The sequence below is a fragment of the Bacteroides sp. CAG:189 genome (assembly GCF_000432295.1).
Lineage (GTDB): Bacteria > Bacteroidota > Bacteroidia > Bacteroidales > Bacteroidaceae > Bacteroides > Bacteroides salyersiae.
Window position 1 is genome coordinate 1 of sequence record NZ_HF991018.1, and the last position, 57,671, is coordinate 57,671.

The 57,671-nt window shown below is 43.7% G+C and carries 38 protein-coding genes, 1 pseudogene and 1 riboswitch (1 of these 40 running past the window's edge); of the genes and pseudogenes, 20 read left to right on the forward strand and 19 right to left on the reverse strand.

The genetic code is table 11. The features are described 5' to 3' along the window. The first annotated feature begins 47 nt into the window (after positions 1–47). The 5 genes from QVP90_RS03780 to QVP90_RS03800 all read left to right on the forward strand — a co-directional run bounded on the left by QVP90_RS03780 (position 48) and on the right by QVP90_RS03800 (position 6,941). Positions 48–533 (forward strand): PepSY-like domain-containing protein, encoded by a 486-nt coding sequence (locus QVP90_RS03780; protein ID WP_005933227.1) that lies wholly within the window; start codon positions 48–50, stop codon positions 531–533. 165 nt (positions 534–698) lie between these two features. Next, positions 699–2,987, forward strand: a complete 2,289-nt coding sequence (locus QVP90_RS03785; RefSeq protein ID WP_005933229.1) for an NADP-dependent malic enzyme — start codon at positions 699–701, stop codon at positions 2,985–2,987. Next, the gene (locus tag QVP90_RS03790) at positions 2,984–3,160 is read left to right on the forward strand and encodes a hypothetical protein (protein ID WP_021935697.1); all 177 of its coding nucleotides are present in this window, start codon (positions 2,984–2,986) and stop codon (positions 3,158–3,160) included. Before QVP90_RS03785 ends, QVP90_RS03790 begins: the two co-directional genes overlap by 4 nt. A 164-nt stretch (positions 3,161–3,324) precedes the next feature. Then, on the forward strand, positions 3,325–4,659 hold the full coding sequence (locus QVP90_RS03795) for an NADP-specific glutamate dehydrogenase (protein ID WP_005933232.1): 1,335 nt from the start codon (positions 3,325–3,327) through the stop codon (positions 4,657–4,659). 701 nt (positions 4,660–5,360) lie between these two features. Then, positions 5,361–6,941 carry an ATP-binding protein gene (locus QVP90_RS03800; protein ID WP_264380726.1) on the forward strand — a complete coding sequence of 527 codons (1,581 nt, stop codon included), beginning with the start codon at positions 5,361–5,363 and terminating at the stop codon, positions 6,939–6,941. Between the two features lies 1 nt (position 6,942). Here QVP90_RS03800 and QVP90_RS03805 read toward each other — a convergent pair whose 3' ends face one another. Then, complete coding sequence (locus QVP90_RS03805; RefSeq protein WP_021935699.1) at positions 6,943–9,912, reverse strand: PEP/pyruvate-binding domain-containing protein; 2,970 nt, start codon at positions 9,910–9,912, stop codon at positions 6,943–6,945. Between the two features lie 161 nt (positions 9,913–10,073). On the opposite strand from QVP90_RS03805, the gene QVP90_RS03810 reads away from it, so the two are divergent. The 3 genes from QVP90_RS03810 (at position 10,074) to QVP90_RS03820 (ending at position 15,162) form a co-directional block, all read left to right on the forward strand. Then, complete coding sequence (locus QVP90_RS03810; RefSeq protein ID WP_005933241.1) at positions 10,074–12,185, forward strand: prolyl oligopeptidase family serine peptidase; 2,112 nt, start codon at positions 10,074–10,076, stop codon at positions 12,183–12,185. Between the two features lie 315 nt (positions 12,186–12,500). Next, the gene (gdhA, locus tag QVP90_RS03815) at positions 12,501–13,838 is read left to right on the forward strand and encodes an NADP-specific glutamate dehydrogenase (protein WP_005933243.1); all 1,338 of its coding nucleotides are present in this window, start codon (positions 12,501–12,503) and stop codon (positions 13,836–13,838) included. Positions 13,839–13,998: 160 nt separating this feature from the next. Then, a complete protein-coding gene (locus tag QVP90_RS03820) occupies positions 13,999–15,162 on the forward strand; it encodes a M24 family metallopeptidase (RefSeq protein WP_007482421.1) in 1,164 nt (387 codons plus the stop codon). 158 nt (positions 15,163–15,320) lie between these two features. Here the strand turns inward: QVP90_RS03820 and QVP90_RS03825 are convergent, their stop codons facing one another. The 3 genes from QVP90_RS03825 to QVP90_RS03835 form a co-directional block, all read right to left on the reverse strand. Continuing rightward, complete coding sequence (locus QVP90_RS03825; protein ID WP_021935700.1) at positions 15,321–18,107, reverse strand: caspase family protein; 2,787 nt, start codon at positions 18,105–18,107, stop codon at positions 15,321–15,323. 7 nt (positions 18,108–18,114) lie between these two features. Next, a complete protein-coding gene (locus QVP90_RS03830) occupies positions 18,115–20,220 on the reverse strand; it encodes a WD40 repeat domain-containing protein (protein WP_005933253.1) in 2,106 nt (701 codons plus the stop codon). Between the two features lie 277 nt (positions 20,221–20,497). Continuing rightward, on the reverse strand, positions 20,498–21,931 hold the full coding sequence (locus QVP90_RS03835) for a CCA tRNA nucleotidyltransferase (protein WP_021935701.1): 1,434 nt from the start codon (positions 21,929–21,931) through the stop codon (positions 20,498–20,500). 156 nt (positions 21,932–22,087) lie between these two features. Between QVP90_RS03835 and QVP90_RS03840 the strand changes: the two genes are divergently transcribed. Together QVP90_RS03840 and QVP90_RS03845 are read left to right on the forward strand one after the other, a co-directional pair. Next, a complete protein-coding gene (locus QVP90_RS03840; protein WP_007482415.1) occupies positions 22,088–22,936 on the forward strand; it encodes a hypothetical protein in 849 nt (282 codons plus the stop codon). Between the two features lie 91 nt (positions 22,937–23,027). Further along, positions 23,028–23,495 carry a TlpA family protein disulfide reductase gene (locus QVP90_RS03845; protein WP_288203944.1) on the forward strand — a complete coding sequence of 156 codons (468 nt, stop codon included), beginning with the start codon at positions 23,028–23,030 and terminating at the stop codon, positions 23,493–23,495. Between the two features lie 84 nt (positions 23,496–23,579). On the opposite strand, the gene rpiA is transcribed toward QVP90_RS03845, so the two are convergent. The 4 genes from rpiA to ruvA all read right to left on the reverse strand — a co-directional run bounded on the left by rpiA (position 23,580) and on the right by ruvA (position 33,644). Continuing rightward, complete coding sequence (gene rpiA / locus QVP90_RS03850; RefSeq protein WP_005933263.1) at positions 23,580–24,278, reverse strand: ribose 5-phosphate isomerase A; 699 nt, start codon at positions 24,276–24,278, stop codon at positions 23,580–23,582. Positions 24,279–24,645: 367 nt separating this feature from the next. Next, entirely contained in the window at positions 24,646–25,635 is a 990-nt protein-coding gene (locus QVP90_RS03855; protein ID WP_021935703.1) for a DUF3843 family protein, read from the reverse strand. Positions 25,636–25,674: 39 nt separating this feature from the next. Further along, on the reverse strand, positions 25,675–33,051 hold the full coding sequence (sprA, locus tag QVP90_RS03860) for a T9SS outer membrane translocon Sov/SprA (protein ID WP_021935704.1): 7,377 nt from the start codon (positions 33,049–33,051) through the stop codon (positions 25,675–25,677). Beyond that, on the reverse strand, positions 33,048–33,644 hold the full coding sequence (ruvA, locus tag QVP90_RS03865; protein WP_025819005.1) for a Holliday junction branch migration protein RuvA: 597 nt from the start codon (positions 33,642–33,644) through the stop codon (positions 33,048–33,050). The genes sprA and ruvA overlap by 4 nt, the downstream gene beginning before the upstream one ends. Before the next feature lie 156 nt (positions 33,645–33,800). Between ruvA and QVP90_RS03870 the strand changes: the two genes are divergently transcribed. The 6 genes from QVP90_RS03870 (at position 33,801) to nrdG (ending at position 43,210) form a co-directional block, all read left to right on the forward strand. Then, positions 33,801–34,700, forward strand: coding sequence for a diaminopimelate dehydrogenase (locus QVP90_RS03870; protein WP_007482409.1), 900 nt, complete (start codon positions 33,801–33,803; stop codon positions 34,698–34,700). Between the two features lie 302 nt (positions 34,701–35,002). Next, positions 35,003–37,132, forward strand: a complete 2,130-nt coding sequence (locus QVP90_RS03875) for a DUF3857 domain-containing protein (protein ID WP_021935705.1) — start codon at positions 35,003–35,005, stop codon at positions 37,130–37,132. Positions 37,133–37,139: 7 nt separating this feature from the next. Continuing rightward, entirely contained in the window at positions 37,140–39,014 is a 1,875-nt protein-coding gene (locus QVP90_RS03880; protein ID WP_005933274.1) for a DUF3857 domain-containing protein, read from the forward strand. Between the two features lie 60 nt (positions 39,015–39,074). Beyond that, positions 39,075–39,725: a PAQR family membrane homeostasis protein TrhA gene (gene trhA / locus QVP90_RS03885; protein WP_025819004.1), complete on the forward strand. Its 651-nt coding sequence runs from the start codon at positions 39,075–39,077 to the stop codon at positions 39,723–39,725. A gap of 126 nt (positions 39,726–39,851) precedes the next feature. Continuing rightward, positions 39,852–40,037, forward strand: a riboswitch (cobalamin riboswitch). A 93-nt stretch (positions 40,038–40,130) separates the two neighbouring features. Then, positions 40,131–42,524, forward strand: coding sequence for an anaerobic ribonucleoside triphosphate reductase (locus QVP90_RS03890; protein ID WP_005933279.1), 2,394 nt, complete (start codon positions 40,131–40,133; stop codon positions 42,522–42,524). 194 nt (positions 42,525–42,718) lie between these two features. Beyond that, the gene (gene nrdG, locus QVP90_RS03895) at positions 42,719–43,210 is read left to right on the forward strand and encodes an anaerobic ribonucleoside-triphosphate reductase activating protein (protein ID WP_005933281.1); all 492 of its coding nucleotides are present in this window, start codon (positions 42,719–42,721) and stop codon (positions 43,208–43,210) included. 395 nt (positions 43,211–43,605) lie between these two features. Here the strand turns inward: nrdG and QVP90_RS03900 are convergent. The 4 genes and pseudogenes from QVP90_RS03900 to QVP90_RS03915 form a co-directional block, all read right to left on the reverse strand. Beyond that, positions 43,606–43,893 (reverse strand): annotated as a pseudogene (locus tag QVP90_RS03900) (HAD-IA family hydrolase); the annotation flags it as partial. A 265-nt stretch (positions 43,894–44,158) separates the two neighbouring features. Beyond that, positions 44,159–45,247, reverse strand: a complete 1,089-nt coding sequence (locus QVP90_RS03905) for a 2-aminoethylphosphonate--pyruvate transaminase (RefSeq protein WP_021935707.1) — start codon at positions 45,245–45,247, stop codon at positions 44,159–44,161. Next, entirely contained in the window at positions 45,244–46,038 is a 795-nt protein-coding gene (gene phnX, locus QVP90_RS03910; RefSeq protein WP_005933286.1) for a phosphonoacetaldehyde hydrolase, read from the reverse strand. The genes QVP90_RS03905 and phnX overlap by 4 nt, the downstream gene beginning before the upstream one ends. 44 nt (positions 46,039–46,082) lie before the next feature. Continuing rightward, a complete protein-coding gene (locus QVP90_RS03915) occupies positions 46,083–47,420 on the reverse strand; it encodes a DUF5690 family protein (RefSeq protein WP_021935708.1) in 1,338 nt (445 codons plus the stop codon). Between the two features lie 189 nt (positions 47,421–47,609). On the opposite strand from QVP90_RS03915, the gene QVP90_RS03920 reads away from it, so the two are divergent. Next, a complete protein-coding gene (locus QVP90_RS03920) occupies positions 47,610–48,488 on the forward strand; it encodes a hypothetical protein (RefSeq protein ID WP_005933291.1) in 879 nt (292 codons plus the stop codon). A 107-nt stretch (positions 48,489–48,595) separates the two neighbouring features. Here the strand turns inward: QVP90_RS03920 and rseP are convergent, their stop codons facing one another. The 7 genes from rseP to tsaB form a co-directional block, all read right to left on the reverse strand. Further along, complete coding sequence (gene rseP / locus QVP90_RS03925; RefSeq protein ID WP_005933294.1) at positions 48,596–49,948, reverse strand: RIP metalloprotease RseP; 1,353 nt, start codon at positions 49,946–49,948, stop codon at positions 48,596–48,598. Between the two features lie 8 nt (positions 49,949–49,956). After that, positions 49,957–51,135: a 1-deoxy-D-xylulose-5-phosphate reductoisomerase gene (locus tag QVP90_RS03930; RefSeq protein ID WP_021935709.1), complete on the reverse strand. Its 1,179-nt coding sequence runs from the start codon at positions 51,133–51,135 to the stop codon at positions 49,957–49,959. A 2-nt stretch (positions 51,136–51,137) separates the two neighbouring features. Continuing rightward, on the reverse strand, positions 51,138–51,998 hold the full coding sequence (locus QVP90_RS03935) for a M23 family metallopeptidase (RefSeq protein WP_005933300.1): 861 nt from the start codon (positions 51,996–51,998) through the stop codon (positions 51,138–51,140). Positions 51,999–52,075: 77 nt separating this feature from the next. Further along, positions 52,076–52,615 carry a ribosome maturation factor RimM gene (gene rimM / locus QVP90_RS03940; RefSeq protein WP_007482394.1) on the reverse strand — a complete coding sequence of 180 codons (540 nt, stop codon included), beginning with the start codon at positions 52,613–52,615 and terminating at the stop codon, positions 52,076–52,078. Beyond that, complete coding sequence (murA, locus tag QVP90_RS03945; protein ID WP_005933305.1) at positions 52,612–53,916, reverse strand: UDP-N-acetylglucosamine 1-carboxyvinyltransferase; 1,305 nt, start codon at positions 53,914–53,916, stop codon at positions 52,612–52,614. The genes rimM and murA overlap by 4 nt, the downstream gene beginning before the upstream one ends. Positions 53,917–54,070: 154 nt before the next feature. After that, on the reverse strand, positions 54,071–54,685 hold the full coding sequence (locus QVP90_RS03950; protein WP_005933308.1) for a DUF4290 domain-containing protein: 615 nt from the start codon (positions 54,683–54,685) through the stop codon (positions 54,071–54,073). A gap of 48 nt (positions 54,686–54,733) precedes the next feature. Continuing rightward, positions 54,734–55,423, reverse strand: coding sequence for a tRNA (adenosine(37)-N6)-threonylcarbamoyltransferase complex dimerization subunit type 1 TsaB (tsaB, locus tag QVP90_RS03955; RefSeq protein ID WP_021935710.1), 690 nt, complete (start codon positions 55,421–55,423; stop codon positions 54,734–54,736). Positions 55,424–55,901: 478 nt separating this feature from the next. Between tsaB and QVP90_RS03960 the strand changes: the two genes are divergently transcribed. The 3 genes from QVP90_RS03960 to nadD all read left to right on the forward strand — a co-directional run. Beyond that, on the forward strand, positions 55,902–56,780 hold the full coding sequence (locus tag QVP90_RS03960) for a YicC/YloC family endoribonuclease (RefSeq protein WP_044094143.1): 879 nt from the start codon (positions 55,902–55,904) through the stop codon (positions 56,778–56,780). 113 nt (positions 56,781–56,893) lie between these two features. Next, entirely contained in the window at positions 56,894–57,460 is a 567-nt protein-coding gene (gene gmk / locus QVP90_RS03965) for a guanylate kinase (protein ID WP_021935711.1), read from the forward strand. 66 nt (positions 57,461–57,526) lie between these two features. Then, positions 57,527–57,671, forward strand: partial view of a nicotinate (nicotinamide) nucleotide adenylyltransferase gene (gene nadD / locus QVP90_RS03970; protein WP_021935712.1) — the start only. It continues 434 nt past the right edge of the window; 145 of the gene's 579 nt are visible here — the first part of the coding sequence; it begins with the start codon at positions 57,527–57,529; its stop codon lies beyond the right edge, outside the window.

Genomic DNA, 57,671 nt, shown 5'->3' on the forward strand with positions numbered 1-57,671 from the left:
TGGCTGTTCTAATCGGCAAAAGTCACTTAACCCAAACTGTTTTAACTATGATAAAATTAAAATTCGGTATATTGCTGGCCATGCTGGCAGTTACCACCACCGCCTTTGCCGGATATTCACCGGCCAATGTACAGGCCGCACTCAAAAAGATGTATCCCGATGCCAAGGACATAGCCTGGTCGCAGGATGACGGTTATTACTGTGCCGACTTCATGATGAACGGCCTTGAGAAAAATGTCTGGTTCAACACACAGGCGCAATGGGTGATGATACAGACTGAACTGATAAGTACGGACCGCCTTACCCCTCCTGTATATAATGCCTTTGCAGCCAGTAACTATGCTGCCTGGGAAGTTCTGGATGTAACTTACGTAGAGTTTCCGAAATGGGAGCCGATCATCGTCATCAAAGTGGGACAGCCGAACGTAGACATTAAATATCAGCTTTTTTATGCCCCTAACGGAGAAATACTGCGTACCCGGAATGTAAGCGACATGTACGACATCCTCGGACCGAAAACATTCATACAGTAACTTTGTTATAAATATGCAATAAAGGCACGAAAAGAAGAAGTATCGTTTCTCTTTTTGTGCCTTTATGTTATTAGTTTAATAGAATTTATGACAGATAGACTACAGTTTCTAACTTTTATTCCTACATTTGCAGACAAATGATAACTTTTATTAAAACGCACTATCATGGCAAAAATAACGAAAGAAGCCGCTTTGCTCTATCACTCACAGGGCAAACCCGGTAAAATTGAAGTAGTTCCAACCAAACCCTACAGTACACAAACCGACTTATCGCTTGCTTACTCGCCCGGTGTGGCCGAACCATGTCTTGAAATTGAAAAGAACCCGCAGGATGCTTATAAATATACAGCCAAAGGCAATCTGGTAGCTGTTATCTCCAATGGAACAGCCGTCCTCGGTTTGGGAGATATAGGTGCACTGAGCGGCAAACCGGTAATGGAAGGAAAAGGCCTTCTGTTTAAAATCTATGCCGGTATCGATGTATTCGACATCGAAGTCGATGAAAAAGACCCGGATAAATTTATCGAGGCTGTCAAAGCCATTGCACCGACTTTCGGAGGTATCAACCTCGAAGATATCAAAGCTCCGGAATGTTTCGAAATAGAACGCCGCCTGAAAGAGGAACTCGACATTCCCGTAATGCACGATGACCAACACGGAACGGCCATCATCTCGAGTGCCGGACTGGTAAATGCCTTGCAAGTGGCCGGTAAAAAAATTGAAGATGTAAAAATCGTAGTAAACGGTGCCGGCGCCTCTGCCGTATCGTGTACCAAACTATACGTATCACTCGGCGCACGCCTTGAAAACATTGTCATGCTGGACAGTAAAGGCGTAATCAGCAAAGCGCGTACCGATCTGAACGAACAAAAGCGTTATTTCGCCACCGACCGTACGGATATTCATACCTTAGCAGAAGCCATCAAGGGAGCAGACGTTTTCTTAGGCCTGTCTAAAGGCAACGTGCTGTCGCAAGACATGGTACGCAGTATGGCTCCTTCTCCTATCGTATTCGCCCTGGCCAATCCGACACCGGAAATCTCTTATGAAGATGCCATGTCCGCCCGTCCGGACGTGCTGATGGCAACCGGACGTTCCGATTATCCGAATCAGATTAACAACGTAATCGGTTTCCCGTATATCTTCCGTGGTGCTCTGGATACGCAGGCAAAAGCGATCAACGAAGAGATGAAAATAGCTGCCGTACACGCAATTGCCAATCTGGCCAAGCAGCCTGTACCCGATGTGGTAAATGAAGCTTATCATGTAAACAATTTCACGTTCGGTCCGGAATACTTCATACCGAAACCGGTAGATCCACGTCTGATAACGGAAGTTTCCATCGCCGTAGCCCGTGCTGCTATGGAAAGCGGCGTAGCCCGTAAGAATATCGAAGACTGGGATGGATACAAAACACATCTCCGCGAACTCATGGGACAAGAATCCCAGCTTACCCGCCAACTCTATGACACGGCACGCCGCCACCCGCAACGTGTCGTATTTGCCGAAGGCGGTCACCCGAACATGCTGAAAGCTGCCGTAGAAGCAAAAGCGGAGGGTATCTGCCATCCTATTATATTAGGTAACGAAGAACGTATCGAGAAACTGGCAAAAGAACTCGACCTGAGTCTGGAAGGTATCGAAATCGTCAATCTGCGCCATGACCGCGAAGCAGAACGCCGCGAACGTTACGCACAGATCCTTTCACAGAAACGTGCCCGCGAAGGAGCCACCTACGATGAAGCCAATGACAAAATGTTCGAACGTAACTACTTCGGTATGATGATGGTGGAAACCGGAGATGCCGACGCATTCATCACCGGATTGTATACCAAATACAGCAATACCATCAAAGTAGCCAAAGAGGTGATCGGCATCCGCCCGGAATACAATCATTTCGGGACCATGCACATCCTAAATTCCAAAAAAGGAACTTACTTCCTGGCAGATACTTTGATCAACCGGCATCCGGATGCTTCCACTTTAATAGATATAGCCAAATTAGCAGACCAGACTGTTCGGTTCTTCAACCATACACCGGCGATTGCCATGTTGAGTTACTCCAATTTCGGTTCCGATCAGGCAGGTAGCCCGCTTAAAGTACATGAAGCAGTAGCATACATGCAGAAAGAATACCCGGAATTGGCCATCGACGGTGAAATGCAGGTGAACTTTGCCATGAACCGTACACTTCGTGACTCTAAATATCCGTTTACACGTCTCTACGGTAAAGATGTCAATACGTTGGTATTCCCGAACCTGAGTTCTGCCAATGCAGGATATCAGTTATTGCAGGCGATGGATCCGGATACGGAATTCATCGGCCCGATACAGATGGGACTGAACAAACCGATTCACTTTACCGACATCGAAAGCTCCGTACGCGACATCGTAAACATTACGGCAGTAGCTGTTATCGACGCGATTGTAGACAAGAAAAAAGCAGGTAAATGAAACGTCCGCTATCCAGATCACAAATAGTTTGCATCATCCTTCTTTGGGTGGCGCTTTGCTATATAGTATTGGTATATGCCGAACGTATTGACGGACCAACAATACTAATGCTTATCATTTCGGCAGCATTAGTATTCATTCCCGTTTACAAATCACTTAAAAAGAATAAATAATATCTTTTTATTCTATTTTTGCGGGATAAAATATCATTTTTGATATTTTATCCCGTTTTTCTTTATAAAATGTTTGCAAGTTCAATTTTTATATTTACTTTTGCAACCGCAAGAGAGAACAATATTCGCAAACTTATAAACTCAACTTATAAAAGAAAACAATTATGAATGCAGCTAAGGTATTAGAAGATTTAAAGAGAAGGTTCCCCAATGAACCGGAGTATCATCAGGCAGTAGAGGAAGTACTTTCTACCATTGAAGAAGAATACAACAAACACCCTGAATTCGACAAAGCCAATCTGATAGAACGTCTTTGCATTCCAGACAGAGTATATCAGTTCCGTGTAACTTGGGTAGACGACAAAGGTAACGTACAGACTAACATGGGTTACCGCGTTCAGCACAACAACGCTATCGGCCCGTACAAAGGCGGTATTCGTTTCCATGCTTCTGTAAACCTCAGTATCCTTAAATTCCTTGCCTTTGAGCAAACATTCAAGAATTCACTGACTACACTGCCGATGGGTGGTGGCAAAGGTGGTTCCGACTTTTCTCCACGTGGCAAGTCAAACGCAGAGGTAATGCGTTTCGTACAGGCATTCATGTTAGAGTTGTGGCGCCATATCGGTCCTGAGACCGACGTACCGGCAGGCGATATCGGTGTAGGTGGCCGTGAAGTAGGTTTCATGTTCGGTATGTACAAAAAACTGACTCACGAATTTACAGGAACATTCACAGGAAAAGGCCGTGAATTCGGTGGTTCACTGATTCGTCCGGAAGCTACCGGTTACGGTAACATCTACTTCTTGATGGAAATGCTGAAGAGAAAAGGTGCTGACTTGAAAGGTAAAGTTTGTCTGATTTCCGGTTCCGGTAATGTGGCTCAATATACAGCAGAAAAAGTACTGGAGTTGGGTGGTAAAGTAGTTACCATGTCCGATTCAGACGGTTATATCTATGATCCGGACGGTATCGACCGCGCAAAACTGGACTACATCATGGAATTGAAAAACCTCTACCGTGGCCGTATCCGCGAATATGCAGAAACTTACGGTTGTAAATATGTAGAAGGAGCCCGTCCTTGGGGTGAAAAAGGTGACATCGCTTTGCCTTCTGCCACTCAGAACGAAATCAATGGCGACGATGCCCGCAAATTGGTTGCCAATGGTGTAATGGCCGTATCCGAAGGTGCAAACATGCCTTCTACTCCGGAAGCCATCAAAGTATTCCAGGATGCAAAAATCCTGTATGCTCCGGGTAAAGCAGCCAATGCCGGTGGTGTATCCGTATCCGGTCTGGAAATGACCCAGAACTCTATCAAACTGAGTTGGAGTTCTGAAGAGGTAGACGAAAAATTGAAGAGCATCATGAAGAACATCCACGAAGCCTGCGTACAATATGGTACTGAAGCCGACGGCTATGTGAACTATGTGAAAGGCGCCAACGTTGCCGGATTTATGAAAGTAGCCAAAGCTATGATGGCTCAGGGTATATTATAATCAGCAAGCCCGTTTTTCAAAAGCTATAGTCATTTATAACAGAAAAGCCGTTTCCGAAATTGGAGACGGCTTTTCTTTATTTCACCTGCCCATGAAAAGACGTAGCATCTTTTTTGAAAAATATAGCATCTTTCAAAAAAAGACGTAGCAGACTACAATAGAAAGATGTACAGGTTTTTAAAAAAGCTCTTGATGTTAAAAAAAAGATGTAGCATCTTTTTCTCCAGTAAACGTTTTTTTATTCTTCAGACTGCCTATTCCGCATATTTTTACCCCTTCACTCCCTTCACCTTTTTTGCTTAATCGCCTTATTCATCGGCAATACAGGGTGAAGACCCACCCTGTATTGCCAAGTACCGTGCCCGTCATCCGTATGCTTGGTGCTCAACATCCGTATGCATATTGCTTACGAACTGTATGCCCGGTGCTTAAGAGACATTTGTATGAGGACGGGAGAACTGGAGCGGGCCTTCACCCTCTATTTCCGATGAATAAGGCGATTAAGCAAGAAAGGTGAAGGAGATGAGGGGGGGGGAAATTTCATGTGAATAATGCAATAAAATGCTCAGAAAGATATCCGTATCTTATCTAACGGATGAAGCCTCCTCCAACAAGTCCGAAATTTATTTTCATCAAAGCTATCCTTCGTTGTATCTGTCTTTTTTTCGTATATTTGCATTTGACAAAATCAAATGAGCAGTATGAGTACAACCATCATTCCCTACAGTCCGCTCCGAAAACTCCCGATAGGAATACAGAGCTTTGAGAAATTACGCAGTGAAGGATTTCTTTATGTAGATAAAACTGCGTTAGCCTATCGATTGATAAAAGCAGGAAATCCCTGTTTTCTAAGCCGTCCGCGTCGTTTCGGTAAAAGCCTGCTGCTCTCTACTTTCGAAGCTTATTTCGAGGGGAAAAAAGAACTTTTCAAAGGGCTTGCTATTGAACAATTGGAACAAGATTGGTTCAAGTATCCGGTACTGCATCTCGACCTCAATGCCGAGAAGTATGATAGCCGCGAAAAGTTGGAGAACTTACTCGTTAGCCAATTAAAACATTGGGAAGCCCGCTATGGCATTACCAGTACCAATCCCAGTTACTCCATTCGTTTTATGAATGTTATCCGCAACGCCTATGAACAGACAGGACGCCGCGTGGTAGTGCTCATCGACGAATATGACAAACCCCTGCTACGCTCCTTTCACGACGAAGCGTTACAAGCCGACTTCCGTGAAACGCTCACAGCTTTCTACTCTGTGTTGAAAAGTGCCGATCCCTGGCTACAATTTGTTTTTATCACCGGGGTAACTAAGTTTGCTCAAATGGGAATCTTCAGCAACCTTAACCAGTTGAATGACATCAGTTTTGACTCTGCCTACAATACCCTTTGCGGGATGCCCCGCTCGGAAATAGAAGCGACCTTTGCTCCCGAACTTCTGCAAATGACAGAAAAGAATAAGACAGACCATCCCGGAGTTATGGAGAAAATGACGCAGATGTACGACGGATACCGCTTCACCCACGATGAAGAATTCACTCCGATGTACAACCCGTTCAGTGTGCTCAGCGCCCTTTCCAAACTCAGCTTCGGCAGTTATTGGTTTGCCAGTGGTACGCCCACTTTCCTGGTGGAAATGTTGAAGAAAACAGACTACGACCTACGGGAACTCGATGGTATCGAAGTCTCTGCCGCATCGCTCAGTGACGATCGGGCGGATATACACAATCCCATCCCCATGGTTTATCAAAGCGGTTACCTGACTATCAAGAAATTTGATGAACGCTTCCGCATATACACGCTCGGATTTCCGAACGAAGAGGTGGAATACGGCTTTCTCAATTTTGCCGCTCCTTTTTATACACCTGTCTCCGAGAGGGACACGGCTTTTTACATAGGCAAGTTTGTCCATGAGTTGGAAACAGGCGACGTCGAAGCTTTTCTAAACCGCATGGAAGCCTTTTTTGCAGACTTCCCTTATGAGCTTAACACGAAGACCGAACGCCATTATCAGGTAGTATTCTATCTCGTCTTCAAACTCATGGGGCAGTTCACAGATGTCGAAGTACGCAGCAGTCGCGGGTGGGCAGATGCTGTAGTGAGGACCCTCCAATACATCTATGTTTTTGAGTTCAAACTTAATGGTACGGCCGAAGAAGCCTTACAGCAAATAGACGATAAAGGATACTTGATTCCTTATCAGGCAGACGGGCGTAAACTCATAAAGATAGGAGTAGAGTTCAGTGCCGAGAAACGTAACCTCAACCGTTGGTTAACGGAGTAATTCACATTCCCGGCATCATCACCACTCCTTGTTTCTTCTTACCATCCATTTTTACCACTATCGGCTTTTCAAAACGCACATGCCGCAAGAACTTTGTTTCTTCAACGGCCGGCTGTGCGTTCAGGAAGTCCTGATTATAAACTCCATCATTCATAAAAGCATTGATGGTGAAATATCCCACTCCAAACGAAGTCAGATTCTGGAAGAAATGAGTACCTTGACTCGGATCTACCCGGTAATTGGTCAATCCGGCCTCAACGATAACACGAGCTGCTGAGATATGCGGCCACTTGACAGGAATACCCAACCAGGTATCACTGCTTCCCCACCTTCCGGGACCAACCAGCACATAATTCTTTCCTTCATTAAGGAACTGCTGATTCATTTTTTCTATTTCCCAAGCAATGGTCTGGTTATTAGAAGCACTGTACCCATCGGTTTTGACATAAACAATATCATACACCTCATTCATAATGCCATGTCCCAAAGAATTGTTGGAACGCAGAATGACATCTTCGTCCGGAATGGCTGTGAGATCCTCATCCAGCATCTCCTTCGTATCGACGATCGGACGTATCTGTAAAAGATAAAAAGTACCGGTCTTATCCTGCTCACGGCTCATGGTCGCAGCAAATTCAATCTCCACAGGACGGCGCATCTCACGTTCGCCATACTTCAGAACCAATTGCAGGATACGCGCCAATGGGAACACGTCGTGTTGCAAGATATTGGCAAAAGTAATCACCTTACGCCCACCCGGATAAAGTCCGTCCCGGATGATCTGGTCATAAGGATCATAAGTAGAAGCAAGATAACGCAACGAACCGTCTTTTTCCGCCTCTTTGACGTGAAGTTTCAGCAGATTAAATCCGTCGTCAATAGAAAAATCTTCACCGGCATTCTTTAAATCCAACGCATAGAAGCGGGTCTGTGTCTCTTTCAGGGCAATCTCCATCTCACTGGTCTGCAACACCTGATTGGGATGATAGGGAGAGAAACGAAGCGTCATTCCTCCGTCCACAATATACTTTCCGAGACCGAGAGCCAGATTCACCGTACCCTCTTCCGCCTTTTCGTCTCCGAGAGGGTAGTAATTAAGCGAACGGGCTACACCCGACATGGACGGATAATAACGGTCACCATATTGATTGCCGACTACTTCTTGCAGAATAACGGCCATCTTTTCCTGATCGATCACATTGGACGTTGCCTGCATATATGCCTTGCTATCCTTGAAATAAACTGAAGCATATACTCCTTTGATTGCATCGGAAAGCATCCGGAGCATCTCATATTTATCATCCAGATAAGGAATCATATAAGTATTATAAATACCGGCAAACGGCTGGTAGTGAGAATCTTCAAGGAGCGAAGACGAACGAATGGCAATGGGCGACTTCACCACATCGAAGAACGTGAAGAAATCCTCTACCAGACGGTCGGGCAGCTTCGCTTTCAGAAAATAGCGAAGAATGACATCATCATCGGCATCCGAAAGAGCTACCTGATACAGATTGTTGCTATCCATAAACTCGTCAAAGACATCGGTACAGAGCACCACTGTCTTCGGAATGGCAACACGGGCATTCTCAAACTCCTCAAATTCCGGATGCCGCTTCACCATATTGTCAATGAAAGCCAGACCACGGCCTTTTCCACCCAAAGAGCCATCACCGATACGGGCAAAATTGGAATAACGGTCAAAACGGTCGCGCTTGAAAACGGCAACCACTCCCTGATTCTTCATCTTGCGGTATTTCACAATGGCTTCAAAGATGATCCGCCGGTGAGCGTCCACATCCTGAAGACTGTTCCAGGTGATCGGTTTAAGGAATTCGGCAACCGGGAACATGGCGCGCGAATACAGCCAACGGGATACATGATTGCGGGAAATATGATACAAAAACGATTCGGCAGGCACGGCAAACAGAATATTCTGTAACTCTTTCAGATTCCGCACACGGGCAATCTCCTCCCCTGTTTCCGGATTACGGAAAACAAAATCGCCGAAACCGAAATTATCGGATACAATGCGACGCAAATCCACGTCCATCTTTTTGGAGTTCTTATCGATGAAGCTGGCACCATACTTCGCCGCATACAAAGCATTTTCCGACTCGGACGACTGGATGATAAGAGGCACAAACGGGTCTTCTTTCCGGATGGCGGCACAAAGTTTGATACCGGCCAACCCGTCTTTCTCGCCACGCTCCACACGAGGAAAACGAACATCGGTGATCACTCCCAATATATTATTCTTATATTTCCCGTATATCGTGATAGCCTCGTCATAGGTACGCGCCAGCACTATTTTAGGACGTCCACGCATACGCAACGTCCGTTGGTGGGCATTCAAAGCCTCCGTAGAGAACTCCTGGCTTTGCTTCAAAACGAATTTATACAGATTGGGAAGCACAGAAGAGTAAAAACGGATGCCGTCTTCAACCAACAGGATCAACTGCACTCCCACTTCCGCCACATCATGCTCCAAATTCATTTTATCTTCTATCAACTTGATGATGGACACCAGCAAATCCGTATTGCCCAACCAACAGAACACGTAATCGAACGCACTCAAATCCTCATCGGCAATACGCGCCGTAATGCCATGGCTGAACGGGGTAAGAATCACGATAGGAATATGCTCGTACAAGCTCTTGATATGCCGCCCGATATCAAAACTGTCATTATCACCCGTGCTCGGCATACAGATAACGAGATCAAATGTCATATTTTCAAGCAGCGTCAATGCCTCTTCTTCTGTAGAAACCTGCGAAAAGCGAGGGGGATAACGAAGGGAAAGAGAGGTATATTCATTGAAGATCTTTTCATCGATGCGCCCGTCATCCTCAAGCATAAATGCGTCGTATGGATTAGCAATCAACAAAACATTGAATATACGCCGCGTCATCAGATTGGCAAACTGCGTATCTTTGAAATAAAGCTGGTTTAATTTGTATTTACTGAGCATGGGTTTTCCTGTGGTTAAAAATCGACAGACAAAGTTCGCTTCTTTTATCGTGAAATGCAAATGAAGAGAGAAGAGAAATGAATTTTTAGATAACAAAGGCGGTAATTTCATTACTTCTCTCTATATTTGTATTTTAAGTCAATACAAACAACTTATTAACAATGAAAAAAACAATCCTATTACTTAGTGGAATCATGGTTATGTCATGTACACCTCAACAAAAGAAGTTAACTTACCCCAAAGCGGAGAAAGTAGACACCGTAGACGTATATTTCGGAACGGAAGTAGCCGATCCTTATCGTTGGCTGGAAAATGATACGAGTGCAGCTACGGCCGCCTGGGTAGAGGCAGAAAACAAGGTAACCAACGAATATCTGGCTCAGATTCCTTTCAGAAAACAGTTATTGGAGCGGTTGACCAACCTCGCTAATTATGAAAAAATAGGTGCGCCATTCAAAAAACACGGTAAGTATTACTTTTACAAAAATGACGGTCTCCAGAACCAAAGCGTGCTCTACGTGCAGGATTCACTCGAAGGAGAACCGCGTGTATTCCTCGACCCGAATAAATTATCGGACGATGGCACGGTAGCATTGACAGGCCTTTCTTTCTCCCATGATGGAAAATATGCTGCTTACACCATTTCACGCAGCGGGTCGGACTGGACGGAAATATACGTGCTGGATACCGCTACCGGCCAGTTGCTCGACGACCACATCGAATGGGCAAAGTTTACAGGAGCAGCCTGGCAGGGAGACGGTTTCTACTATAGCGCCTATGATGCCCCGGTAAAAGGCAAAGAATTCTCTAACGTAAACGAAAACCATAAGGTATATTATCATAAGATAGGTACTCCCCAGACAGAGGATAAGTTGATTTATCAGAATCCGGCATATCCGAAACGTTTCTATTATACCGGCACAAGCGAAGACGAACGGATTCTCTTTGTATACGAATCCGGTGCAGGAAGAGGTAACAATCTGTTCATAAAGGACTTGAAGAAAGCCAATGCTCCTTTTATACAGTTGACTACAGACTTTGATTATCAATATTCTCCGATTGAAGTTATCGATAATAATGTCTATATATTCACCAATTACGGCGCACCTAAAAACCGGATTATGGTAGCCGATATCAATAATCCGAAACTTGAAAACTGGAAAGAACTCATACCTGAGATGGAATCTGTTCTGTCGAGCGCAGAAGTCATCGGAGGAAAACTATTCCTGACTTATGACAAGGATGCCTCCAATCATGCTTATGTTTACAGCCAAAAAGGAGAACACATGCACGAAATCAAGCTTCCGTCATTAGGTTCCGTCGGTTTTAGCGGCACGAAAGACGACAAAGAATGTTTCTTTGTATTCACCTCTTTCACTACTCCGGGCACTATTTATAAATATGACATGGATAAGAATTCTTACGAGCTCTACCGCGCTCCGAAAGTAGAATTCAACTCCGATGACTTTGTAACGGAACAAGCATTCTTCCCCAGTAAAGATGGTATCATGATTCCGATGTTCCTTACTTATAAGAAAGACCTGGAAAGAAATGGAAACAATCCGGTATTCCTTTATGGCTATGGCGGTTTTGGCATCAGCCTCAATCCCGGATTTACAACTTCCCGCATCCCGTTCCTGGAAAACGGAGGTATCTATGCACAGGTCAATCTGCGTGGCGGTAGCGAATACGGCGAGGAATGGCACATAGCCGGTACCAAAATGCAAAAACAGAATGTATTCAATGACTTTATATCAGCAGCCGAATATCTTATCAATAACAAATACACCAATCCGGATAAAATTGCCATCGTAGGCGGTTCGAACGGCGGTCTGCTGGTAGGTGCGTGCATGACTCAGCGTCCCGACCTGTTCAAAGTAGCCATCCCGCAGGTAGGAGTAATGGATATGCTTCGTTATCATAAATTCACAATCGGCTGGAACTGGGCAAGCGACTACGGCACAAGTGAAGACAGCCAGGAAATGTTCGAATACTTGAAAGGTTACTCCCCGTTGCACAACCTGAAACCCGGCACTAAATATCCGGCGACCATGGTTACAACAGCCGACCATGACGATCGCGTGGTTCCTGCGCATTCATTCAAATTTGCCGCCACCTTGCAGGAATGCAATGACGGCACCAATCCGACGATTATCCGTATCGACAGTAAAGCCGGACACGGGGCAGGTAAACCGATGGCCAAAGTATTGGAGGAACAAGCCGATATCTATGGGTTTATCATGTACAACCTAAAAATGAAACCCGCATTCTAAAAAAGAACAAGAGGAAGGGATTTACGATTAGACGATTTACTATTTACGATTGAAGCAACTACTATATTCCGTAATAATATAAGGATATATGGGAGTTTGTGTAATTTCAATCGTAAATAGTAAATCGTCTAATCGTAAATCCCTTCCTCTTATCTAATCATAATCCCTTTGATCTGCCCACCCCCCCTAACTATCATTTTATCATTATTTAGCGAAAATATATTCATAAAATATACATATATTGAAAAGTTTTCCTATATTTGCAGTGTCACCAGTTGACATTTTATCAGAATCAACCTTTTAAAACATAGTATTATGAATATTCAGAAAATTATGTCCTCTCTTGAGGCAAAGCATCCCGGTGAATCTGAGTACCTCCAAGCAGTCAAAGAAGTACTTCTCTCTATTGAAGATATATACAATCAACATCCAGAATTTGAAAAAGCCAAAATAATCGAAAGGCTTGTAGAACCGGACCGCATCTTTACATTCCGCGTGACGTGGGTAGACGACAAAGGTGAAGTACAAACCAATTTAGGTTATCGCGTACAATTCAATAATGCGATCGGCCCGTACAAAGGCGGTATCCGTTTCCATGCTTCAGTAACCCTGTCTATTCTGAAATTCTTAGGTTTCGAACAGACTTTCAAGAATGCACTGACTACCCTTCCGATGGGCGGCGGTAAAGGTGGTTCCGATTTCTCTCCACGTGGTAAAAGCGATGCGGAAATTATGCGCTTCTGCCAGGCCTTCATGCTTGAACTATGGCGTCATATAGGGCCGGACATGGATGTACCTGCCGGTGACATAGGCGTAGGAGGCCGTGAAGTGGGCTATATGTTCGGTATGTACAAGAAGCTGACACGCGAACACACCGGAACCTTTACCGGTAAAGGCATGGAATTCGGAGGTTCGCTCATTCGTCCGGAAGCTACCGGTTTTGGCGCCTGCTATTTTGTTCAGCAGATGTTGAAAGATAAAGGAACGAGTTTCGAAGGCAAGACAGTGGCTATCTCAGGTTTTGGTAACGTAGCATGGGGAGCGGCAACAAAAGCAACGGAATTGGGAGCGAAAGTAGTTACCATCTCCGGTCCCGACGGCTACATTTATGATCCGGATGGCATCTCCGGCGAAAAGATCGATTATATGCTCGAGCTTCGTGCCAGTGGCAATGATATCGTAGCACCTTATGCAGAACAATATCCGAATGCCACATTCTATGCAGGCAAGAAACCCTGGGAACAGAAAGTGGATATCGCCATGCCTTGCGCTACTCAGAACGAAGTAAACGAAGAGGATGCCAAACAACTGGTTGCCAACGGAGTTATGTGCGTAGGTGAAGTATCGAACATGGGATGCCGTCCCGAAGCAATCGACACCTTCCTTGCTGCAAAAATCATGTATGGCCCGGGTAAAGCTGTCAATGCAGGCGGTGTAGCGACTTCCGGTCTGGAGATGACCCAAAACGCAATGCATATCTCCTGGAGTGCCGAAGAAGTGGACAAACATCTCCATCAGATCATGAGTGACATCCATACCCAATGCGTAAAATATGGTACTGAAAATAACGGTTATATCAATTATATGAAAGGTGCCAACATTGCAGGATTCATGAAAGTGGCCCACGCAATGATGGGGCAAGGAATCATCTGATCGGATAGTAAAAACTTTGTTTAGTTGTATTTGTATTTGTGGTTTACGCTGCTTACCTCCTGTGACAGGACGTAGGTAGCGTACTTTTTTTTCCGAAGGTTTCATTTTCAACTAAAATAACCTAACTTTGCATCATGAAATCAAAAAACATAATATTGAAATGTTACAACCGGAATTAAAATTACGCCGCGATAAAATTCGCTGGCTTATGGCCCAACAAGGCATCGATGCCGCACTGATCACTTGCAATGTAAATCTGCTCTATACGTATGGCCGCGTTGTCAGCGGATATCTATACCTGCCGCTTAACGCTCCCGCCCGTCTGTTTATAAAGCGCCCGAATACCATTTCGGGAGAACATATTTTCTCTGTCCGTAAACCGGAACAGATTCCGGGTATTCTGGAGGAAGAAAAATTACCTATGCCTACCAAACTGATGTTGGAAGGTGACGAACTGCCTTACACGGAATACATACGGCTGGCAGCTTTATTCCCTGATGCAGAAGTTGTCAATGGAACCCCGGTTATCCGTCAGGCACGCAGCACCAAGACAGCCATTGAAATCGAAATGTTTCGCCGTTCGGGCATTGCACACGCCAAAGCATACGACCGGATTCCCTCTGTTTATCGTCCGGGAATGACCGACCGTGAACTATCCATCGAAATTGAACGCTTGATGCGCCTTGAAGGCTCTTTGGGTATCTTCCGGGTGTTCGGCCAGAGTATGGAAATTTTCATGGGAAGCGTATTGACCGGTGATAATGCCGCCACTCCCTCTCCATACGACTTTGCCTTAGGTGGCGAGGGGCTCGATCCTGCTCTACCCGGCGGTGTCAACAACACTCTTTTAAAAGAAGGACAAAGCGTAATGGTAGATTTAGGAGGGAATTTCAACGGATACATGGGCGATATGAGCCGTGTCTTCTCCATTGGCAAACTCAATGAAAAAGCTTACACAGCACATCAGGTTTGTCTGGATATACAAAACGAGGTCGCTTCGTTAGCCAAACCGGGAACCGTATGCGAAGATTTATACAATACGGCTATCGACATGGTTACAAAAGCGGGATTTGCAGAATATTTCATGGGAATCAGCCAACAGGCACGCTTTATCGGTCATGGCATCGGGTTGGAAATAAATGAAATGCCGGTGCTGGCACCACGCATGAAGCAGGAATTGGAACCGGGCATGGTATTTGCACTCGAACCGAAAATCGTATTACCGGGCATAGGCCCTGTAGGAATCGAAAACTCATGGGTGGTAACCAGCGAAGGAGTAGAAAAACTAACCATCTGTAACGAAGAGATTATCGAATTGAAATAAGTACCCGATATAATAAGCCTGTGAGCTACCGTATCTTGGAAATTACCACATAAAGAAAGGCTACGACCGATGTACTCCATCATTCGCAGCCTTTCTTACTTAAAGCATATAATCCTACCGCACCGTATTTATCCGGATTTATACTCCTTATTCAGTCCCTACTCGCCCTGAGGAGCAACAGGAGCCGGTTCTACCGGGGTTTCCAATCTTAAACTTTCCCAGCCAAACCAGGTAGGCGAAACCATGCATTGCGGTTCTTGCATTTTACCGATCATAGCGGTTGCCTTTTTCACGGCTGCGCTCGTTCTCTCAAACAAATCTTTCATTGAGAGATCTCCCCGCGCATCTTTAATGGTCTTAATCAGGAAGTAGGTGTAATACCCCTGCTTCTTATCGTGATAAACGCTGGATGTCTGGTCGCCGCTACTTGAAGAGAAACTCAACGTTTTCCCCTGTGGCAATCCGACCTTCGGTACTACACGCACTCCTTTCTGGGCAAGTAAAGGGGCAGCACTCTTATAGCCGCCACTGAAACAGGCATCCAGAAAAACATAAGCCCCTTTCACCGGATAAGTAGCCAGTTCCCTATACAATTCGGTCAGTGAAATTCCCAGACGGATATTCTTACCGGTAATATCCACCGGCAACAGATAAGGCTCTTTCGTGGCTTCGTCATTATTACCATGACCGGAATAATAGAATATCAACTCCGCTTCCGGATCGGTACTTGCCATATTCACTAACCAATCGAGCTGTTCGTGCATCATACCCGCCGTGGCATTAGGAACTACCTTTATCTGATTGTCGGGTACCCCGAACGTACGTACACAATATTCACGGAACACCATCGCATCATTCACAGCATAAGGCACATTGATTTCTGCATTGGCACCGGTCATGCTATAATCCTCATTACCGATAATCAGTGCATACCGGTGACGATTGACGGCCCCTACCGGAATATCTTCCATCAACTCACTCTTGAAAGTCAACGAGAAATCTTTGGCAACCGCCCTGCGGGCAACAACGTTTCCGCTCAGATTCATGGTACTTGCCGCAGTGAGGTATTCACCCACTTTCACCTTATAAGCCTCGTTGATGGCAGAAGAACGGGTAGATTCCGTAACTGCCAGTACCACGGCTATGGAGTCTCCGTCAAAGCGTTTGTTCACAAGAAAGCCGTAATCCAACGTAGCCACATCTCCCGGTGCAATGCTGTCGATTGTCATTTCGGGGCTGTCGGTCGTATAAACATTCTTCGGTAAAGTAAAATTCAGTTTTACATTGTGTGCCGTTTTCGTTCCGAAATTCTGTACGGCAACAGTCAGTTTTCCATTCTTACCGATAGTGATGGAAGAACCTTCGGATGCAAAGAACTGATGATCGGCAATCCGCAAACGCGGCATCGAATACTCCATCGTGTTCACAATCAGTTCGGACGGATCGGCATCGAACCCATTGGCTTCAAAAGCATAGATATTGATTCGGGCCAATGCAGTAGGCATTTCCTGCTTCACGATATATCGAAAAGTATACTCTTTGGAAGTTCCGGCAGGAATATTCCCTCCATCCAATTCTCGCGGGCCATCGAAATACCGGTCATATCCCTGCTGTTCGGACAAACGGAGACGGATATTATAAGCATCGCCCTTTCCCTGGTTTTCAACGGTAAACTGCACGGCGAAACTCTCACCGGCATCGATCACCTTATTGTTATTGCCATCTATAAAGCTATCCACACGTATCACCAGCATAGCCGGATCTACCGGAACCGGAACAGACGACTGCTCCTGCGCTACATTTTCCGTCTTCTTCAGAGACTCATTGTATGCAAGCAACCGATCCGGAAATAAAGTGTAAGAAGCACCGTCCTCGATAATCTTATTCAATACTTCATACTCGGCTTTCATATCCATATACTGATATACGCCGGCAAGCCCCTGCATATACATTTTGGAAGAAGGCTCTTTCTCCAGAATCTTCAGGAACAAGTCTTTTGCATCCAGAAGATACCCCGATGCACGCTGGCGGATCAATGCATATTCCGTATCGTTGGCAATCGTGGCACCGTTGTTCACGATTTCCGTCGCACAATTGAAATTGGCACGGGCCACTCCCGTCATCAATTCAAAATTATTGGGATAAAGCGCATAGAGACGTTTATAAATATCGAGTGCCTCTATGTTCTTTCCCTGCCGTTCGAGAATACGCGCTTTGATAGGCAACACCTTATCATTATTAGGATCCACGGCGAGAATCCTATCGATGGCTCCCAGTAACTTTTCCATATCGTTGGTGGCAATGTACACATTCACCAGATTATAAAGAAAATCCAATGACACAGGATATTTTTCATTGGCTTTCAACAAAATACGTTCCTGATCGGCATACTTCTTCTGCGACTGGTAAATCATATTCATATACACGTAGCAATCTTTTTCCTGCGCTTCCGTACCGGTATTCAGGTATTCCTGGAAATACTTCAAGGCCAGCTCGTTCTTTTGCAGGTTGTAAGCCGAAACGGCCGCATAATATACCACCGAAGCATAACGGTTGTCCTTAGGCAACAGCTCACTACGGAATATCGCCAACTGGGGCATATCGATATAAGCCGATGCAAAGTCCAACGCCTTTGCCGGTTGTTTCTGCTCCGAGTAATACACTGCACCATTCAACAGGTAAGGATACAAGGAGCGCAAACGATTCTTCGCCCCTTCCAGATACTGACCGTTATCCGGTGCCTCCACTATTTTTATGAAGTTGACATAACTCTCCAGCAGATAATCGTACATGGCAGTTATGTTCGTTCCTTTATCGCGCTCGCTTTCAAAAAGCACATACTGCTGGTTGGCCCGTTTGGAAACAGAAGCGGCATCCTGTGCCGCTATCCTGCCTGTTACCGCCCCCGCAGTGAGAATGATTGTCAGTAAAATAAGTCTTTTCATTGTTTGTTTATTGTTGGAATGCGTCCATAATCACGAATTCTACATTGATCTTGCGGAATTCCCCACCACGTTCTTTGGCCACTTCCACATGATATTCGTAGTCATTCTTTGTATTATTCAGTGTCGTTACATTCTTTTCGATATAGCTGTGTACTCCGGCGGCACGCAGCAACGCCAACTGTTCATTCTGGGTAATACCCGATGATTTGGTAACCGTTATATTGTCCAGATTCCCGTCCTTGTAATAAGGTTCGTCGGTAAATTCACCATAACGCCCGTCATAGGCAATGCGCCCGCGAATCGGACTGGCATCGGCTGAACCGGTAATAATCACCTTCACTTGTTTCCCTTCGGCAAGGTATTTAGAGAAATCGCCTTCAAAAGCATTCTTAATAATCTTCATCAAAGACATCGCCGCATTCGACTTCTCAATGTTATATCCACCGGAAGGAAAATCTTCTTTTGCAGAAAACTCCTTATTGATAACTTCATACTGATAGCCGACCTTGTAATTCAGAATCTTCTTTCCATCGGCATCCACACCCGGCACAACCTCTGTTTTCACATTGATCTGCGTATTGTCCGTAATCAGCTTATCCTGTTTTTTCTCTTCCACTACCTGTTCCTTGATTTCTTTCAATTGAACCTCCTCACGGGTAGCCTGCTGCATAATTTCGAGCGGAACGAAGTTTGCATCGGCTTCCAATGCGGTCAATTTGGTACGCCCGATATTATCATAGATGTATACCTTATTGGTAGTTTCGTTCTTCACTTCTACATAAGCAAGTTCAAACTCATCCTTGTCATTCAGCACATAAACAGCATTTTCGAATTTCAGGTTCTTTGCGTCCCCGAAACCTTCCGCTTCCCCGGCAGGCACTTCCAGAGCGATAGAAGGCAGTTGCTTGAATCCGATATTCAGCATATTGCTTGAAGCGTCATAGTCGCCGATAAACGGATTATCGATAGCAATACGGTCTCCGGCAAGTTCGGTAGCCACTTCCTGTGCAAACATCTGCTGTTGTTTCAAACGGGATTCATCGTTTACACGGATCGCATAATCTTCCATCGATTCCCCCTGCATCATCTTCACCCATTCGTTCATTTTGGCGTCTACTTCCTTACTCATGATCTTCCCGTAGAAAGGATTCAATCCGTTGGCATCCCAGAACACCATTTTATAAGGACGGTTGGAGAGCAGGAATACCTCACTATTCTGATTGTTCTTGAAGAAACGGGTACCCACTACGCCCGGCTGTGCCTCCGACAATTCCTGCTCAACCACACTGTTTTTCAAGTTCACAATCACAATATCCTTATTGTCACGAACCACACTCACATATTTTCCTTCCGGATGGAAAGAAGGAGAAGTCAGCTTTCCACCCAATTTATCGAAAATATCGACTTTCTCCCAGTTCTTCGTATCGATGATCGTCAGGCGGTTGTCATCGGTAGTTGCAGCCAATAAAGAAGCATCGGTCGAAAAGGCAACCTCCTTAACCGTTGCCGGCATCGGAATGGAAGTACGCTGTTCTTTTGTCTGGAAATTCCAGATAACAATATTTTTCCCCACAGCCGAAGCGATGAAATAATTGTTGGAACTCAATGCTAACGCCGTAGCCGGAGCACTACATTTAATGTAAGCCTGTGGCAAATAGGCTTTGGTGTCATAAACGATTATCTCCCCCAAAGAATTGGAAGCAATGAAATTGCGCGCGTCACTTCCGTAACACATGGCCAGCATCAGCGGTTTCTCTTTCAATCCCTTCCTTTTGTCTTTCAGTTCAAACAGTTTTTTGTTCCTTTCACGGAAAGAAAAGATCGCAATCGGCTTCTTGGGACGCAATACAGCCAATGAACTGCCTGTCGGATTGAAAGCAATGCGATCGATGTTTCTCAACTCCGTAATAGCAATATCACGCATTGTATACATGACTCCGTCCGACAGATAAGCGGTACAGAAAGTCGTATTGTCAAATGCCGTAATCGGCTTTTGCGACATAAAAGTTCTCTTCTCAACGACTTGTCCCGTTACTTGTCCGCAAAAAAGAGCGGAAGCAAAAAATAAAACGACACTCCCACGGGAGCAAAATCCCCTTTTTATCATACCCATATACTTAAAATGATTTAGTTTATGTTTAAATGTGTTTTGCAAAATAAATATTAATTATTGAATCGACATTACATAAACAGCATTTTTTTTCAATAAAAGTGTCATTTCAGGAAGAAATGGGAGGAAGGAGAAAAGGAAAAAGACAAAAGAAGAAGTTTCAGAAGATAAATATCACGGTTTTCCGTTACAACACAGCAAATTACATTTTAATCACATTCATAAAAAATCCGGTTACATTTAAATAAAATGCAACCGGACCTCTACGAAATGTCCTACTTTACTTTACAGGAACAAGCCCCATTTTTTTCGCTTTTTGGAATAAATATGCACGAGCCGCTTCATATTCATTCGGAATTACACCATCTAAAATTGCATCTTTTATAGCACTTTTTAACGATCCTACCTCCTTGCAGGGAGTGAGTCCGAAGATTTCCATAATTTCTTCACCACTCACCGGGGGCTGAAAATTCCGGATACGATCTTTCTCTTCCAAATCTTTCAGTTTCTGACGTACCAGAGCGAAGTTATTCAGGAAACGTTGCTTGCGTTCCATATTTTTAGAGGTGATATCGGCTTCGCACAGCGTCATCAGATCGTCTATATCGTCACCCGCCTCAAAAAGCAAGCGGCGCACGGCCGAATCCGTCACGACATCATCGGCAATGACAATGGGACGCATATGCAGACTTACCATCTTCTGCACATACTTCATCTTCTCATTCATCGGCAACTTCATCTTCCGGAAGATATTCGGAATCATTTTCTCGCCAATGAAATTATGATTATGAAAGGTCCATCCGGCTTTGGGTTCCCAACGCTTGGTAACCGGCTTGGCAATGTCATGCAACAAGGCCGCCCAGCGCAACCAAAGATTATCCGTATGCCTGCTGATATTATCGAGCACTTCGAGGGTATGATAAAAATTATCTTTATGTGCCCGTCCGTTGCGCGTTTCCACTCCTTGCAGTTCCATCAGCTCGGGAAAAATAAGAGCCAGTAATCCGCTACGTTCCAGATCAATGAATCCCTTCGAAGGTACCGGCGAGAGAAGAATCTTGTTCAGTTCGTCGGCTATCCGTTCGCGGGAAATGATCTTAATCCGTTCCCGGTTGCGGCAAAGAGATTCAAAAGTTTCATCATCTATATAAAAACCGAGCTGGGTGGCAAAACGAATACAACGCATCATCCTCAACGGATCGTCGCTGAATGTTATATCCGGATCGAGAGGGGTGCGTATCGTTTTCTCTTTCAGATCGTTCATGCCGCCGAACGGATCGACCAACTCTCCGAAACGGTCTTTGTTCAAGCAAACCGCAAGCGCATTAATCGTAAAGTCCCGGCGGTTCTGATCATCTTCCAAAGTACCGTCTTCCACTATCGGTTTGCGGGAATCACGCTGATAAGACTCTTTGCGTGCACCTACGAATTCCACCTCCACACCGTGATACTTCACCTGTGCAGTACCGAAATTCTTGAATACGGAGACGTGTGCTCCCTTACCCAAGTGTTTTCCCAATGCCTGGGCCATCTCGATGCCGCGCCCCACCACTACTACATCTATATCTTTAGAAGGGCGTTCCAGAAAAATGTCGCGTACGTAGCCACCCACCACATAACACTCCAAACCGAGTGTATCGGCCGTTTCTGAAATTTGCCCGAATATTTTATCGCTAAAGCGTCGTTTCAATTCTTCTTGAGTCAACTCTATCATAATTGGTATTTAGAAATTAAAAATCAATGGCCGGGAGAGACTTCATACCACCCATCGATACTTTTGGAGTGCAAAGGTACAACTTTTCATTCTTTACATTTCACTCTTCACACTAAATTCGTATTTTTGTTGCCTATAAACATAAAGAACAAAAAGATGAAGAAACTGATTGCAGGAATCTGTGTTACCATGTTGCTGGCTTCATGCGGCAATGATGCGGAAAAGAAAGCAAGCGAAAAGCTGAGTGCCGCCCGCAGTGCTTTTGCACAAGGAGACTATAACGAAGCCAAGCTACAGATAGACAGCATTAAAATTCTATATCCGAAAGCCTTCGACGCCCGAAGAGAAGGCATCAAACTGATGCAACAGGTGGAACTGAAAGAACAGCAGCAGACTTTAGTTTACCTGGACAGCATGATGCAGACCAAGCAGCAGGAACTGGAAAAAATCAAAAATAAATATGTACTGGAAAAAGACGCGGAATATCAGCGGGTAGGTAATTATTTCTGGCCGACACAAACGGTCGAGAAAAATCTGCACCGCTCTTTCCTGCGTTTTCAGGTAAACGAGCAGGGAGTGATGAGTATGACTTCCATCTATTGCGGAGGAAACAGCATCCATCATTTTGCAGTAAAAGTAACAGCACCGGATGGCAGCTTTGCCGAAACACCGGCATCGAAAGACAGCTACGAAACTACGGACTTGGGAGAAAAAATAGAAAAAGCCGATTATAAAATGGGAGCTGACGGAAATGTAATGGGGTTCCTCTATCTGAACCGGGACAAGAACATCAAAGTGGAATACATCGGAGAACGTAAGTATACCACTACCATGCCCCCTGCCGACAGACAGGCGCTTGCCGGTATTTATGAGTTATCACAATTGTTGTCATCAATCGAACAAATAAAAAAAGAGCAGGAAGAAGCGAACTTAAAAATACAGTTTGTCACTAAAAAGATAGAGCAAAAACAACAGGAAGAAAAGGCGGAGCAAAAAGATGAATGATTTCTTCACAAACCGGAGCTGCCACACGAACCACCTGTTTCGGAAAATCCTAAAACAAATCATATTCATTGCATTTTTGTTCTTGTTCAGCATGTGCATACAAGATGATCCTGAAGAGGTATTCTCACTAAAACCGGGTGATTCGTTGCCGGGGTTTTCGGTACAGGACAACAAAGGCGGGCTTATTTCGAATACGATACTAAAAGGCAAAATAAGTGTCATTGCTTTTGTGAATACCGGTTGTCCGGATTGCCGGAAGGAACTGCCGGAAATAGAAAAAGCCTATCAACAATTTCGTGATGATGAAAGCATTCGCTTCATTGCCATAAGCAGATCACAAGGCTATGAAAGTCTGACAGATTATTGGATAAAGAATGCCTTCACCCTTCCCTACTCCGCACAGGAGGATGATTTCATTTTTCAAAAATTTGCATCACAGAATATACCGCGTATTTATATTGCCTCTCCCGAAGGGATCATTGTTTTCGCATCCGATGATTCGTATATTGTCACCACGGAAATAATTGTCGAACAAATAAACGGAATAGCCGGAAAGTAGACATTCTCCCCCTTACGCAATAGCAGAAAAGGCTTGCCGGTGGGTATTACAGAGTGTAAGGAGAAAGATCGCAAGAGCCGGTATTCAAGAAGCCAGCACTTGGATATCGTATCCGATAAAAAGTCCGCTCTCAATGACTCCGGTAATGCTTTTAATCTCTTTCTCCAAAAAGTTTCCAATCCCGTCAAACCAAGCATCCAGAATAAAATTCCCGTTCTCGGTCAGTATCGGACCGTCTTTTCCTTTCGCCATCCGCAAAACGACTTTGGATGCCCCAAGAGTTTTCAACTGGTTTTCCACATAGACCACTCCGGTAGGAAAGACCTCTACCGGCACGGGAAACTTACTGCCCAATCTGGAAACGAACTTACTGTTGTCGACGAGTATGAAAGCCCGTTCACTGCTTTTTATCAACAGTTTCTCCTTGAACATGGCACCGCCCCGTCCTTTGATAAGATTATGCGAAGGATCTACCTCATCGGCACCGTCGAATGTCCAATCGGGACGCCTCTCCCAAAGAGTTGTTTGCGGAATGCCCAGTTGCACACAAGTCATGGAGATCTCCATCGATGCCGGAATGACTCTCACTTGAAGTTTCTCCGTCCGTATTCTTTCCGCGATGGCAAACAGGGTAAGATAAACCGTAGAACCGGAACCGGCTCCGATCACTTCACCATCCTTCACCTGTGCCGCCAGCTCGCGGGCAATGCGTTCCTTCCCCTCCCGGTTGATGATACGGTCCGACCATTGTAAACCGGTTATTAAATTACTCTTCCACTCCATTGCGTTTCGTTTTAGTGACTCGATTCATAAACAGATATCCTTTCATTATAAATGAACAAATAAAACTTGAAAATGTTAGAAATGGTTCCATCCGTATGAAACTTATCGTTCCAACCATATGAAACCAATCGTTCCAATAGGATGAAACCGATCGTTTCAAGCATATGAAACGAATCGTACCCATAAGATGAAACGAAGGAAAACCTGATTTGGCCCTCTATCGAGTATTATTTCACTCTCCTGTTCAACTGATTATTTGCTTTGGCAGGCTTTGATTTCCCGATCCGTTTCCCGGTAGGCTTTGGTTTTCCACTACTTTTAGAACGGGAAGCACCGGAAGAGACATTCTTTCTTATACCACTCATCATTATCTCCCTTCATAATATTCACCCAAGAAATAACGGGCAATAAAATCCCAGTTTTTCTCCAGTATTTCTTTTCCATTCTCAAAGGGAAGCTGTGCTTGGGGGAACAAATTCCGTTCCATGGCATGCTTTAACAAGTCGAACGGGCAACGGCCCTTATCGGTAAACACCTTATACCCTTCTGCCGAAGCCGCCGCTTCATTGTATGCAGTTTCATTGCGTTTATCACAAAAGAATTGTGCAACACCCGGTGCCATCAGGATACCTTTGGGATTGGCAAACACAACGACATTGTCACCATCCTCATCCGGTTTATCGGGAATATCCGCCCGATTCCAATGCAGATGCTTTACAAAGAAATCCTCCATCTGCCCGTAAAGCGGAAAATACATCAACTGTTCACCATGCGAAGCTTCCAAAAAGAGCTTTACGCTTTCCGGCAATTGAATTTCCGGAGTTATTGCGGGAACGGCAGTCCGTTCCACCAATAGCTGTTCGGACGGCAACACCCAATCACCGGAAGGGACTTCCGTAATAGGCGCCTGCTCAAATACATGATCCATCAACCGATAAACATCTCCGGCCAATCGCAGCATCTCTTTATCAAAGGGGTTGGCAACCGTCGCCGAGAAATCATCGTCCGAATTGAGTTTCCACAGGACAAAAGCAATATCGGTTTCGTTTATCTCATCAGGAATATAATCTTCCGACAACTCATAAAAAGGAAGGTAACTACCATATAGCTGATGACACAGGTCGCAGAAATGCCGCCATCCGCCTGCATTCGCTATGTTGTCTTCCAGATATAGAGTCAGCATAATGGCAGCCCGTTGTATATCCTCTGTCCGTTTTCCGATATAGGGTTGTGAAGAGCCGATCAACGAGAAAAGCCGGTTGGCAAAGTCCAGATACCATTCATCCGTAGAAACCGACTTTGCACGAGGATGAGGCCGAAGCCACGACTGCATAAATATCTTTTTATTTCGTTCCATATCACGAGGGTATTTTTTTAATAAAGCATCGGGAAAGTATTATCTTGTAAGCGAGAATTTCAGTCTCATTCCGAAATCCGCACTGGTCACCGGATAAGAGCTGGCAGATACAAGCGGCGTATTTTTCTGACGATCATAATAGAAGCTGACACTAAGCAGGCGGCTCAGCGTATAGTCCGCAGAGAAAGAGATTTTAAGTGCCTTGTTACCACTGGTGGCCTGCGTGGTCACTTGCTGGATATCCCGGGCAAGAGCAGACTGATTACGGAAAGACACATCCATACGCAACGCGAGGTCGTTGCTTATCTTATTCTTCGAATCCTTCTTATTGCGTCCCGGGAAAAGTTCAAGACCCATGATCTTATATCCCATACCCAATACGAAATCTTTCGTACTGCTCTCTACAATCTGATTGGCGGCAAGGCTGAGATTAAGAATTCGGGTAGTCTTGTATTCCACCTTGGTAGTGATGCCGTTTTTGAAAGTAACGTCCACGCCTAACAAAGGAGAGAACTGTTCGTTGATGGAAACAGCAGAAACGTCATACATAGAGGACGGAACAGGTATACCGGTCTGTATATCATCTACAAATCCCCAATCCCCCATGTAGCTATGGAAATTCTGGAACGTACTGTAACTACCGACACTATACGTACTGCGATAAGCATGATTCAACGTCACACTCTTAAAGTATTTCTTGAAAAATTCAAGTTTGCTCAATCCGCTGTAAGTCACACGCCAGTTAGGCATCATAGACAAGATACCCGGGAACAGGTCGAGAGCACTGTTGCTTGCACTTCGTCCGGTGTAAGCCGCCAGGAAAGCCGGTATCATCACGTCAGAACTATATTTGTTCACCTGATACAATGGCTGTTGATTCAAGCCACTCTGCCCCTGATAAGGAACTCCGGCATACATATTTTCTATCCTGTTCTTTATGATATCCAGATTTCCTAAAAAGCGGTTGAAAGAAGAGGATGAGTAACCGTTAGAAGCACTGCGGCGTTCGAATGCACTACCGATCGTGATCACCGTCATATTGAAGTTACCGCTCTGTATCTGAGGCATGCCTTCATACATAAACTGAATCTGATTGGATTTATTACGGGTACGTCCGGCATTAAGATCGATCTTCAAATCACGGACAGGCTCCAGCGTCATACGTATCTGTAAATCTTCCTGGGCATTGGTTGTTGCCGGACTTACTACAGAATCTGAAACCAGCCAGCCGTTATCCAACGCCTTGTTAATATAACTGTCGCCCGTCATACCGAAAGCAAAATCAAGTCCCGGAGCAAAACCGGACGCTCCTTTCGTCTGCCCGAGCATATCCCCTATTTCCGGTCGGAAACCGGATATGGACATCGCATAGGTGTTTTTATAAGTAACACTTACATTACGTACCATCATAGCGACACGCGCTGCCGACTGTGCTATCTTATACCAACGGTTATCTTCGGGTTTCGGGCCTTGTATAGCGGTCAGTTTTATCCGGATGCTGTCTCTTGTTTCGATGCGAATGGTATTGGCATCCATCACTTTATAACGAATCGGATAACGGTTACCATCTACTGTCAGTGCCGAGACTTTCGGTTTCTTCGACCCCAAGCTATGACGAACGGTCACCGTAGTATCTTTCTTCAACTGTATCTCTTTTTCATACCGTTTCGGTTTCTCTTTCTTACGCGTATCCGGACGACGCGCCGAAGAAGTAGCGGCAAAACGACGGTTGGTAGCTTTAAGGAAAGGCACCTTATTATATAGAGTCTCCAAATTGAAACGCCCGTTCACATCGATACTGCGCTGGTTCGAAATGGTATTACCCATCTCTCTCCCATCCGAAAGCGACACACCGCGATCCCAATTGTAAGAAGAGTTAAAACGGGTATCCGCCGTAATCCAGTCGGTAGCAGGAATTTTATCGAATGGCAGTTTATACGAAGCATTGAATGTCTGCTGATAATCGATCGGACGTCCGAAACTCAACAGACTACGACGTATCGTATCCTTCTTCGCTTCATATTCATCCGGATCGAGCGTCTTGTTTACCACTCCATAAGGTTCTTCTATCTCGGCACGAGTGGCCGAAGTGAAATTCATACGAAGATTCTTCGTCAAATCCCAGCGCAAGGCAAAGTCGCGATTCCACAGAAAATCTTTCGCCACACTTACGGGAATATCGGCAGGATCGCTCAAGTTCTCCATATCACGCAGTTGGAGTTCGTAATAGTGACGGCTCATATCCGTATTGAAAGAGATATTCTGCGGCAGATAACTCAAGTTCAGGTCTTTCACAAATTTCATCCATTTGGATTTGCTCTTCAATCCTTTGAAGGGTTCCCAAGCTTTGTAAACGGGAGCATAATTATAAGACAACGCCCCACGCCAGTCCGTTTCATTTTCATAAACAGTGGTACTGCCCTGGTTATGCCGTTTCGTACGGCTATAGCTCATGGTAAAGTTACCCGGATCATAAGGCATCGGATTTTTACTGGTAACCCCTACACGCATATTACTCAGACTGAAATTCTTGTACGTCGTTATCTCGTTGGCGATGTTCCGTAAAGAATCCCGTTCCCTGTCGTTAGCCAATGCATCAAGTGCATCCTTCAGCAACATATCCTTATCCAACGGATTATACTTGGGAGAAGTTTTTTCACGGGAATAAGAGTAGTAAATCGGGGCACTCAACTTCACCGCTTTCGGGAAGAAACGTCCCAGTTCAAAGGTGGTAGTGAACTGATATTGATAATAGTCGTCCAAGCGACGCTCGCTGACACTCTGTTCCAATCCGCCGAATCCCGCAGTCTCTACATGTCCGGCCATACTTACACTACCGAGGTCGGAAAGTTGCACATTCATATTTCCCTGTGCTGCCCAACCGCCGTCTTCATCAAAATCGGACAGACGCAATTCGTTCACCCAAACCTCTATCGACTTTTTAGAGCGCGAATTATTGCGCACACCGATCATCATCGTCTTCACTTCCGCCAATGACGGATTACCGATAATACTTATCTTGTTGGCCGGTTGCTCCGAATCGTATTCGGAATAAAGTTTTCCGTAACTGACACCGCTCAGAGGATTGTTCTTCGCCTGATTACGTTTCTTCTTCAAATCGGTAAAAACAGAAAGAGCAATGTCCAACATATTATCTTTAGGCCACACAATGAGTTGGTCGGATTCCGAATCTCCATTATAATGTCCGGCAGGAGTCAATTTCAACGGTATTTCGTATTCATAGAAATTAGAACGATAGTCGGATCCCAAACGAATGAATACGGATAACTGCCCATCTTCCGGATCGGTAACATTGTCGGTCAGCGCTGCTGCGTGAGCAAACATCTTCAGGCGACGATACTGGCGCATGTCCATTGTAGAGTTTTTGTATACGGCACGTGCATCACCCGGCGCCAGATCTTCCAGCTTCAAACTCATGGCCTGCTCATTTTGCTGGCGTAACTGCGGCTGTCCCGGATCTACAACTCGACTGATGCCTGGAGGCATTACATAGTTTACCGGCGTTTTATCACCATTCTCTTCTATATTGACAGTAGACACATCCAATGTACCGGTTACAGTAGGAGCCGGATTTTGAAGATTGTACAAAGGATCTGTATACGTACGCCATTCGCCACGCACCAGTTCCAGCGTAGCAAAACGCAAAATAACAGGTTTCTCGAACTGGGTAAGGAACATACGCATGAAACGTATCGATTTAAAGTCTTTGATATTACCGATAGGCGTTCCGCTACGTACAGGAACCTTAAACTGATACCAAGTTACCTCTTCCGAGCTGCCATTACGCAGTCTTACTTTCGATACCCGTTTATCCGTAATGTAATTCTGCCCGACTTCCAGTTTGGAAGGAGTCAGGTGAATTCTATACTGAAAATATCTTTCCGTCTCCGAAAGGGTATTATCCTGATTGATATCTTCAATATCAGGACTATCTTTGGCAGCAGTCGGGTAACTTTCCGGAGAATCTTCCTTGGCAACCGAGTTGCCCTCCGTATTATTAAAATACTTGTAACGTTCGAGAATGCTTTTCTCTTCGGCATCATAGTCCGATCCGCGATAGTAATGAAATTTATCACCGGCCGGTGAATCATAGAATTTCTGAAAGGCATCGGCATTCAACTTCGGCCGTATCTCTTCAAGATACTTGGCATATGTAGGATAGTTCCTTTCATCTTCTACCGATAGTCCGTTGAATCCGACATCCTGCTTCTTGCGGGCTCCTGCCGTATTATCAAAAGCATATACCAGACTACGGTCTTTGGGCACACGTCCCCAAACCGTATAATCCACCCGGGACGGATCGTCATCGATAGGCAAACCGTTCTCGAAAAACTTCTTTCCATCTTTCAGGATATCCTCAGAAATATCTCCTAAGTTGAAATACAGATATCCGCCTTCGTTCGTACTGCGGGCATTCTTTCTTGTTGAAGTACCCGGTTCGTCTCCATCGACATAAATAAAGGGATCGAGCAACCAGAACTCCAAATACTCGATGTTATTCTTTTCAAAATCACTGGTCTCTATTTTACGCATCATTCCTCCCCAACGCTTTGCAGGATCCAATAGATTTCCATTTTCATCCAAATCCCTGTCCAAGTTGTAAGGACCGCGCTCCTGCGGATAATAGGCGACATTCAACACTGACATAGTGGACGTTTCCGTATTGTTATAATCTTTGCCGGGAAACAACTCCGGTTCATAAACTTCACGGACATAATGATTGGAAAGCTGGTCCAAGTCATTTTTAATATGGGTCGGAGTCAATGAGGAATTACGGCGGGTAAACAAACCGTCGATATGATACCAGGCCAGCAAAGCACGGTTTTTCCCAATAGCCGTACTATCGGAAAGGTTGGTACTTGCCTCCGGAAATAATATCTGTTCGCCGCTTCCCCCGTTTAGAGGCCCTTTTGCATTATAAGGAATAGAAGAGAGCTGCCAATTTAGCGGTTGACTTAAATCGATTCCACTTTGAGAACTTTCAAAATCATCGATATAAGAAGAGTTGTCCTGCAATCCTCCGCTATGTCCCGGGATAAGCTGGGCAAATTCCAATCCCAAGTTTATATTCGACGGGGCGGTAGCTTCGACAAAAGGCAACTTATCCACCATATTGGTCAGCCACTGGCTTTCCCGCTTCCACGACGCATTCAGCCCCCACAAAGTATTCGAAATAGGTTCGTCTCCCATAGCCACCTTGGTGGTCATCGGTTTTTCACTCAGATGCATAATGGTACCTCCCAACTGAAAATCCGGTGAAAAATCATACGTGAAATTCAGCCCCAACATCGTTTTTCGCTGCATGTTGTAAGCCGTATTACTTTCAAGATTCACACTGATCGCAGTACCTGCATCGATGATACTTTGATTCAGGATGGTAACTACTCCCATCGTATAGTCAACCGAGTAATCGGAGTTTTCCGTCAGCGTCCGTCCACCAGCCGTGACACGCACCGATCCCCGGGGGACATTCATCGAACCAAGACGTATCTCATTGGCAGACGAGGCACGGTACTCTCCCTGCAGACGGAATTTATCTTTCTCCGCCAACTGCTTGGCCACCGTCAATGTAGAGTCATACAACTCCGTAAATGCATACTTATCGGCCAGTTCCTTATTGCCGAGTTTATCGGCCAGATGCTTACCGAAAGGTTCCACCACCGGGAAGAAGATACGACCGTTTTGCGCATTGACCGTATACCCTTCGACAAAATCGAAGAATCCGTCACTACCCACCTGGTTCTTACTGTTCAAACGATCCAGATTCATCACCTTAAGCAAAGGTATCTTATTGATTTTCCCTTCCGGAATGTATCGCAGATACACACCCGTAGTATCACTCAAATAGGTAATATTCAACGTAAACTTCTCCGATTGCACCTGATAAGCATTCAATGAATAGACGTTTTTCATCATCAAATCCCAGCAATTGGAGTTCGGAGAATTAGAGGTGTTTTTCAATAACTTCACATAAAGACAATTTGAAGTTTCCTTTATATCGGAAGAAAATTCACCGACCTGATAGGTCTTACCACCGATATTATATTCAAATGCAACGGCAAGCACCTCGTCGGGCTGCAAAGTCTGTTTCACCGAAAGATATCCTAAAGTGGTGTTCAGCGTATATTCCGAAGAAGTAAGCAAACGGGCACTTTCTATCTTCTCATAATCCATCCCGCTCTCCATCCCGGGAATACCCTCCATTACGGCATTTACCGAACTGATATCACGTGCGGCGGAATAAACATTCACCATCTGGCTATACAGATTATTGGCACTATTCCTCGGAACTTTATTGCCTCCCGATTCGGAGGACCACGGCGAACCGGCAGGAAGATTGCTCTCTCCCAAATCCGTCAACGCCACAATATTACGGGGGTTATCATAATTACCCCGTTTGTTGGTCACCCACACTTCAATACGGTTAATCGTGACACCGGAAAGAATATTCGGCAATTGCGCCATATTCTCATCATACCTATCCCGAAAATAATGCGCCAGAAAAAAGTGACGGTTCTCATCATAATCGGCTGCCGAAAAATCAAAAGAAGTCGTCTGTGCCCCGCCCTTACTGTTCACCGTTTTCGATTCGCTTTCCTGCTGGCTGATAACCGTCTGCAACTTCAATTTTCCAAACTGCAAATCAGCGCGTACACCGAACAGGGAAGTAGCCCCCCGTATCAATGAATTACCGGTAGTCATACTCACATTACCGGCTTCCAGCAGTTTTATGATCTCATCTTCTTTACCTTCATATTTCAGCTTCAACTTTTTGCTGTCGAAATCAAAAGTTGCATCCGTATTATAGTTCATGTCAAGGTTCACCTTATCACCCACTTTACCATTGACATTGATATTGATCTTTTCATCAAAGTCGAATCCCCAGGTCTTACGCATACTTTCGGGAAGAGTCGGATTCTGGACATTGTTATACTTCATTCCCATACTCAGTTCAGCACTTCCCTGAGTTCTGATCTGAACGCCACCCGGGCCGAATATCTTTTCTGCCGGCCCGAGATTGAACTTCATGTTCGTGAAGTCGAATTCTTCTTTTCCTTTGGTGAATACCGAGTCGTTGCGTTGGCGATAATAGTTCTGCATAGAACGTTTCATGCTCCAGTCCAGATATTCGGCAGGAGTCATTATGATAGGAACTTCCATTTCCTGCCCTCCTACAATGGTACGGATCAGATAGCGGTTGGTCAATGCATCATACTCTACCTTCTCTTCAACAATAGGCATAGGCTGGAGCACTTGGGCAACAGCAGGCAAACTTCCTAAACATAAAAATAATATGCCAATAAAGTAATGTGTCGACATACCGGCGAACCCGCGACATACCCACGCAGCACATTGGTAAATTGAAACATTAAAAAATTGGCATATTACTTTCATAATCTTTTCAAAGCAAGTTTAATAACTTTCTCTACAGCCGCATCGGGCTCATCTTTCAAAATGGCAAGTACTACTTTTTGTGAAGGAGCAGCCGCAAACCCAAGCATAGTAAGTGCAGCTACCGCTTCTTCCTGTATTTCGGTATTCATGGCAGACAGCAACATAGCCTGTCCGCCTCCGCTTGCGGGTACGGAAGTCTTTATTTTATCTTTCAAATCAACAATTACACGTTGTGCCGTTTTCAATCCGATCCCCTTCACGGTTTTCAACATGTTGGCATTTTCTGTGCTGATCACATTTACCAACTCGGCCGGAGAGAGTGCCGAAAGAATCATCCGCGCCGTATTACCGCCGATGCCGGATACGGAAATCAATAACAGGAACAACTCACGTTCCTGCTTGTCCGCAAAACCATAAAGCACATATGCATCTTCACGAATGGCTTCATAAATATAGAGTTTGCAAGTGCTTTTTCCTTGAATTGCAGAGTATGTATTTAATGAAATATTTACCGCATACCCCAAACCGTTACAATCGATTATCGCTGTTGCCGGACTAAGTTCGGCAATCTCGCCTTTGACGTATTCTATCATAATATCCTTATAACGCACGCGCACGAGAAATATTGTGCTTTACTAACCTTGAGCAACAAAAACTAACTTTAACAACCCTTTTAGGGCAATAAACAGAGAAAATGATTATTTTTGCGGCATAAAACAAGAAATATGTTAAACAAAACCAATAAAGAAATGAAAAAAGTAAGAGCAGCCATCGTCGGATATGGCAATATTGGTCACTATGTACTGGAAGCGCTCCAGGCAGCCCCCGATTTCGAAATAGCAGGTGTAGTCCGTCGTGCAGGAGCCGAAAACAAGCCGGCCGAACTGAATGATTATGCCGTTGTGAAAGACATCAAAGAGCTGCAGGGAGTAGACGTAGCCATTCTATGTACTCCTACCCGTAGCGTAGAATCCTATGCAAAAGAGATTCTGGCATTAGGTATCAATACGGTAGACAGCTTCGATATCCACACAGGTATCACCGCTCTTCGTCGTGAACTCGGTGCTTGTGCCAAAGAGCACGGGGCTGTATCCATCATTTCGGCCGGATGGGATCCGGGAAGCGATTCGATTGTACGTACCTTACTGGAGGCGATTGCGCCCAAAGGAATCACTTATACAAATTTCGGCCCCGGCATGAGCATGGGACATACGGTAGCCGTAAAAGCCATCGACGGGGTGAAAGCCGCCCTCTCAATGACTATTCCGACCGGAACCGGTATCCACCGGCGCATGGTATACATCGAACTGAAAGACGGTTACAATTTCAACGAAGTAGCTGCAGCCATTAAATCCGATGCCTATTTTATAAATGACGAAACCCACGTGAAGCAAGTAGACAGCGTGGATGCATTGCTCGACATGGGGCATGGTGTAAACCTTACCCGTAAAGGAGTATCCGGTAAAACCCAGAACCAATTGTTTGAATTTAACATGCGCATCAATAACCCCGCATTAACCGCACAGGTTTTAGTTTGTGTAGCACGTGCTTCCATGCGCCAGCAACCGGGATGTTACACCATGATAGAAGTGCCTGTAATCGATCTCCTTCCGGGAGACCGTGAAGAATGGATCGGACATCTGGTATAAAAAACAGAAGAAATTTCCATAATAATTACTAAATAGCGCATTTATTTTATTCACTATCCTCCGACACGGATTGAAGTAATGATATTTCAGAACCCATCAACCGAAGGGGATAGATAGTTCGATAAAATGAATGCGCTATTTTTATGCACCATCCCCAAGAAAAACACGCCAAAAATCAGAAACTTCAGAAAGTTGTATGTATTTTCTTTCTTTTATTACACAAAAAAGAACACAAAACGAACATTATTTATTTTTTTGTATATATTTGCATTATTAAATATTATCAAAAACGCACAACAACTATGGACTGTAAATTAACCTTTTTTTCTATTACTCCGGCTCTGTATACACTACCTGCCTTCGTTCGCAAGTTTACAAACAATAGTTGCAAAAACAATCATGTATTTATCCATACCGAAAAAACTCTAAATAAAATAAATATGAAAAACCTATTAATCATCTTGTTTGCCTGTTTCATGGCAGGACAAGTTTATGGACAAGAAATTTCCGTACCGGAAGTTAACACGAAATTCGGCAAACCTTCGGATGAAGAACTCAAAATGACAACCTATGCACCGGATACCACAGCGACTGCTGTTGTACTTTGTAAAAAGACCGGTGCATTTTATGATTTTGTAGCCGATGATTTCCGGTTGAATTATAGCTATGAAACCAAAATTAAAATACTCAAACCGGAAGGAACCTCTTTTGCGGATATCTGCATACCCTACTATGAGAATGAAAACCGCTCTTCAATGAAAGAAACTGTCAGTCAGATAGACGCTTTTGCGTACAATATCGAAAACGGGAAAACAGTACGTACCAAAATGAAACGCGAGTTTATCTATAAAGAGCGGCTCAATGACAAATATATGCAAGTCAAGTTCTCCATTCCTAATGTAAAAGTAGGGACTGTTATCGAATATAAATATAAGGTATTATCCGATTTCTACTTCAATATAAATGATTGGAGTGCCCAACAATCCATTCCTACTCTCTATACGGAGTATGATATCACCGTTCCGGAATATTTTAAATTCAATCTGGATGTACGCGGCACGGAAAGACTGGAAACAACAGACGATTCGGAAGCGGTCAATCTCAGCATAGGCAACCAACTACTGCAATGCAACGGCCGTCATCTCAACTTCAAAGGCAGACAACTTCCTGCCTTACACGATGATGATTATATCTGGTGTGTAAATGACTATAGCACACAAGTCAATTTCGAATTGGGAGGCTTGGACTTTCCCGGTGCCCTCTACAAATCATTCACCCAATCTTGGGAAAACATAGATAAAATGCTGCTGGAAGACAGCGAGTTCGGCGGACAGTTGAAAATACGCAATCCTTATCGGGAAGAAATGGCTGCTTTGAACTTAGACCAACTGAAAAGCATCGAAGAAAAAATAAGTGCCATCTATACTTTCTTAAAAGGAAAAATCACCTGGAACGAAGAATACTCACTTTATGGAGGTAAAAGCAAAAAAGTGATCAAAGACGGCATGGGAAACAATGCGGAAATCAATTTCATACTAATGAGCATGCTCCGGGATGCCGACATTCCCTCTTCCCCTGTAGTCATGAGCCGCCGCAATATAGGAATACTCCCTTACTCCCATCCATCCGTACAAAAACTAAATACTTTTATAGTAGGCGTAGCAAACACCGACAGTACGCTTGTTTATCTGGACGGTTCCGTAAGAGACGGTTACATCAATATACTTCCTCCCGTGTTAATGGTAAACCGGGCACGCGTGATCATGCCCGGAAAAGGCGGATTATGGGTTGATTTAAGCAAGACCTGCAAAAGCCAGTTACGCTCTATCGTAAATGCTACCATCAGCCCGGATGGAAAAATATGCGGCAATCGCAATACCAGTTATACAGGCCAGTATGCCTCATCATTCAGAAGAAAATACCGGACCGCCAAAGACAGTACGGAATTTGTCAACGAACTTGCTACCCAAGAAGACATAAAAGTCAACGTATTCAATGCACAAGGAGTAGACCGGTTCTCACCGCAAGTGAAAGAAACGGTTATTTTTGAAAAGCAGGCAACTACCAATGACAATTTCATCTATCTCAACCCGCTTATATTCTTACATACGGAAAAGAATCCTTTCACACAGGCAGAGCGGAAACTACCTGTAGAGTATCCTTTCACCGACCAGGTCGTATTATCCGTTAACTTGACATTGCCGGAAGGATACACAGTAGACGAATTACCGAAACCGCTACTGGCAAGAACAGAAGACAAGCAGGGTATGTGCCGTTATGTTCTGGAACAGAAAGAGAATAAGCTGACCATCAACTACACATTCTCGTCCAGCAAATTATTATATCTCCCTGAAGAATATCCCGGACTGCAAAACTTCTGGAAAGTAATAGCCGAGAAGAACAATGAAACTGTAGTACTTAAGAAATTGTAATTCTATTATGATAAAAAACAGGTTATACAACAGTATTCTGACGCTTCTGCTATTCCCTTTCGTTGTACAGGCACAGGCAGACACCGATCGGAATGCTTACTCCATCGTACAGGATGCCACGACAGAAATTATTTGTGAATCAACTTCCAGTGCCTTGCGTAAAGAGAGTTACACCATCACGATTCTAAATGAAAAAGGACGGGATACAGCACACTTTTTTTGTGTATGCGACAAGTTCACCTCTCTCCGGAAATTCTCCGGAGAAATAACAGATGCCAATGGTAAAGTTATCCGTAAAATAAAAAAGTCGGACCTGCAAATGTCAGAATACTCTTCAGGACTAACCAGTGATGACTACACCTATTACTATGAATGCAATCTTCCCCGCTACCCCCTGACCATAAAATACGAATGGGAGGTGAAGTACAAAGACGGATTAATCTGCTATCCGACATTCAGACCTCAAAAAGCCTACAACCAGTCGGTAGTAAATGCTACATATCGTCTCTATACCCCTGCCGGCAATCCGGCCCGCTACCGGATGGTAAACATGAAAACCGAGGTAAAACAGGAGGTAACATCTAAAGGAGATATCCTGACCGAAGTATCCTCAGGACCGATGACAGCCATCGAATACGAGCCGTTCGGCTTATCTTTCGCCGAACGGCTTCCCCGTATCCATTTCTCACCCAAACTTTTCACTTTCGACGGAACACAGGGCGACATGAGTTCCTGGCAATCTTACGGTATCTGGCAGAATAGCCTGCTTACAGGACGCGACCAATTGGCAGAGCCCATAAAACTGAAATTACGGGAACTGACAGCCGGTTGTAATACTCCACGTGAAAAAGTGCAGGCAGTCTATAATTACTTGGCCGAAACCACTCGTTATGTAAGCATTCAATTAGGAATCGGCGGCCTGCAACCTATCGCCGCTTCCGATGTCTGCCGGGCAGGATTCGGTGACTGTAAAGGATTATCCAATTACACCCACGCCATGTTGAAGGAACTGGGTATCCCGTCTGTTTATACTGTAATCAGTACTGACAACGAACGGCTACTGCCTGATTTTTCCAGTGTCGATCAAATGAATCATGCCATCCTGCAGGTTCCGCTCCCGGAAGATACGCTTTGGTTGGAATGCACCAATCCGCAGCTACCATTCGGATATGTACATAGCGGTATTGCCGGACATGATGCTCTATTGATTACAAAAGAAGGAGGGATTATGTGCCGCCTGCCCTCCTATCCCGATTCGTTAAATACGCAAACAACTAACGCTTCTGTCACTCTCACTCCTACCGGAGGAGCAAAGATAAAAGCCAGCGGAATCTCTCGTTTGTTTCAATATGAAAGTATGGCAGGTATCACCAGGCTCGAACCGTCACACCGGAAAGATTATTTACGTTCCGGCATCAATCTGATACAGGCTAATATAAACAATATACAAATCAACGAAGCCAAAGAAGTCATTCCCATGATCGATATCCAATATACGATCGAAACGGAACAATACGGAAATAAAACAGGAAATCGATTGTTTATCCCGGCCAACATCTTCCGTAAAGGATTTACAACGCCCGATCTTAAACAACGTGTACAGGATATCCATATAAATTACGGCTATTTGGATACAGACAGTATTTGCCTGCAAATACCGGAAGGATATACTATCGAATCTCTCCCCAAGACTTGCCAAGTAACAAGCAGCTTCGGAAGTTTTAGTTCTTCCTTAATGATAAAGGACAAAGAAATATGTATCATACATCGCTTATTGATGCACCGGGGAATTTATCCTAAAGAGATTTATAAAGATTTTCTTGAATTCCGTAAACAGATAGCGGCACAATACAGCAGCAAAATTATTCTAAAGAAAGAATAAGAGCCTGTTGTTTTGGAAAAATGGAGTACCTTTACAACCGAAACCAATAAAGATACGACATTGAACAATCATCGATATACACATGGTGAAGAGCTCGCCAACACACTGAGTCATGGAGCCGGTATTCTGTTAGGAATCATAGCAGGATACTTCTTATTGATAAAAGCAGCCGCAGGCAACGATCCCCACTGGGCCGTTGCCTGCGTTTCTGTCTATTTGGCGGGAATGTTATCCTCTTATATCAGTTCTACCTGGTATCATGCTTCCGCTCCGGGAACGACGAAAGAATTATTACGGAAATTTGATCACGGAGCCATCTATCTGCACATTGCAGGTACCTATACCCCTTTCACCTTGCTGGTGATGCGCAATGCCGGCGGATGGGGCTGGGGCATCTTTGCATTTGTCTGGTTATCCGCCCTTATCGGTTTTATCCTTAGTTTCAAAAAACTAAAAGAACACAGTAATCTGGAAACATGCTGCTATGTCGGAATGGGCGCCTCCATCCTGATAGCATTAAAACCGCTAATGGGCTGTCTTTCAGAAATAGGGGCATCCTCCGCCTTCTGGTGGCTCATCGGTGGAGGAGTATCTTATATCATCGGAGCCATATTCTATTCATTGCGCAAACCCTACATGCATTCAGTATTCCATCTCTTCTGCCTGGGTGGCAGTATAGGTCATATTATTGCAATTTGGTTGATCTTATAAAACTGAGAACCTGTTTAAGTTTTCCTCTTAAAAGTTTTCCAAAACGGAAAACTTTCTGTATCAAGAAGAAAGAAAAGTTTCCCGAATTTTAATGTTAAAAGCTAACCAACCTACAAGTAATTCTACTATCTTTGTCCCCGTTCCGGAGCTAAAAAGAGGTTTAGTCAAAAGGGAACGCTGTGCAAATCGGCGACAGTACCCGCTGCTGTAATTCTCTGAGAATCCGCACACTATGCCACTGCGAGTTTCATCGTGGGAAGGCGTTGCGAAGGAGAGATAAGTCAGAAGACCGGCCGGACAGATTTACCATTTCACGATTGACGATCGATCATCAGAGTTACGCTAATCGTAAATAGTAAATTATCTAATTGTTTAATTTATAAATTACTTTCGGGAGTTAAAGTTATGAACTACGCTGAAATTTGTATCATCAAACGTGATGGTAAAAGAGAAGATTTCTCTATTAGTAAGATCAAGAACGCTATAAGCAAAGCGTTCAGTGCCTCCGGTATCACTGACGAGCAACAGCTCGTAGCGGATATTACCATGAATGTCATCAGCCGCTTTTCCAATCCTACCATCACTGTAGAAGAAATTCAAGACTTGGTGGAAAAAGAATTAATGAAAGTACGGCCCGAAGTTGCAAAAAAGTACATCATCTATCGCGAATGGCGTAATACGGAACGCGATAAAAAAACACAGATGAAGCATGTCATGGACGGAATTGTCGCTATCGACAAGAATGACGTGAACTTGAGCAATGCCAATATGAGCAGCCATACTCCGGCAGGTCAAATGATGACTTTCGCTTCAGAAGTGACCAAAGATTACACGTATAAATACTTACTGCCCAAGCGATTTGCAGAAGCACATCAATTGGGGGATATCCATATACATGATCTGGACTACTACCCTACAAAGACCACTACTTGTATCCAGTATGACATGGACGATCTTTTCGAACGTGGATTCCGTACCAAAAACGGCAGCATACGTACCCCGCAAAGCATCCAAAGTTATGCCACATTGGCAACTATCATCTTCCAAACCAATCAGAACGAACAACATGGCGGACAAGCCATCCCGGCATTCGACTTTTTCATGGCAAAGGGAGTAAATAAATCATTCCGCAAACACCTGAGTTCTTTTATCAGCTTCTATATCGCGATGGAAACCAATACCGCAGTGGAAGAAAAAGCAATCCGCGCCTTGATCGAAGAACATCTGCCCTCTATCAAGACCAACGAACTGGAACGTGAAACACTGCGCATGGCACTCACCGCCCTTCAAATCAATATAGACAAGGAACATCTGGCACGCGTCATTGAAAAAGCTTATCAGCAAACCCGGAAAGATACCCATCAGGCTATGGAAGGTTTTATCCATAATCTGAATACAATGCACTCGCGCGGAGGCAATCAGGTGGTATTCAGCTCCATCAATTACGGAACGGATACTTCCGCCGAAGGACGCATGGTGATTGAAGAACTGTTAAAAGCTACTATCGAAGGGTTAGGCACCCGTGGAGAAGTTCCGGTATTTCCTATTCAGATATTCAAAGTGAAAGACGGAGTATCCTATTCGGAAGAAGATTATCAGAAAGCAATGACGGATTTTGAAGCGGCCGAAGAAGGACGCATGACTTTCAGCGCTCCTAATTTCGACCTGTTCTTAAAAGCTTGCCGGACTACCGCAAAAGCACTGTTCCCCAACTTCATGTTTTTAGACGCCCCGTTCAATCAAAACGAAAAATGGAATATCAACGATCCGAAACGATATCGTTACGAATTAGCAACGATGGGCTGCCGTACCCGTGTATTTGAAAATGTGGCCGGAGAAAAGTCTTCATTAGGACGCGGCAATCTTTCATTCACTACTTTAAATATGCCCCGTCTCGCTATTGAAGCCCGTATCAAGGCAGAAAGCATCATCGAAGACAAGCGCAACCAAGATGCCATCGAGTTGAAAGCTAAAGAAATATTTATAGAGTCGGTACATGAAACAGCCACCTTGGTAGCTGATCAGCTTTATGCCCGCTATCAATACCAGCGTACGGCATTAGCACGTCAATTCCCATTCATGATGGGTAATGATGTATGGAAAGGAGGAGGTGCATTAAACCCGAACGAAGAAGTAGGAGATATTTTACGTAGTGGTACGTTAGGTATCGGTTTTATTGGCGGACACAATGCAATGGTAGCACTCTACGGTCAGGGTCACGGTCATAATGATAAAGCATGGAACACCCTGTACGAAGCCATCATGGAAATGAATAAGGTAGTGGACGAATATAAAGCGAAGTACAACCTGAACTATTCTGTACTGGCAACTCCCGCCGAAGGACTATCCGGTCGCTTCACCCGCATGGACCGTCGTAAATACGGAAAAATCGAAGGAGTAACCGACAATGACTACTATGTGAATTCTTTCCACGTGGACGTAAAAGAACCTATCAGCATTGTAGAGAAAATCAAACGTGAAGCTCCTTTCCATGCCATCACACGCGGAGGGCATATCACATATGTAGAATTGGACGGTGAAGCGCAAAAGAATGTAAGGGCCATTGCCAAGATCGTAAAAGTAATGCATGATGAAGGCATCGGCTACGGTTCCATCAACCATCCGGTAGACACTTGTCACAATTGCGGCTACAAAGGGGTAATTTACGATAAATGTCCGGTATGCCAAAGTGAGAATATCCTGCGCATGCGCCGCATCACCGGATATCTGACCGGAGATTTAAGCTCTTGGAATTCCGCTAAAAGGGCAGAGGAAAGAGACAGAGTAAAACATTTATAAAGCTTTCAGCTTTATAAGTTGAAAGTTGAGAGTTGAAAGTTGTCATGAGGCCTTATTTTAGTTGAAAGCTTTTTATAGTTGAAAGTTGAGAGTTGAAAGTTGAAAGTTAGCTGCGCTGCCACACTGCATAGTAACTTTCAACTTTCAACTCTCAACTTTCAACTATAAAAAGCTTTCAACTAAAATAAGGCCTCATGACAACTTTCAACTCTCAACTTTCAACTTTCAACTTATTATACACCTATCCCGAAACAATAGTTGATGGTGAAGGCATCCGATATTCCATTTATTTAGCCGGATGCAGTCATCACTGCCCCGGATGCCACAATCCGGAAAGTTGGAATCCGTGCGCGGGAGAGGAACTGACGGAAGAACGCATCATGGAAATTATCCGTGAGATAAATGCAAATCCATTATTGGATGGAGTTACTTTCTCCGGAGGTGACCCTTTTTATAATCCCGAAGCATTTTTTCTTTTGGTAAAGAGAATTAAAGAAGAGACTCATCAAAATATCTGGTGCTATACGGGATATACCTACGAAGAAGTACAGGCACATCCCAGATTAGCAGCCGCACTACCTTATATTGATGTTCTTGTAGAAGGACGATTTATACAAGCGCTCTATTCCCCTCATCTGGAATTCAGAGGAAGCAGTAATCAAAGAATTATCCGGCTGCATCGCTAAAAAAATTCATTTTTCAAGAGGTGTAAAAACAGAGATATCCATCCTCCTGTCTTTTTCTATTTACAAAATAAAACAACAATTTATTCTTACCGACTCAGGCCCATTGTAAAACATTAAAAACGAAGGACTAATTTCTCTACGAAGAACGGCCTGTTTCTCGTAGAGTTTCGGATCGTTCCTCGTAGAGTTTCGAATTCTTTCTCGTAGAGGGAAAACAGTAATTATTAAAACATTAATTCACAACACTTTACCGAGTTCCTTATTTGTTGTATATTTTCATTCCGTATCACTCTGTCAGACTCCTCTTCACATATCATATATAATTACATTCCAGAGTTTTATTCCGCATATAGTCCGATACAGAACCTTATTTACCGACGCAGGAAACAGTAACTTTACAAACCGGATAATAACCGGGACAATTCTTCCCGCCAGTCAACACCATTCTTAGGCTTGAACGTATGCATGCCCAACTCCTTACCGATGCGTACATTCGAATCTCCATCGTCTACGAAAAGAGTTTCCGAAGGTACCATCCCACTATCTTCCAACATATGATAAAAAATTCCCTTATCCGGTTTTGTACAACCTAACTGATAAGATAAATACAACTTGTCGCAATAATCCGCCAAAGACTTTCCCTGAGAAGAAAACTCCGGACTGCATGCCCATGACATCACAAATACAATATTCTTTATCATAACATCTCATGAATCTATTTTGTACAAAGGTAAGACTTATCCACCTAAAAAGCAGTAGATAAAAGCTTGATCTTCATCAAAAAAGAGGATACTGCATTCTTTCACCAAGTATCTGTTTCTATCTTAATCCGGCATTATCTTGAGAGCTGTTTTGAATCCCGGCCGGTTATCCGAAAAAACTCAGCCGGAATCCTTGTTTACCTAATCTCTGTTCTGTATCTGGAGAAAAGTTATATCCTTCTCTCCCTTAATATTCGGTCTCTTTCACTGTCTCTACCAGCCGTTTGAAATCTTCCGGGTATACATCTCCGATATTTCCGATACGGAAAGTATCTGCCTTTGATATTTTTCCCGGATAAATAACGAATCCTTTGGATTTCAATGCCATATAGAATGATTTGAAATCAAAACCAGCCTTTGGATAAAGAAAAGAAGTGATGATAGGAGATTGAATGGCATCTTCAAGTAATGTTTTAAAACCCAAAGAACGCATTCCGTTTACCAATATCCGGTGATTTTCGCAATAACGGGCATAACGGGCTTCTACCCCTCCCTCGGCAATCAACTCCGTCAACGCTTGCTTGAATGCACGCACCACATGAGTGGGAGATGTAAAACGCCATTTTCCATTACCTTTCTCCATCGTTTCCCACTGATCATAAATATCCAAAGACAACGAACGGGCGACTCCTTTACAGTGCATCAATTCGGAACGGCGAGCAATGATAAAACCGAATCCGGGAACCCCTTGAATACATTTATTGGAACTGCTGATTAAAAAATCAATGCCTAATTCATGCACATCCAAAGGTATACCTCCAAAACTACTCATACAATCCACGATCAACTTTTTACCATGCATTTTTACCACATGAGAAAGTTCTTTTATCGGATTGAGAATACCGGTAGTAGTTTCGCAATGTACAAAAGCCACATGCGTAATATCAGAATTATTACTCAGATAGTCATCCACATACTCCACAGAAACCTGTTCCGTTTCCTCAAAGGCAAGCATGTCATAATCCAGATGATAATATTCGGCAATGTTCCCCATACGATCGCCATATGCGCCATTACTGCAAATCAATAATTTGTTATTCTTACCGATAGTAGCCCCAATCACAGCCTCTACACAATAAGTACCACTTCCCTGCAGAAGTACGGTAGTATATTCTTCGGGAGTCTTGGTAGCTATTCCAAGCAGTTCTTTACGCAATTCCTGAACAATATGTAAGTTATAATCTTCATCCCAAGTACACCAATCGGTCATCATGGTTTCTTTTACACTATCTGAAGTTGTCAACGGTCCGGGAGTTAATAATAAATATGGTCTCATAATGTATTCATTTTTAAATTTATAGTTTGAATAAGTGCTGGTAATTCTTCGATATTACGGATTACATAAGAGGCACCGGCTTCAAGCATACGGTTTCTTACCTCAACCATACGATCCTCTAGTTCATCGGCAGTCAAGTTATCTGTTTCCTCCTCAGTAAGTCCCATTTCATTACTGCCGAGAATGACGCCCACACTCCACACCTTGGCATTCACACCCTCTTTTATATCAGCGATCGTATCACCCACTTTCACAACCGTATCGAGACAAGGAACACCGAGTTTAATCATATTCTCAAAAATCATATAGGGAGCCGGACGCCCGGCAGGAAGAAAATTCGGAGTAGCGCAATAATCTACACAGTATCCTTTCGCTAAAGCAGCAGGAAGAACAACATCCATCATTTCACGGGTATATCCGGTAGTAGAACCGATTTTCAAACCTTCGGTACGCAACTTTTCAAGCGTAGGGATAACACCGGGAATAGGATCGGTATACTCTTCCAAAGAAGCAAAAAGATATTCCTCAAAAAGCCGGTTCAATTCTACCACATCTTCTTCGGCCCAGCTACGCTGATAACGGGATATGAACTGTTCATTCACCTCGGGCATTGTCAACAATTCACGGATATGCTGGATTTTAGGTAATCCCATCGGCTTACGAGTCTGTTTCACATCGATAGAAAGCCCTTTCTCTGCAAAAGCCTTCATAAAAGCGGCTACCGGAGCAAAACATCCGTAATCAACTGCCGTTCCGGCCCAATCCATAATTATACATTCGATTTTCTTCATTCTTATTTCTATTTAAATATTTATTTAATCATCGTTTTTCCAGTTCATCCGACCAAAAGAGACGAATGATCGAGAGAATATTTCTTCTGTTCATAGAAAGGAACTGTTTTTCTGTATCGTTGCCAGAGATATATCAAGGAGATTGTAAAAGCCACGCAACAAACGGCACCCACCGTTCCCGCCATCGTATTATAAAATTCGAGCCAATTAAGATCCGGATTAAAGAACTCCTTGCAGACCAATACCAATACCGTACCCGTATATCCGATGGAGTCGATCATTGCAATAAAGAATCCCACATTTCCCTTTATCCGGAAACACGCGATGAAACGGTCAAAGAAAATAGTCTGGAAACTAAGATAAGAAAAATAAAGGCAAAGACTTTGGATAAACAGCCAGACCAACGGCGGAAGCTGTAAACTATCATAATTGAAAGCAACAAAGCTCAAGGTCACCGCTCCTATGATGACCATCACCAATAAGGCGGATAATACTTTTATATGACTTTTCATCAACGCCAATGATGCAAATACAGCCAGAATAATCAAAGTCACCACACCATCTACTTTGGCAAATGCCCATGAAGAAAGACCGGCAGCATCGACATTGATAATCTTCACTAAAAAATCCTCCTTCACATCTTGCAGTACAGTCAAAAACAAATTTGCAAAAAAGAGAATTGTCAATACAGGAGCAAAGCTACGGAACACCTCCCATCGTTGCTTATTGTTCAGTGTCACCCTCTCTACACGTTGCGCCCGGTCTTCGGCCGTTGGTTTGGGAAGATTATTAAGAATACATCCCAGCCCGGCAAGCAAAGGTAAAGCAACAACACCGATCAATGCAGGCATCCAAAATTCGCTCACACCAAGTGTATTCACAACAAAAAGACCGATTGACTTGGCAGTCCCGCTACTCACTGCAATGCTCAATCCGAAAAGAGAGGCCAACAAATCGGTAACCCGCCTCCCTTCCAGGAAACTAAAAATAACACCCCACATACATCCTAAAGAAAGACCGTTGAAAAACAGAGCCAATACATTCAACGGACGGGGCAAACATCCGAAAAGCACCAAAGAAAGTTCGGCAATGAATACGGAGACAAGAATAAATTTCAAACGTCCTTCTCTTTTCAGTTCGGAAATCAACTTAATTCCTATGAATTTAGATACCATATAGCCAAATATCTGAATAATACTGGTCGCGATTTTATAATCCATCCCGAACAATTCCATTCCATCAAACGTGGCAGCAGTAAATGGTTTGCGCAAAGCATAGACTAAGGAGTAAGAAAGTAAAGCCGCACCTCCGGCATAGAGAATAAACAGGATATCGGAAATTTTTCGTTGTGCCGATGGCGATAGTTTTTCTTTGAAATTCATATGTATCATTTTTTGTTTCCGGTGCAAAATTAGGACAGGCACACAAGAACAAAAATGAATTTATAGGATTCATTTCATTTATATTCATACCCCCTTTGATAGAAACATTAATGTAATATTCATGCAACAAAAACATAACACAACCGTGTTTAATTTGCAACAAAAATCAGTATAAGCATTTCAGAACAGATGAACGAACTCATAGAAATCTACAAACGAATAGAATATCTCCGGAATAACGGAGTAAAAATGAAAGATATTGCAGACCGGATAGATATGGCTCCCAGTGTACTCTCTGCTTTATACTCAAGCGTACTTCCCACATATATGGAATTGCTACACACACATACTTCCGAAGAGGCACTGGACGAAGCGTTGGCACTTGTAAACAACGTATCCAAAAAACGCCTGCTCGGTAATTTAAACTCCACAAAGTTGCTTCTCATGGAAATGGAACCGGAACATCGGGAAGACGCTTCCGGAAACCCATTGCTGAAACTATTGGAAGAACAGATGAAAGAATCTGTACAGGAAGTATTCAATTACAGTGGCATTTACTTGAGCTACAGCTTGTCGTCCTCCACAGACAGTCTGAAAATAGAGCCGTATATTATCTGTGCCTCAGACAATAACGGCTATGTAAAAGTAGGTATGATCAACGCATACAAATCAATACATTGGGGCAGCGGTATTATCAATAATCATCAAAACTCCTATCTGATATTTAATGAACGCGATCTGCCGCAATTCGCCATGGTAACCATCTATCTGCAACTCCCGCATTACGAATATCCCAATATGCTGAAAGGACTGTATTTATGCCTGGATTACAATCATAACCCAATCGCCCGCCGGATTGTAATGATGAAACAATCAGACAGTACCGCCATTAATGACTTCTTGAAAATGGAAGGAAAAATTGTACCACGGGCCGAACTGACTCCCGAACTCGAAGTATATTACAACTATACCTGCCAAAAAGGTGACTATATAAAAACATGCACCGTACCTTCACCACAACTCAATGAATCGGATCTGGAAAGAGAAAAGAAAATGCTACAAATATAAAGCCCCGTTTCAATACCCCATCAAACGACAAATCCCACAGAGTTTTTCTATACGGAAATTTACTCTGTGGGATTTGTTATTCGATTTCTGTTAAATCGCTCTCTGTTTTAAAAGAAGAATCTCAATACATCATTGAAATTAGCCCATATCAACAACCCGAAAAGCAAGAACATGCCTACCATTTGCGCATATTCCATGAATTTATCACTGGGCTTACGGCGGGCTACAATCTCATAGATAAGGAATAATACATGCCCACCATCTAATGCCGGAATAGGCAGAATATTCATAAATGCAAGAATTATGGATAAGAATGCCGTCATATACCAGAACTGATGCCAGTCCCAAGTAGCCGGGAAGATACTTCCGATTGTACCGAAACCACCCAATTGCTTGGCTCCTTCTTTAGAAAAAACATATTTCATATTTCCAACATACCCTTTCAAGGTTTTCACCCCTAACTGCACACCGGCCGGGAAGGATTCAAAGAAACCATATTCTTTAGTCACCATCGGCATTACACGACTCAGAGACCGCGCATAGACACCGATACGAAAAGTGGAATCGGTACTCATTGTCAACGTATCCATTACCCCTTTACGAACATAGGTCAATGTTATCTGACGGGGGTCGACTCCCTCCTTTTCCAGAGCAGCAGCGTTCTTCCTACGTTTTCCCATCTCTTCCAAAAATTCATAATAAGAAATGGGCGCTCCATTCAGGGCGATCACACTATCGCCCGGCATCAATCCTGCAAGAGCCGCTTGTGAATTAACCGATAAACTATCTACCACATAAGGCACACGATAATCGGCGAAACGCACACTATCGGCCATCAAACGCTGCATCATATCTTCAGGAATGTATACAGACACTTTCTGTCCACCGCGAAGCACGCTTACTTCACGCGCATCGGCAATCTGACTCAACAGATCGGCATCATAGCGAAGAAATTCAACACCATCGGCAGAAAGCAGTACATCACCATCCACAAAGCCCACAGCCTTGGCTGTTTCATTAAACTGCATTCCCAAAGGTGCCTCCTGTATCTTTATATACTGGTCTCCCCAAGTAAAAAGAATCATGGAGTAAATGAACAGCGCCAACAGAAAGTTGAAAAGTACACCACCCACCATTATCAACAATCTCTGCCAAGCCGGTTTAGAACGAAATTCCCACGGTTTTTCAGGTTGTTTCATCTGTTCGGTATCCATCGACTCGTCTATCATCCCGGAGATCTTGACATATCCTCCCAACGGCAACCAGCCAACAGCATATTCAGTATCACTCTTCTTGGGTTTGAACTTAAAAAGAGTGAACCAAGGGTCAAAGAATAAACAAAACTTTTCGACCCGTACTTTAAAAAGACGGGCAAAGAGAAAATGTCCCCCTTCGTGTATAATAACAAGCAGCGAAAGGCTCATTATCAACTGGAGGGCACGAATTAAAAATGTTTCCATCGGTTTATTTACAATTTACAATTTACAATAAATTCGGTAGCTATGCGGCGAGCCTCTGCATCGGTTGCCACATAGTCATCATAAGTCGGGACCTGTACAAATGAAGCACGTCCCATTGTTTGTTCAATTACATCACTCATGGCAAGGAAGCCGATTTCATCACGCAGAAAAGCGGCAACCACCATTTCATTGGCAGCATTGACAATACAGGGCATGTTTCCACCACGGTACATCGCTTCATAAGCTAAAGAAAGATTACGGAAACGTTTCGTATCAGGCTGCTCAAAAGTAAGGCTCGTACACTTGGCAAAATCAAGCCGGTCGAATGAAGAGCAAACACGGTCGGGATATGAAAATGCATATTGAATGGGCAAACGCATATCAGGCATACCCAACTGCGCCTTCACGGCACCGTCTTCAAATTGCACCATCGAGTGAATAACGGATTGCGGATGTACCACCACCTCTATCTGACCGGGTTGTACCCCGAACAACCATTTTGCCTCAATCACCTCGAAACCTTTATTCATCATCGAAGCCGAATCGATCGTTATCTTAGCCCCCATCTCCCAGTTCGGATGCCTTAACGCCTGAGTTTTGGTTACCGTCTGCAACTGTTCCATAGTATAGGTACGAAACGGACCTCCGGAAGCAGTCAATATCACTTTTTCAATCGGATTTCCCACCTCTCCGGCCAAACACTGAAAGACTGCGGAATGTTCGGAATCCACAGGCAGGATAGGGGTACGATACTGCTGTGCCAACTCATTGATCAACTCGCCTGCCACCACCAGCGTCTCCTTATTGGCCAAGGCGATAGCTTTACGGGCACGAATGGCATTTATGGTCGGCTTCAATCCGGCATACCCTACCATGGCTGTCAGCACAATATCCACAGGACCGGATTCTACTATCTGACACACTGCTTCCGCACCGGCATATACCTTGATCGGCAAATCACTTAACGCCTCTTTCAACCGGCTGTATTTCTCTTCGTTGGCTATAACAACCGCTTCGGGCTGGAATTTCCGGGCCTGTGCAATCAGTAGGTCCACTTTATTGTTAGCTGTCAACGCATACACCTCGTACAATTCGGGGTGCTCTTCGACTACCTGCAGGGCTTGCGTACCAATAGAGCCCGTAGAGCCAAGAATGACGATTTGTTTCTTTTTAATTTCCTTATTCATGGTTAGAATACAATGTACTTTTCGGGATTTACTGCACGCCCTTTGTGCCACAATTCGAAATGCAAATGAGGCCCCGTAGTAAGAGTTCCGCTATTCCCCACCAGAGCAATCGCTTCTCCGGCCTGCACTTTATCCCCTTCGCGCTTCAATAAAGAGCCGCAATGTTTATAAACGGATACAAAATCCTGATTATGCTGCACTTCTATCAAATAACCCGTCTCGGCAGTATAAGTACTCAATATCACCGTACCATCCAGCGTAGCAAGCACGCTTTCATTGGGATTGGCGGCAATATCCGTTCCATAATGTCTCTTTTCGGCATCAAAGTGATCAGAAATCATCCCACGCGTAGGACGATAAAAAATCAGTCCGTTCACATCCGGTTGTGAAGTAATGGAAGTAAGGTTATATTTTTCAGTTTCCTCGTATTTACGGCGAAATTCTTCCTCACGCTTGGTGCGTTCCATAAGAGTATCTTTACGCATAGCTGTCAACGTATCCATACTTTGCACAGAATCGATCCGCACTTTCCCACTGAAAATATCCTGAATATTCATTATATACAGATTTTGCCTGTCGACCAACTGTTGCAGAGAATCCACGCGCAAAGCGTTTTCTACAACCTGTGCACGGACTTCACTGTTCATATATCCGGGCAGATAGTTGCGTAAAGGGGTAAAAGTAATAATGACGGCAGCTATTACAAAAAGAAACGTCAATACAGAAAGCAATACCGAAAGGCCGTTCAGTTTAGATACACGAAGCCCCACTACCTCTTCAAGAGTATTCTCGTTGATGATAGTGAGTTTATACTTGAACTTTATATTGTTCCAAAAGGCTTTACTACGTTTCTTCTTTGGCATTATTTCATCGTATAGCGTACAAATGTAAGCATTTCACTAATTCTTTCTATTACAGATTACACAGATTAACACAGATTTTATTCTTCTTCAAGTTCGTCAAGATTCAATAATCCCTCCGGTAGATCTACTGTAATAAGTCTATGTTTCTGATCGATACCGACAATAAACTCCTCTTGTGCAGGTACTAACAGTTCTTCCCCGTCAGAACATTCTACTACAAAAAGGGTATTGACCGTAGAGTTGTCTACCTCCACCACTTCACCCAATACACCATGATTCACATCCTCCATGCGAAAACCGGCAAAGAAGTTCCAGGAAAGCTCTCCCGAGTCCGCTTCATCTACATGCCCTATCGGGAAGTAGACATCCACATTCGTAAACATACGGGCACGTTCGGCCGTATCCACCCCTTCAAGCTTTACCAAAGCGGTAGAATCCGAACGAAAACGATATTCTTCCATAAAAAAGGGAACGAAAATACCGTCAAGCAGACAAATAAGGTAGTCGCAATCGGCACGATCAAAAATATCGTCCGTAAAGGTGAATGACAATTCACCGTGTATACCATGAGGTTTATTGAAAATTCCTATTTTATATACTTCTTCTTTTCTTATCATATACGCGTTATTCTGGCACCGATAGCATTCAGACGCCCTTCAATATTCTGATACCCCCGGTCTATCTGCTCGATATTATGAATACGGCTGATACCTTCTGCACTCATTGCAGCAATCAGCAACGCAATACCGGCACGAATATCGGGTGAAGTCATATTACCGCCACGCAATTTAAACCCGTGGTTGTGTCCGATGACAACGGCACGATGCGGATCACAAAGAATAATCTGTGCACCCATATCAATCAACTTATCCACAAAAAACAAGCGACTCTCAAACATCTTCTGATGAATCAGCACACTGCCTTTGGCCTGAGTAGCCACCACCAGCAACACACTGAGTAAATCCGGTGTAAGGCCGGGCCACGGAGCATCGGCAATAGTCATAATAGAACCGTCGATGAATGACTCGATCTGATAGTTCTCCTGTGCAGGAACATAAATATCATCCCCACGCTGTTCCAATTTGATACCCAAACGACGGAAACTTTCAGGAATGATGCCTAAATTTTCATAAGAAACATTCTTTATGGTAACCTCACTTCTTGTCATGGCAGCCATACCGATAAAACTGCCTACCTCAATCATATCAGGCAATACGGTATGTTGTGTTCCATGCAATTCTTCTACTCCTTCAATCGTGAGAAGATTGGAAGCAATGCCCTTGATTTTCGCCCCCATCCGGTTCAGCATCTTGCAAAGTTGCTGTAAATAAGGCTCACAAGCAGCGTTATAAATAGTGGTCGTTCCCTTTGCCAGCACAGCAGCCATCACGATATTGGCCGTTCCTGTCACAGAAGCCTCATCCAGCAGCATGTAAGTTCCTGTTAGCCTATCGGCTGTGATCTCATAAACACCCCGTTCGTCATTATATCTAAAATCCGCTCCCAAGCTTTGAATACCGACAAAGTGTGTATCCAACCGACGACGACCAATTTTATCTCCTCCCGGTTTAGAAATCATTGCCTTACCAAAACGGGCAACCATCGGACCGATCAACATCACCGAACCACGCAAACTGGAACATTTCTTTAGAAACTCATCACTTTCCAAATAAGCGAGATCCACGTTTTCCGCCTGAAAACTATACGTATCGATTCCCTCTTTTGCAACCGTAACTCCCATATCCCTCATCAATTGAATGAGATTATTGACATCCAGAATATCGGGAATATTATTTACCGTCACTTTTTCTGCCGTAAGCAACGTTGCACAAATAATCTGCAACACCTCGTTCTTAGCACCTTGCGGATGGATATCTCCGCACAGCTTGTGCCCTCCTTCAATTACAAATGAAGCCATGTGGTTAGTAGTTAGTAGTTAGAAGTTAGTAGTTAGTAGCTGGAAGTTAGTAGTTAGTAGCTGGAAGTTAGTGGTTAGCAGTAGTTCAAACAACATGCTACATAGATTCTATCTCCTAACTACTAAATTCTAACTACTAATTACTGACTACTAATCAATACTTCCTTCTCTGATTATTATTCCGATTATTATTGTAATTCACTTTCGGACGATAATTCTGTGCAAGCCGTTCCGCCATCAAACGAATAATGTCATCATCCATCCGGAGCTTTCCTCCGGAAAGTTCATCCAGATCTTCGGCTATCTTGCGGTCATCTACCGTATCTTTATTCCAAGCCATATAATCCTTCTTCATATGATTACAAATAAGAGCAACCAGATTTCTCTTCTCATCGCCTTCCGGAAATTCGCATGCTTTCTTTATCAACACCTCCAGAGTACGGCCATAATGACGATAACGCATTTTGGTACTGGGATAAGGGATCGAATCAGGCTTCGTACCCAAATTCTCTTCACGAATTATCTCGTAAGGATATTTTATATCCAGTTTAAAATCAGCCATGATAGCTAAATGATCCCATAGTTTATGCTTGAAATCGGGTACATCTCTCAAATGAGGAAACATATTCCCCATAATATTGATGATAGTATTTGCACAACGTTGACGCTCTGCCGGGTCTTGAATTGTCAATGCATGATCTACCATATTCTGGATACTCCGCCCATACTCGGGAAGCGGCATTCTTTTCTGTTGAGTGTTATACTGCATATAAATGAATTAAAAAATTAAAGAATTAAAGAGGGAAAAACATAAACTCTACAATAACTTTTTGGGAAGAGAAGCCACAAACTCTTTCAGATAAAAAGGCTCAAAATAAGCCACATCCTTATAATCTTGCTTTGCCATCGCCTTATCAGCGAGCGGAAACATCATTTTGGCCAACGGATGAATATCATCGATAAAGTACGCATTCGGATGCGTTATCTTTTCCCGGCACTTGGCAGCACCGTTACCGAAAAAATAAACCGGATGCTCATTCAATATATCAAGATAAGAATTCTCATCAACAATATCTGCCGAAATATCGCGCACCACATTCAAGGCACGATCATAAACAGCTGCGTATACCTCCATCCGGCGGGCATCGATCATCGGGCAGAGATAAGCGTCTTCCGGCAATTCATGATATAACAATACCGGAACACACAACACCTCCAGTGTCGGTATACCTATCAACGGAACATTCCGTCCATAACAAATCCCCTTAGCCATCGAAACTCCGATACGAAGCCCCGTATACGATCCCGGACCACAACTCACTGCTACCGCATCCAACGGAATAGCATGACTATCGATAAACGACAAAGCCTCGTCAACAAAAACCCCTAATGACACAGCGTGTGAAGGACCTTTCATGTCTTCCTGCACAAAAATCGTCTGTCCGTCTTCACTTACCGCTACCGAACACACAGCAGTAGAGGTCTCAATATGTAAGATACACGACATAATTTTCAGATTATTAAATTGATGCAAATTTAGCTGATTATTTTCAGATTACCACATTGTCGCATAAATTAAAGCATATTTCAGTTAAAATTCATCGCATAAACAAATCTTTTATCTATCTTAACGCGCTATTTTATAATAAATAAAATAAACAACATACAAACATCACATGGGTAACCTGCGCTGTAGTACTATATATCTTCTTCGTACTTGGGAATAATCGCTTCCTTCGCACAACCTCCGAAAGATTGCTCAGTTAAACAACAGATCCGCACAAACGAATCGGCCTGCTACTTGACCTCAAAAGTGTGACTGAAGGAGAGATTACTTAATTATACATATACCTAAATATTCAATATAAATTTCCTTTTCAATAATAGATTAATTTGCTATTAGATTAGAGAAGCTACACATTTTTCCCTTTTTGAAGCAATAATCTTAAAATAATCTCTTACTTTTGCAGAAAACAATCGATTTTATGATACAATCCATGACGGGATACGGCAAAGCAACTGCCGAACTTCCCGAAAAGAAAATAAATGTAGAGATCAAATCGCTCAACAGTAAGGCAATGGATCTGTCGGCCCGCATTGCTCCGGCATACCGTGAAAAAGAGATGGAGATCCGCAATGAAATATCACGAACTCTGGAACGTGGGAAAGTAGATTTCAGCCTCTGGGTAGAAAAAAAGGAGAGTGCAGAAAGTGCCACACCCATCAATCAGGCATTGGTAGAAGGCTACTATAAACAAATAAAAGACATTGCCGATAATCTCAGTATCCCGGTCCCTACAGATTGGTTTCAAACTCTGCTCCGCATGCCGGACGTACTAACTAAGACCGAGACACAAGAATTGACCGAAGAGGAATGGACCACTGTACATGCGGCTGTTCTGGAAGCAATCGGCCATTTGGTAGATTTTAGAAAACAGGAAGGTGCCGCACTGGAAAAGAAATTCCGTGAAAAAATAGCCAATATCTCGCATTTACTGGAATCTATCACGCCCTATGAAAAAGAACGTGTCGAAAAAGTCAAAGAGCGCATAACAGATGCTCTCGAAAAAACATTGAGCGTAGATTACGATAAAAACCGTCTGGAGCAAGAACTTATTTATTATATAGAAAAGCTGGACGTAAATGAAGAGAAACAACGTCTCGGCAATCATTTGAAATATTTCATCAGCACCATGGAAAGCGGTAGCGGACAGGGCAAAAAATTAGGTTTTATTGCACAGGAAATGGGCCGTGAAATCAATACATTGGGCAGTAAATCCAATCATGCAGAAATGCAAAAGATCGTAGTTCAGATGAAAGACGAATTGGAACAGATAAAAGAACAGGTACTGAATGTAATGTAAATCGGTTATAAATTATCAAACTACGGATGGCAAGTAGTATCTGGACTCAAAGAAAGACAGTTTCTTGCTCCTTTCGTAGTTTGTAATTCCTAACCGGCAATTAATAAAGCGCTATGAACGGAAAATTAATCATCTTCTCCGCTCCATCAGGTTCGGGCAAATCTACCATTATCAATTACCTGCTGAAGCAGAATTTAAATCTTGCATTTTCTATCTCAGCAACCAGCCGTCCACCACGTGGTGAAGAAAAACACGGAGTGGAATACTTCTTTCTTTCTCCCGATGAATTTCGCCAACGTATTTCAAACAACGAATTTCTGGAATATGAAGAAGTATATAAAGACCGTTACTACGGCACACTGAAAGCCCAGGTAGAAAAACAATTGGAAGCCGGACAAAATGTGGTGTTCGACGTGGATGTAGTAGGTGGATGCAACATAAAGAAATTCTATGGAGACCGGGCTTTATCTTTATTCATCCAGCCCCCCTGTGTAGAAGAGTTGCGCCGTCGTCTTATAGGGCGTGGTACAGATGCCCCGGAAGTGATAGAACATCGTGTGGCGAAAGCAGAATATGAATTAAGCTTTGCTTCCAAATTTGATAAAGTCATTATCAATGATGATTTGGAAGCAGCAAAAGCAGAAACCCTAAAAGTTATAAAAGAATTTCTAAATAAGTAGCCCTCTCTCCATCAATAAACCTTCTTCTTTAGCGGATATTTTATTAATAATCCCTCAGCAGCGATTATGAAGAAATTAAAAACCGGAATTTTCAGTGGCTCTTTCAACCCGATTCATATCGGACACCTTGCCTTAGCCAATTATCTTTGTGAGTTTGGTGAGGTAGATGAAGTATGGTTTGTGGTGAGTCCTCACAACCCGCTAAAGAAAC

Coding starts and splice junctions, on each gene's coding strand:
- QVP90_RS03780 (WP_005933227.1), top strand. CDS start 48: ATGATAAAATTAAAATTCGGTATATTGCTGGCCATGCTGGCAGTTACC.
- QVP90_RS03785 (WP_005933229.1), top strand. CDS start 699: ATGGCAAAAATAACGAAAGAAGCCGCTTTGCTCTATCACTCACAGGGC.
- QVP90_RS03790 (WP_021935697.1), top strand. CDS start 2,984: ATGAAACGTCCGCTATCCAGATCACAAATAGTTTGCATCATCCTTCTT.
- QVP90_RS03795 (WP_005933232.1), top strand. CDS start 3,325: ATGAATGCAGCTAAGGTATTAGAAGATTTAAAGAGAAGGTTCCCCAAT.
- QVP90_RS03800 (WP_264380726.1), top strand. CDS start 5,361: ATGAGTACAACCATCATTCCCTACAGTCCGCTCCGAAAACTCCCGATA.
- QVP90_RS03805 (WP_021935699.1), bottom strand. CDS start 9,912: ATGCTCAGTAAATACAAATTAAACCAGCTTTATTTCAAAGATACGCAG.
- QVP90_RS03810 (WP_005933241.1), top strand. CDS start 10,074: ATGAAAAAAACAATCCTATTACTTAGTGGAATCATGGTTATGTCATGT.
- gdhA (WP_005933243.1), top strand. CDS start 12,501: ATGAATATTCAGAAAATTATGTCCTCTCTTGAGGCAAAGCATCCCGGT.
- QVP90_RS03820 (WP_007482421.1), top strand. CDS start 13,999: ATGTTACAACCGGAATTAAAATTACGCCGCGATAAAATTCGCTGGCTT.
- QVP90_RS03825 (WP_021935700.1), bottom strand. CDS start 18,107: ATGAAAAGACTTATTTTACTGACAATCATTCTCACTGCGGGGGCGGTA.
- QVP90_RS03830 (WP_005933253.1), bottom strand. CDS start 20,220: ATGGGTATGATAAAAAGGGGATTTTGCTCCCGTGGGAGTGTCGTTTTA.
- QVP90_RS03835 (WP_021935701.1), bottom strand. CDS start 21,931: ATGATAGAGTTGACTCAAGAAGAATTGAAACGACGCTTTAGCGATAAA.
- QVP90_RS03840 (WP_007482415.1), top strand. CDS start 22,088: ATGAAGAAACTGATTGCAGGAATCTGTGTTACCATGTTGCTGGCTTCA.
- QVP90_RS03845 (WP_288203944.1), top strand. CDS start 23,028: ATGTGCATACAAGATGATCCTGAAGAGGTATTCTCACTAAAACCGGGT.
- rpiA (WP_005933263.1), bottom strand. CDS start 24,278: ATGGAGTGGAAGAGTAATTTAATAACCGGTTTACAATGGTCGGACCGT.
- QVP90_RS03855 (WP_021935703.1), bottom strand. CDS start 25,635: ATGGAACGAAATAAAAAGATATTTATGCAGTCGTGGCTTCGGCCTCAT.
- sprA (WP_021935704.1), bottom strand. CDS start 33,051: ATGAAAGTAATATGCCAATTTTTTAATGTTTCAATTTACCAATGTGCT.
- ruvA (WP_025819005.1), bottom strand. CDS start 33,644: ATGATAGAATACGTCAAAGGCGAGATTGCCGAACTTAGTCCGGCAACA.
- QVP90_RS03870 (WP_007482409.1), top strand. CDS start 33,801: ATGAAAAAAGTAAGAGCAGCCATCGTCGGATATGGCAATATTGGTCAC.
- QVP90_RS03875 (WP_021935705.1), top strand. CDS start 35,003: ATGGACTGTAAATTAACCTTTTTTTCTATTACTCCGGCTCTGTATACA.
- QVP90_RS03880 (WP_005933274.1), top strand. CDS start 37,140: ATGATAAAAAACAGGTTATACAACAGTATTCTGACGCTTCTGCTATTC.
- QVP90_RS03890 (WP_005933279.1), top strand. CDS start 40,131: ATGAACTACGCTGAAATTTGTATCATCAAACGTGATGGTAAAAGAGAA.
- nrdG (WP_005933281.1), top strand. CDS start 42,719: ATGACAACTTTCAACTCTCAACTTTCAACTTTCAACTTATTATACACC.
- QVP90_RS03905 (WP_021935707.1), bottom strand. CDS start 45,247: ATGAGACCATATTTATTATTAACTCCCGGACCGTTGACAACTTCAGAT.
- phnX (WP_005933286.1), bottom strand. CDS start 46,038: ATGAAGAAAATCGAATGTATAATTATGGATTGGGCCGGAACGGCAGTT.
- QVP90_RS03915 (WP_021935708.1), bottom strand. CDS start 47,420: ATGAATTTCAAAGAAAAACTATCGCCATCGGCACAACGAAAAATTTCC.
- QVP90_RS03920 (WP_005933291.1), top strand. CDS start 47,610: ATGAACGAACTCATAGAAATCTACAAACGAATAGAATATCTCCGGAAT.
- rseP (WP_005933294.1), bottom strand. CDS start 49,948: ATGGAAACATTTTTAATTCGTGCCCTCCAGTTGATAATGAGCCTTTCG.
- QVP90_RS03930 (WP_021935709.1), bottom strand. CDS start 51,135: ATGAATAAGGAAATTAAAAAGAAACAAATCGTCATTCTTGGCTCTACG.
- QVP90_RS03935 (WP_005933300.1), bottom strand. CDS start 51,998: ATGCCAAAGAAGAAACGTAGTAAAGCCTTTTGGAACAATATAAAGTTC.
- rimM (WP_007482394.1), bottom strand. CDS start 52,615: ATGATAAGAAAAGAAGAAGTATATAAAATAGGAATTTTCAATAAACCT.
- murA (WP_005933305.1), bottom strand. CDS start 53,916: ATGGCTTCATTTGTAATTGAAGGAGGGCACAAGCTGTGCGGAGATATC.
- QVP90_RS03950 (WP_005933308.1), bottom strand. CDS start 54,685: ATGCAGTATAACACTCAACAGAAAAGAATGCCGCTTCCCGAGTATGGG.
- tsaB (WP_021935710.1), bottom strand. CDS start 55,423: ATGTCGTGTATCTTACATATTGAGACCTCTACTGCTGTGTGTTCGGTA.
- QVP90_RS03960 (WP_044094143.1), top strand. CDS start 55,902: ATGATACAATCCATGACGGGATACGGCAAAGCAACTGCCGAACTTCCC.
- gmk (WP_021935711.1), top strand. CDS start 56,894: ATGAACGGAAAATTAATCATCTTCTCCGCTCCATCAGGTTCGGGCAAA.